The sequence below is a fragment of the Gilliamella sp. LMG 34361 genome (genome assembly GCF_984569075.1).
Map to the genome: position 1 here is coordinate 576,716 of NZ_OZ474903.1, position 57,671 is coordinate 634,386.

The 57,671-nt window shown below is 35.9% G+C and carries 54 protein-coding genes and 1 riboswitch (2 of these 55 running past the window's edge); of the genes, 22 read left to right on the top strand and 32 right to left on the bottom strand.

Going from position 1 to position 57,671, the window contains the following annotated elements; genetic code table 11:
• Positions 1 to 961, top strand: partial view of a phosphoserine phosphatase gene (gene serB / locus AC5LXI_RS02800; protein ID WP_493443422.1) — the 3' portion only. The gene continues 14 nt to the left of window position 1, outside the view; the window shows 961 of its 975 coding nt (coding positions 15-975); its start codon lies off the left edge, out of view; it ends in the stop codon at positions 959 to 961.
• 9 nt (positions 962 to 970) lie between these two features.
• Positions 971 to 2,347, top strand: coding sequence for a DNA repair protein RadA (radA, locus tag AC5LXI_RS02805; protein WP_086320860.1), 1,377 nt, complete (start codon positions 971 to 973; stop codon positions 2,345 to 2,347).
• Positions 2,348 to 2,441: 94 nt separating this feature from the next.
• Here radA and ppnN read toward each other — a convergent pair whose 3' ends face one another.
• Positions 2,442 to 3,818, bottom strand: a complete 1,377-nt coding sequence (gene ppnN / locus AC5LXI_RS02810) for a nucleotide 5'-monophosphate nucleosidase PpnN (RefSeq protein WP_493443423.1) — start codon at positions 3,816 to 3,818, stop codon at positions 2,442 to 2,444.
• Positions 3,819 to 4,166: 348 nt separating this feature from the next.
• Positions 4,167 to 4,292: riboswitch (molybdenum cofactor riboswitch) on the top strand.
• Here ppnN and moaA point away from each other — a divergent pair.
• Positions 4,289 to 5,263 carry a GTP 3',8-cyclase MoaA gene (gene moaA / locus AC5LXI_RS02815; protein WP_493443424.1) on the top strand — a complete coding sequence of 325 codons (975 nt, stop codon included), beginning with the start codon at positions 4,289 to 4,291 and terminating at the stop codon, positions 5,261 to 5,263. Its footprint overlaps the riboswitch before it by 4 nt.
• On the opposite strand, the gene gluQRS is transcribed toward moaA, so the two are convergent.
• From gluQRS to folK, 3 genes are all read right to left on the bottom strand, one after another.
• Entirely contained in the window at positions 5,243 to 6,133 is an 891-nt protein-coding gene (gene gluQRS, locus AC5LXI_RS02820; protein WP_493443425.1) for a tRNA glutamyl-Q(34) synthetase GluQRS, read from the bottom strand. The two genes, moaA and gluQRS, sit on opposite strands and share 21 nt — an antisense overlap.
• Before the next feature lie 35 nt (positions 6,134 to 6,168).
• The gene (gene dksA, locus AC5LXI_RS02825; protein ID WP_493443426.1) at positions 6,169 to 6,624 is read right to left on the bottom strand and encodes an RNA polymerase-binding protein DksA; all 456 of its coding nucleotides are present in this window, start codon (positions 6,622 to 6,624) and stop codon (positions 6,169 to 6,171) included.
• 136 nt (positions 6,625 to 6,760) lie between these two features.
• On the bottom strand, positions 6,761 to 7,246 hold the full coding sequence (gene folK / locus AC5LXI_RS02830) for a 2-amino-4-hydroxy-6-hydroxymethyldihydropteridine diphosphokinase (RefSeq protein WP_493443427.1): 486 nt from the start codon (positions 7,244 to 7,246) through the stop codon (positions 6,761 to 6,763).
• Positions 7,247 to 7,431: 185 nt separating this feature from the next.
• Here folK and AC5LXI_RS02835 point away from each other — a divergent pair, with 185 nt between their 5' ends.
• On the top strand, positions 7,432 to 8,790 hold the full coding sequence (locus tag AC5LXI_RS02835; RefSeq protein ID WP_493443428.1) for an MmgE/PrpD family protein: 1,359 nt from the start codon (positions 7,432 to 7,434) through the stop codon (positions 8,788 to 8,790).
• A gap of 48 nt (positions 8,791 to 8,838) precedes the next feature.
• Here AC5LXI_RS02835 and AC5LXI_RS02840 read toward each other — a convergent pair whose 3' ends face one another.
• From AC5LXI_RS02840 to syd, 7 genes are all read right to left on the bottom strand, one after another.
• On the bottom strand, positions 8,839 to 9,591 hold the full coding sequence (locus tag AC5LXI_RS02840) for an amino acid ABC transporter ATP-binding protein (protein WP_493443429.1): 753 nt from the start codon (positions 9,589 to 9,591) through the stop codon (positions 8,839 to 8,841).
• Positions 9,592 to 9,601: 10 nt separating this feature from the next.
• Complete coding sequence (locus tag AC5LXI_RS02845; RefSeq protein WP_493443430.1) at positions 9,602 to 10,273, bottom strand: amino acid ABC transporter permease; 672 nt, start codon at positions 10,271 to 10,273, stop codon at positions 9,602 to 9,604.
• On the bottom strand, positions 10,270 to 11,052 hold the full coding sequence (locus tag AC5LXI_RS02850; RefSeq protein ID WP_493443431.1) for an amino acid ABC transporter substrate-binding protein: 783 nt from the start codon (positions 11,050 to 11,052) through the stop codon (positions 10,270 to 10,272). The genes AC5LXI_RS02845 and AC5LXI_RS02850 overlap by 4 nt, the downstream gene beginning before the upstream one ends.
• Positions 11,052 to 11,573, bottom strand: a complete 522-nt coding sequence (locus tag AC5LXI_RS02855) for a GNAT family N-acetyltransferase (protein WP_493443432.1) — start codon at positions 11,571 to 11,573, stop codon at positions 11,052 to 11,054. The genes AC5LXI_RS02850 and AC5LXI_RS02855 overlap by 1 nt, the downstream gene beginning before the upstream one ends.
• On the bottom strand, positions 11,570 to 12,931 hold the full coding sequence (gene purB, locus AC5LXI_RS02860) for an adenylosuccinate lyase (protein WP_493443433.1): 1,362 nt from the start codon (positions 12,929 to 12,931) through the stop codon (positions 11,570 to 11,572). Before purB ends, AC5LXI_RS02855 begins: the two co-directional genes overlap by 4 nt.
• A gap of 384 nt (positions 12,932 to 13,315) precedes the next feature.
• On the bottom strand, positions 13,316 to 14,491 hold the full coding sequence (locus tag AC5LXI_RS02865; RefSeq protein ID WP_493443434.1) for an amino acid aminotransferase: 1,176 nt from the start codon (positions 14,489 to 14,491) through the stop codon (positions 13,316 to 13,318).
• 129 nt (positions 14,492 to 14,620) lie between these two features.
• On the bottom strand, positions 14,621 to 15,154 hold the full coding sequence (gene syd, locus AC5LXI_RS02870) for a SecY-interacting protein (RefSeq protein WP_493443435.1): 534 nt from the start codon (positions 15,152 to 15,154) through the stop codon (positions 14,621 to 14,623).
• Between the two features lie 741 nt (positions 15,155 to 15,895).
• Here syd and rne point away from each other — a divergent pair.
• The 6 genes from rne to metA all read left to right on the top strand — a co-directional run bounded on the left by rne (position 15,896) and on the right by metA (position 23,342).
• A complete protein-coding gene (rne, locus tag AC5LXI_RS02875; RefSeq protein WP_493443436.1) occupies positions 15,896 to 18,541 on the top strand; it encodes a ribonuclease E in 2,646 nt (881 codons plus the stop codon).
• A 64-nt stretch (positions 18,542 to 18,605) separates the two neighbouring features.
• The gene (locus AC5LXI_RS02880) at positions 18,606 to 19,535 is read left to right on the top strand and encodes an ABC transporter permease subunit (RefSeq protein ID WP_493443437.1); all 930 of its coding nucleotides are present in this window, start codon (positions 18,606 to 18,608) and stop codon (positions 19,533 to 19,535) included.
• Positions 19,528 to 20,388, top strand: a complete 861-nt coding sequence (locus tag AC5LXI_RS02885) for an ABC transporter permease subunit (RefSeq protein ID WP_493443438.1) — start codon at positions 19,528 to 19,530, stop codon at positions 20,386 to 20,388. The genes AC5LXI_RS02880 and AC5LXI_RS02885 overlap by 8 nt, the downstream gene beginning before the upstream one ends.
• A 2-nt stretch (positions 20,389 to 20,390) precedes the next feature.
• Complete coding sequence (gene sapD / locus AC5LXI_RS02890; protein WP_493443439.1) at positions 20,391 to 21,380, top strand: putrescine export ABC transporter ATP-binding protein SapD; 990 nt, start codon at positions 20,391 to 20,393, stop codon at positions 21,378 to 21,380.
• A 15-nt stretch (positions 21,381 to 21,395) separates the two neighbouring features.
• Entirely contained in the window at positions 21,396 to 22,208 is an 813-nt protein-coding gene (locus AC5LXI_RS02895; RefSeq protein WP_493443440.1) for a peptide ABC transporter ATP-binding protein, read from the top strand.
• Between the two features lie 201 nt (positions 22,209 to 22,409).
• Entirely contained in the window at positions 22,410 to 23,342 is a 933-nt protein-coding gene (gene metA / locus AC5LXI_RS02900) for a homoserine O-succinyltransferase MetA (protein ID WP_493443441.1), read from the top strand.
• Positions 23,343 to 23,422: 80 nt separating this feature from the next.
• Here the strand turns inward: metA and fucO are convergent, their stop codons facing one another.
• From fucO to AC5LXI_RS02945, 9 genes are all read right to left on the bottom strand, one after another.
• Positions 23,423 to 24,574, bottom strand: a complete 1,152-nt coding sequence (fucO, locus tag AC5LXI_RS02905) for a lactaldehyde reductase (protein WP_493443442.1) — start codon at positions 24,572 to 24,574, stop codon at positions 23,423 to 23,425.
• Between the two features lie 18 nt (positions 24,575 to 24,592).
• A complete protein-coding gene (yfaU, locus tag AC5LXI_RS02910; RefSeq protein WP_493443443.1) occupies positions 24,593 to 25,399 on the bottom strand; it encodes a 2-keto-3-deoxy-L-rhamnonate aldolase in 807 nt (268 codons plus the stop codon).
• 55 nt (positions 25,400 to 25,454) lie between these two features.
• On the bottom strand, positions 25,455 to 26,720 hold the full coding sequence (locus tag AC5LXI_RS02915; RefSeq protein ID WP_493443444.1) for an MFS transporter: 1,266 nt from the start codon (positions 26,718 to 26,720) through the stop codon (positions 25,455 to 25,457).
• A gap of 145 nt (positions 26,721 to 26,865) precedes the next feature.
• Positions 26,866 to 28,071, bottom strand: a complete 1,206-nt coding sequence (gene rhmD, locus AC5LXI_RS02920; protein WP_493443445.1) for an L-rhamnonate dehydratase — start codon at positions 28,069 to 28,071, stop codon at positions 26,866 to 26,868.
• A 28-nt stretch (positions 28,072 to 28,099) separates the two neighbouring features.
• Complete coding sequence (locus tag AC5LXI_RS02925; RefSeq protein WP_493443446.1) at positions 28,100 to 28,858, bottom strand: IclR family transcriptional regulator; 759 nt, start codon at positions 28,856 to 28,858, stop codon at positions 28,100 to 28,102.
• A 613-nt stretch (positions 28,859 to 29,471) separates the two neighbouring features.
• Entirely contained in the window at positions 29,472 to 30,242 is a 771-nt protein-coding gene (locus AC5LXI_RS02930) for a class I SAM-dependent methyltransferase (protein WP_493444241.1), read from the bottom strand.
• Positions 30,243 to 30,456: 214 nt separating this feature from the next.
• A complete protein-coding gene (gene ilvD / locus AC5LXI_RS02935) occupies positions 30,457 to 32,169 on the bottom strand; it encodes a dihydroxy-acid dehydratase (RefSeq protein ID WP_493443447.1) in 1,713 nt (570 codons plus the stop codon).
• 27 nt (positions 32,170 to 32,196) lie between these two features.
• Positions 32,197 to 33,465 carry an MFS transporter gene (locus AC5LXI_RS02940; RefSeq protein ID WP_493443448.1) on the bottom strand — a complete coding sequence of 423 codons (1,269 nt, stop codon included), beginning with the start codon at positions 33,463 to 33,465 and terminating at the stop codon, positions 32,197 to 32,199.
• 14 nt (positions 33,466 to 33,479) lie between these two features.
• Complete coding sequence (locus tag AC5LXI_RS02945) at positions 33,480 to 34,397, bottom strand: dihydrodipicolinate synthase family protein (RefSeq protein ID WP_493443449.1); 918 nt, start codon at positions 34,395 to 34,397, stop codon at positions 33,480 to 33,482.
• 223 nt (positions 34,398 to 34,620) lie between these two features.
• Between AC5LXI_RS02945 and AC5LXI_RS02950 the strand changes: the two genes are divergently transcribed.
• On the top strand, positions 34,621 to 35,763 hold the full coding sequence (locus tag AC5LXI_RS02950) for an iron-containing alcohol dehydrogenase (RefSeq protein WP_493443450.1): 1,143 nt from the start codon (positions 34,621 to 34,623) through the stop codon (positions 35,761 to 35,763).
• A 52-nt stretch (positions 35,764 to 35,815) separates the two neighbouring features.
• Here the strand turns inward: AC5LXI_RS02950 and AC5LXI_RS02955 are convergent, their stop codons facing one another.
• Positions 35,816 to 36,568 (bottom strand): IclR family transcriptional regulator, encoded by a 753-nt coding sequence (locus AC5LXI_RS02955; RefSeq protein ID WP_493443451.1) that lies wholly within the window; start codon positions 36,566 to 36,568, stop codon positions 35,816 to 35,818.
• 257 nt (positions 36,569 to 36,825) lie between these two features.
• Here AC5LXI_RS02955 and pgi point away from each other — a divergent pair, with 257 nt between their 5' ends.
• The gene (gene pgi / locus AC5LXI_RS02960; protein ID WP_493443452.1) at positions 36,826 to 38,475 is read left to right on the top strand and encodes a glucose-6-phosphate isomerase; all 1,650 of its coding nucleotides are present in this window, start codon (positions 36,826 to 36,828) and stop codon (positions 38,473 to 38,475) included.
• Between the two features lie 67 nt (positions 38,476 to 38,542).
• Here pgi and crr read toward each other — a convergent pair whose 3' ends face one another.
• From crr to AC5LXI_RS02980, 4 genes are all read right to left on the bottom strand, one after another.
• Complete coding sequence (gene crr, locus AC5LXI_RS02965) at positions 38,543 to 39,046, bottom strand: PTS glucose transporter subunit IIA (RefSeq protein ID WP_493443453.1); 504 nt, start codon at positions 39,044 to 39,046, stop codon at positions 38,543 to 38,545.
• Between the two features lie 9 nt (positions 39,047 to 39,055).
• On the bottom strand, positions 39,056 to 40,783 hold the full coding sequence (gene ptsI, locus AC5LXI_RS02970) for a phosphoenolpyruvate-protein phosphotransferase PtsI (RefSeq protein ID WP_493443454.1): 1,728 nt from the start codon (positions 40,781 to 40,783) through the stop codon (positions 39,056 to 39,058).
• A 52-nt stretch (positions 40,784 to 40,835) separates the two neighbouring features.
• Positions 40,836 to 41,093, bottom strand: a complete 258-nt coding sequence (gene ptsH, locus AC5LXI_RS02975; RefSeq protein WP_493443455.1) for a phosphocarrier protein Hpr — start codon at positions 41,091 to 41,093, stop codon at positions 40,836 to 40,838.
• Positions 41,094 to 41,233: 140 nt separating this feature from the next.
• A complete protein-coding gene (locus AC5LXI_RS02980) occupies positions 41,234 to 41,566 on the bottom strand; it encodes a hypothetical protein (protein ID WP_493443456.1) in 333 nt (110 codons plus the stop codon).
• Positions 41,567 to 41,692: 126 nt separating this feature from the next.
• Between AC5LXI_RS02980 and AC5LXI_RS02985 the strand changes: the two genes are divergently transcribed.
• Positions 41,693 to 42,235, top strand: coding sequence for a YecA/YgfB family protein (locus tag AC5LXI_RS02985; RefSeq protein WP_493443457.1), 543 nt, complete (start codon positions 41,693 to 41,695; stop codon positions 42,233 to 42,235).
• 33 nt (positions 42,236 to 42,268) lie between these two features.
• Positions 42,269 to 43,576 (top strand): Xaa-Pro aminopeptidase, encoded by a 1,308-nt coding sequence (gene pepP, locus AC5LXI_RS02990; RefSeq protein WP_493443458.1) that lies wholly within the window; start codon positions 42,269 to 42,271, stop codon positions 43,574 to 43,576.
• A 79-nt stretch (positions 43,577 to 43,655) separates the two neighbouring features.
• On the opposite strand, the gene AC5LXI_RS02995 is transcribed toward pepP, so the two are convergent.
• Entirely contained in the window at positions 43,656 to 44,489 is an 834-nt protein-coding gene (locus tag AC5LXI_RS02995) for a TonB family protein (protein ID WP_493443459.1), read from the bottom strand.
• 155 nt (positions 44,490 to 44,644) lie between these two features.
• On the opposite strand from AC5LXI_RS02995, the gene ispB reads away from it, so the two are divergent.
• Positions 44,645 to 45,628 carry an octaprenyl diphosphate synthase gene (ispB, locus tag AC5LXI_RS03000; protein ID WP_493443460.1) on the top strand — a complete coding sequence of 328 codons (984 nt, stop codon included), beginning with the start codon at positions 44,645 to 44,647 and terminating at the stop codon, positions 45,626 to 45,628.
• A 155-nt stretch (positions 45,629 to 45,783) separates the two neighbouring features.
• Entirely contained in the window at positions 45,784 to 46,656 is an 873-nt protein-coding gene (locus tag AC5LXI_RS03005; protein ID WP_493443461.1) for an EamA family transporter, read from the top strand.
• A 67-nt stretch (positions 46,657 to 46,723) separates the two neighbouring features.
• Here AC5LXI_RS03005 and ffh read toward each other — a convergent pair whose 3' ends face one another.
• Complete coding sequence (gene ffh, locus AC5LXI_RS03010; protein ID WP_493443462.1) at positions 46,724 to 48,091, bottom strand: signal recognition particle protein; 1,368 nt, start codon at positions 48,089 to 48,091, stop codon at positions 46,724 to 46,726.
• Positions 48,092 to 48,237: 146 nt separating this feature from the next.
• Between ffh and AC5LXI_RS03015 the strand changes: the two genes are divergently transcribed.
• The 6 genes from AC5LXI_RS03015 to galU all read left to right on the top strand — a co-directional run bounded on the left by AC5LXI_RS03015 (position 48,238) and on the right by galU (position 52,190).
• Positions 48,238 to 48,621 (top strand): RidA family protein, encoded by a 384-nt coding sequence (locus AC5LXI_RS03015; protein WP_493443463.1) that lies wholly within the window; start codon positions 48,238 to 48,240, stop codon positions 48,619 to 48,621.
• Between the two features lie 267 nt (positions 48,622 to 48,888).
• Positions 48,889 to 50,085, top strand: coding sequence for an amino acid aminotransferase (locus AC5LXI_RS03020; RefSeq protein WP_493443464.1), 1,197 nt, complete (start codon positions 48,889 to 48,891; stop codon positions 50,083 to 50,085).
• Between the two features lie 24 nt (positions 50,086 to 50,109).
• Entirely contained in the window at positions 50,110 to 50,259 is a 150-nt protein-coding gene (locus AC5LXI_RS03025; RefSeq protein ID WP_493443465.1) for an entericidin A/B family lipoprotein, read from the top strand.
• 96 nt (positions 50,260 to 50,355) lie between these two features.
• Positions 50,356 to 50,805: a hypothetical protein gene (locus AC5LXI_RS03030; RefSeq protein WP_493443466.1), complete on the top strand. Its 450-nt coding sequence runs from the start codon at positions 50,356 to 50,358 to the stop codon at positions 50,803 to 50,805.
• A gap of 9 nt (positions 50,806 to 50,814) precedes the next feature.
• A complete protein-coding gene (locus tag AC5LXI_RS03035) occupies positions 50,815 to 51,255 on the top strand; it encodes a DUF2569 family protein (protein ID WP_493443467.1) in 441 nt (146 codons plus the stop codon).
• A 20-nt stretch (positions 51,256 to 51,275) separates the two neighbouring features.
• On the top strand, positions 51,276 to 52,190 hold the full coding sequence (gene galU / locus AC5LXI_RS03040) for a UTP--glucose-1-phosphate uridylyltransferase GalU (RefSeq protein ID WP_493443468.1): 915 nt from the start codon (positions 51,276 to 51,278) through the stop codon (positions 52,188 to 52,190).
• Positions 52,191 to 52,278: 88 nt separating this feature from the next.
• Here galU and AC5LXI_RS03045 read toward each other — a convergent pair whose 3' ends face one another.
• The 5 genes from AC5LXI_RS03045 to orn form a co-directional block, all read right to left on the bottom strand.
• Positions 52,279 to 53,700 carry a cation:dicarboxylate symporter family transporter gene (locus AC5LXI_RS03045; RefSeq protein ID WP_493443469.1) on the bottom strand — a complete coding sequence of 474 codons (1,422 nt, stop codon included), beginning with the start codon at positions 53,698 to 53,700 and terminating at the stop codon, positions 52,279 to 52,281.
• 134 nt (positions 53,701 to 53,834) lie between these two features.
• Positions 53,835 to 55,166: a CoA-disulfide reductase gene (locus AC5LXI_RS03050; protein ID WP_493443470.1), complete on the bottom strand. Its 1,332-nt coding sequence runs from the start codon at positions 55,164 to 55,166 to the stop codon at positions 53,835 to 53,837.
• 155 nt (positions 55,167 to 55,321) lie between these two features.
• Complete coding sequence (gene hemH, locus AC5LXI_RS03055; protein ID WP_493443471.1) at positions 55,322 to 56,305, bottom strand: ferrochelatase; 984 nt, start codon at positions 56,303 to 56,305, stop codon at positions 55,322 to 55,324.
• 9 nt (positions 56,306 to 56,314) lie between these two features.
• Positions 56,315 to 57,586 (bottom strand): lipid IV(A) 3-deoxy-D-manno-octulosonic acid transferase, encoded by a 1,272-nt coding sequence (gene waaA / locus AC5LXI_RS03060; protein WP_493443472.1) that lies wholly within the window; start codon positions 57,584 to 57,586, stop codon positions 56,315 to 56,317.
• Positions 57,587 to 57,588: 2 nt separating this feature from the next.
• Positions 57,589 to 57,671, bottom strand: partial view of an oligoribonuclease gene (gene orn / locus AC5LXI_RS03065; protein ID WP_493443473.1) — the final stretch only. The gene runs 484 nt beyond the window's last position; the window shows 83 of its 567 coding nt (coding positions 485-567); the start codon falls outside the window, past its right edge; its stop codon occupies positions 57,589 to 57,591.

Sequence of the window (57,671 nt, forward strand, 5' to 3'; positions counted from 1 at the left end):
AACCTATAGTGATCTCCCCGAAAATATACAATATTGGCAAGGTTTACCTTTATCTTTAAATGGTTGTGAGGTCGTTCCATTAGATTACAATGCCGGAAAAACCGGTTGGATTATTTATGGTAAAAAGTTAAATAAAACCTTGCTGTCAAAATTTCAAAGACAGCTGGCAATGCCGATGGTTGTGGTTTCTTCATGGAAAATTAAAACCTATCAAATTGTGCGTATTGCAGGAGTAATGCCAAAAAAAGCCAAATCGATTTCGTTAAGCTTAGGGATTGATGTTGCACCGATCGATAATTTACCAACCTTACATTCTCCTGGCTTATTGGTTATGGATATGGATTCAACCGCTATTGGTATTGAATGTATTGATGAGCTGGCAAAGCTACAAGGTGTTGGTGAACAAGTTGCCGCGGTCACCGAGCTCGCTATGCGCGGTGAACTTGATTTTGCCACCAGTTTACGCAAACGCGTAGCTACCTTAAAAGGTGCAGAACAAACTATTTTAGATCAGGTAAAAGAGAGTTTACCATTAACGCCGGGATTAACTTATTTAGTTAAAGAGCTACATAAAAAAAATTGGCACGTTGCTATTGTTTCAGGAGGATTTACCTATTTTGCTGACCATTTAAAACAGAAGTTGAAACTGGTTGCTGCTCATGCTAATGAGTTAGAAATTAAAAAAGGTCAGTTAACTGGTAAAGTGATAGGGCAAATTGTTGATGCTAAATATAAAGCGCGAACGTTACAACAATTGGCGGTTTCTTTAGATATTCCGATTGAACAAACTGTTGCGATAGGTGATGGTGCCAATGATTTAATGATGATTAGAATTGCTGGACTTGGTGTTGCTTATCACGGCAAGCCAAAAGTGGTTGAAAAAGCAAGAATTAGTATCAATTATGCTGATTTAACTGGTTTATGGTGCATTCTATCTACCAGTTTATTAAGTGAAGGTTAGGAGAAAAATTTGGCCAAAACCGTAAAGCGCGCTTATGTATGTAATGATTGTGGCGCCGACTATCCTCGTTGGCAAGGTCAATGTAGTGCTTGTCATGCTTGGAATACGATTACTGAAGTGAGGTTAGCTAGTACTTCATCACGCAATGATCGATTAACCGGTTATGCTGGTGGTGCCGGGCAAACTAAAATCCAAAAATTATCTGAAATTAGTTTAGAGGCTTTACCTCGGTTTTCAACTGGATTTTCTGAATTTGACCGCGTACTTGGTGGTGGCGTGGTACCAGGTAGTGCAATCTTAATTGGTGGTAATCCTGGTGCCGGTAAAAGTACTTTGTTATTGCAAACAATGAGTAAATTGTCTGCACAAATGAATACACTCTATGTTACTGGTGAAGAGTCATTGCAACAAGTGGCAATGCGTGCCCATCGTTTAGGTTTACCTACTGATAATATTAATATGTTGTCTGAAACCAGTATCGAGCAGATCTGTTTATTGGCCGAACAATCTCAACCAAAATTAATGGTTATCGATTCAATTCAAGTGATGCATCTTGCTGATATCCAATCTTCGCCAGGCAGTGTGGCACAAGTTCGTGAAACAGCAGCTTATTTAACCCGGTTTGCCAAAACCAAAGGAATTGCCATTATCATGGTTGGCCATGTGACTAAAGATGGTTCGCTGGCTGGTCCTAAAGTGCTTGAACACTGTATTGACTGCTCGATTTTACTTGATGGTGATGCGGATTCTCGATTTCGTACTTTGCGTAGTCATAAAAATCGTTTTGGTGCCGTAAATGAGCTTGGTGTGTTTGCCATGACCGAACAAGGCTTGAAAGAGGTTAGTAATCCGTCAGCAATCTTTTTAAGTCGTGGTGAAGAGATGTTATCTGGTAGTTCAGTAATGGTGCTGTGGGAAGGCACTCGGCCATTATTAGTTGAGATCCAAGCGTTAGTTGATCACTCTGTTTATGGCAATCCAAGACGAGTAACTGTCGGGCTTGATCAGAACCGATTGGCACTGTTATTGGCTGTTTTACATCGTCATGGTGGTTTACAAATGGCCGATCAGGATATTTTTGTTAATGTTGTCGGTGGGGTAAAAGTGACTGAAACGAGCGCTGATCTAGCATTAATTGCCGCATTGGTATCAAGTTTTCGTAATCGTCCTTTACCACAAGATGTGGTAATTTTTGGTGAAATAGGATTAGGTGGTGAAATCAGACCGGTACCAAGTGGCCAAGAACGTATTTCAGAAGCGGCTAAACATGGCTTTAAAAAAGCGATAGTACCTATTGCCAATATGCCGAAAAAGAAACCAGAAAATATGCAGATCTTTGCGGTTAAGAAAGTATCTGAAGCACTAGATATTTTAAGTGATTTGTAGGGTTTTTCTTGTTGAAAATATTCCGCCGATTTAATTCTGCAATTTAATCTTAGAATTTAATTATCGGCGGAAAAGAAGTTATTTAATTTTAGCGTTAATAACAAATTTCATAACAAGGTTGGTAAGCACTACCTCCAGGTAGCTTCATACGGTCTTGTTTTACATAGCTAAGTAGTAAATTATCTAATTGTTTCATGATCTCTGGATCACCTTGCAATTTATAACGGCCATGTTCAGCAATTTGTTTCATACCGAATTCTTTAACATTACCGGCCACAATACCAGAAAAAGCTCGACGTAAATCAGCAGCTAATAATTCAACAGGTTGATCTTTATGTAGATTGAGTGATGCCATGTTTTCATGGGTTGGTTCAAATGGGTGCTGTAATGCTTCATCTATTTTCAGTAACCAGTTAAATCCGTAAGCATCTCCAGTTGCTAAACGTGATGATTTAACCTGTTTGACGCCATGTTTCATGATGCGAGCGACTTGTTCTGGCGAATCAATGATAATTTCATACAGTTTAGTTGCTTCTTCTCCTAAGGTGTTGCGGATAAATTGGTCAATTGCAGCAAAATAATCTTCACACTCTTTGGGACCAGTTAAAATAATTGGTAAAGTTTGATTTTTATTGGCAGGATTGAGCATAATCCCCAAAATATAAAGCAATTCTTCTGCGGTACCTGGGCCTCCAGGAAAGATAACAATACCGTGCGCCATACGCACAAAGGCTTCAAGTCTTTTTTCAATATCCGGCATAATAATAAGTTCATTAACCAGTGCATTTGGTGGCTCTGCGGCAATAATGGATGGCTCGGTCATACCAATAAAGCGACTATCTTTGATCCGTTGTTGAGCGTGCCCAACCGCAGCTCCTTTCATTGGTGCTTCCATAATTCCCGGACCACATCCAGTACAGATATTTAGTTCACGTAGCCCTAGTTGCATACCAACTTGACGAGCATAATAATATTCGTTTTCGTTGATAGAATGGCCTCCCCAACAAACAATTAGGTTAGGTTCTTCACCAACATGTAGCGCATTGGCATTACGTAGAATAGAAAAAACAAGATTAGTAATATAATAGGAGCGATCTTTTTCAAGCTTCTCGTTAGGTACCAAATGTTTAATCGCGATAATTTGGCCATTTAAAAAAAGAATATCACGTAAAACAGCAAACAGATTGGCTTGAATTGAGCGAATGATTCGTTTATCAACAAATGCACTTTCGGGCGCATTAATCAGTTCTAATTTGACACCACGCTCTTTGCTGATAACGTTAATTTCGAAGGATTTAAATCTATCCAATAATTCTTGGGTATTATCTGTTTTACTGCCCGCATTAAGAGTGGCCAAGGAACAATTTCTATATAATTGATAAAGTTCGCTATTTGCCGACTTTTTTAAAATATCGACTTCTGCTTGCGCAAGTAAATCCATTGATCCTAATGGACTAATATGGGTAATCATCACAACCTCCATTTGACGGTTTTATCGACAAAAAATCATTATATATTCAAACAGAATAAAAAATAAGTAAATCTGATAATAACCTAATTTATCAATTAAATTAATTTAACATGAAAATATGTAACTATTTTTTCAAATAGAATTTTTCAATATTACATTAACCAATGATTTAAATATCATTGTAGTAAAAAATTATCGCAATTTTAGTTATTAAATTACCTGATTGGGCTTAGCGTTATCGATACTGAGTATATTAATAACCGTGTAGGATCTTAGATAAAAATAAATTGTTTTTTATTAGATTGATATTAAATAATTGTCCATAGTCAAAAAATAAACGCTATGCTAGACTAAACCAAACTCTGAAGCTACTTTGCCTAAGTGATAATATTATTCATATGGTAATTTAGCCGCGGTATAGCTCAGAAATGGCTATGCTTCCCGATTTGGATAAGGTGTTTATTATATATATGCAATTAGTTGATAATTATCAACGTCGATTCCAATATTTGCGCTTATCGATTACTGAACTTTGCAATTTTCAGTGCCAATATTGTTTACCTAATGGATATCGACCTATTAAAGATCATAAATTTTTATCGTTAAATGAAATTGATAATGTCATATCAACATTTACCGAACTTGGCGTGCATAAAATTCGCTTAACTGGTGGCGAACCGACTTTGCGTCGAGATTTTATGGATATTTTGTCAATTATTTCGGCTTACCCGAGTATTAAACAATTGGCAATTACCACCAATGGCTCACGATTATTAAAAAATGTCCATTATTGGCAACAAGCTGGGCTTAACGCTATTAATATTAGTATTGATAGTTTTTCTCCTTATATTTTTAAACGAATAACAGGCCAAGATAAACTGCAAGAGTTAATGCAAGGAGTTGAAAAATCATTAGATGTTGGTATTGAGAAAGTTAAAATTAATACCGTTCTAATGAAAAATATGAATGATCATCTGAGTGATTATTTAGCTTGGATTAAACACCGACCAGTAGAATTACGTTTTATTGAACTGATGGAAACAACCGAAAGCCGTCAATTATTTAATCACTATCATTTAGCTGGTCAAACGATGGAGTTTCAACTTATTGAACAAGGTTGGCAATTACAAGCAAAAGAGGCATTATCTGGGCCAGCTAAAGTTTATGCACATAGTGATTATCAGGGTAAAGTTGGTTTAATTATGCCTTATTCGCAGGATTTTTGTAAAAGTTGCAACCGATTACGAGTTTCATCGCTTGGTAAATTATATTATTGTCTTTTTGGTGATGCAGCTGTTGATTTACGGGATTTGCTAAACAGTCCAGAACAGAAAGCACAACTTAAAGCACGTGTATTAGCTTCGCTATCAATAAAACCGGAAAAACATTTATTACATGAGCATAATCTAGGCATCTCACCTAATTTATCTTATATCGGTGGTTAACACTTGGTTTTGTTTCGGTACTTGGTTAATTTTCCAGTGAGTGATTGCCCAATCTAATAACTGTGTTTGTGAGGCATCTTGCCAATTGTCTGGCAATTGTTGACCTAAAAATTGTAATGCTTGTGCGGTTAATAAATTCGCTTTTTTACTATCAATTGGGCTAGCATGGTTCTGTTTTGACAGCTTATTACCATGACTATCTAAAGCCAATGGTAAATGGCAGTAATTGGGAATGGTGAAATTAAATAATCGATAAAGCGAAATTTGTTTAGCGGTCACCGGCAGTAGATCTGCACCGCGAACAATTTCGGTGATTCCTTGATAATTATCATCCAATACTACAACTAAATTATAAGCAAATAGCCCATCTTTGCGATGAATAATAAAATCCTCTAAAGCATTAGCGGAATCAATAGTTTGTTGACCACGAATTTTATCATCGAAAGAAAAAACTGGCTGACTTTGCTTTAATCGAATAGCACATTGCTGTTGGTTCGTTGATGCTAAATGTCGCTCACGACAAAAGCCATCATATATCCCATTGCTAAGATTATGGATCCTTTGTCTGGTACAATCACAATAATAAGCTTTTTGTTGAGTAATGAGCGATTGTAATACGGCTCGATAACGCTCACTACAATTTGATTGATATAAAACTTGGTCATCCCAATACAGCTCGAAAGCCTCTAAGGTTTTTAATATTAACGATGCGGCGCCTTTGACTTGCCGTGGTGGGTCAATATCTTCAATGCGAACAAGCCACTTACCAAAATTGGCTTTGGCTTGTAAGTAACTACCGAGAGCCGTCACCAACGAACCAAAATGTAATGGTCCAGATGGTGAGGGGGCAAAACGACCAATATATTGCATGGGCGTATTGAATAAAACAACGGTTTAAATGGAAATTACATACCCATTTGTTTTTCACGAAGTTCAGCTAATGTTTTGCAATCAATACATAAATCAGCTGTCGGTCTTGCTTCTAAACGACGAATACCAATTTCAATACCGCATGATTCACAAAAACCAAAATCATCGGTTTCAATTTTCTTTAATGTCTTTTCAATTTTTTTGATCAATTTGCGTTCTCTGTCACGCGCTCTTAATTCTAAGCTAAACTCTTCTTCTTGAGTAGCGCGGTCAGCCGGATCTGGGAAATTTGCAGCCTCATCTTGCATGTGAGAAACTGTTTTACCCATTTCACCTTGTAACTGTGACAGCCATGCTTCTAAGATAAGTTTGAAATGTTTTAATTGCTTAGGATTCATATACTCTTCATCTTTTGCCTCTTTATAAGGCTCAAGCCCAGCAATAGCAAGCAGGCTAAGAGAAGATGTATTTACTTTTTGCTCCTTTTTCACAGCAATCCCCCTTAAGTACAGATTATTTGCGAGCGGTAAACTATAGCAATAATTTAGCCTTTGGCAAATTTTTTTTATTATTTTTTTTGAGCCAAAAGTGCAGAATATTACAACTATATGTTATTAATAAGATTAATTATTCGTCCCATTTTTTTAACTCATTTATAGGACATTTTGGAATTAAATTAAACAGCTTATCGTTATCAGGTAATATTAGATCAGGTGAAATATCAAATAAAGGATAAAGCACAAATTCTCTCTTTTTCATATGATAGTGTGGTATGGTAAGCCTTTCTGTATCTATAACTAAGTCATCATATAACAATATATCTAAATCTAATGTTCTTGCCCCCCAGCGATTTTCTTTACGGACTCTACCTTGTGACTTCTCAATGGCTTGTAAATGATCTAATAGTGCTATTGGTGTCAGAGACGTGGTTAATTTGATGACTGCATTGAGATAATCATCTTGATCTTGTGGTCCCAATGGTTTGCTACGATAAAATGGCGAAATATCAGAAACAACTGTTTCAGGTAATTGTTTTAAGGCCGCAATAGCTTGATTAGCTTGCTCTAATGGATTGTTAAGATTACTGCCTAAGGCAATATAACAAATTGACATAATTAGATGTATTTTTGTAATGTTAAAAGGTAGCGATATCTTAGCATATAAAATATGTTATCTAGCTATATTGGTTAATAATGATTATTTCGAGTTATTAACATATAGCGATATAATCTTTTCATCGAATATTTATTATCCACTATTGGCTCAATATGTTATTGAGATTTAGATGAGAGTTTATAATGCAATTAGGTCATAAATTGAGTTTCTTAATAAAAAATACGCCAATTATTGAACAACAGTCAGTCCTTGAATGTGCAATTAATGGGGTGATAGACTATTTTGCTAGTAGTTTGCAGGCATCTCATGAAACAAATGTTCAGAAATTACTAGCATGGATCAATGATGAAGGTGGCCATAATCGTGCTTGGTTAATTGGTCAAAAGAAACAAGCTACTAGTCGGCAAGCTGCATTATTTAATGGTTTTCAAGCTCATTGTTTAGATTATGATGATGTGCATTCAGATGTACGTGGTCATCCATCAGCGGTTATCTTATCGGCTTTATTTGCGAGTATTCGCTTAGATGATTCATTAACCAATTTAGATGGGCGGCGTTTTTTAACTGCTTATGTAATTGGTATTGAAGTTATGGCCTTGTTGGGACGATGTGTTAATCCTGAACATTATGAAAAAGGCTGGCATGCAACAGTAACATTAGGGGGAATTGCTGCAACAGCCGCTATTTGTTATTTGTATGACGAACCATTTATTGCTCAAGCATTAACTTTAGCTGCTACACAAGCCTCCGGTATGCGCTTATTGATGGGGACACCCATAAAGTTTTTACATGCTGGATTGGCAGCACAACATGCTATACAAGCTGTTGACTGGTTAAGAGCAGGTATTTCGGCAGATAAAGACTTTCTTGATGATAACTTAGGTTTTTTATCAATATATGGCCAAGGTAATGATGATTTAGATTTAACTGTGTGGGCAAAACCGTGGAAGATTGTTAAACCCGGATTATGGTTTAAAACTTATTCATATTGTTCTGCTGCTTCATATATTGCTGATGCCGGTAAATTACTGTATAAACATCCTAAATTTAACGTGGATAATATTAAGCATATTACGCTTTTCTTTGCGCCTGTTAATAGTGATGCTGCGCTAATTTATAAACAGCCATTATCAGCTGAGCAGGGGCGTTTTTCAGCAGAATATATTTTGGCCTTAATTTTACTTGGTATTACGCCTGATTTTGAACAATTTACGGCAAAACCAATAGCTGACAATATCCAAAATTTAATGCAAAAAATGCAGCGTAGTTATGATATCCAATTATCCCCACATCCTGATGCATATAATAAACGTTATGTGGTTATTCAAATTGTCTTTGATAATAGCCAAAAAATTAGTCAGCGAGTGGATATACCTAAGGGTTCACCGAAAAATCCATATAGTCAACAAGAACTGGCAGCCAAGTTATTTGCTGCATTGCCAAATGAAGTTAAAGCTCAACAATTATTGACCGATATTCATGCTTTAGCTAATGGTATGGATATTAAACAATTGCTGAGGTCGCATTGGCAAAGGCTTTAATTTCTCATACCAAACTATAAACAACTTAATTAGGTTATAAAGATAAGTTTAGATTTCAAAATCAATCTCATCAGAAAGTTGTCGCAAAAAGCGTTGGGTTAACTCATGTTGTGGATTATCAATCAATGATTTTGCTTGCCCTTCTTCAACGATAATGCCATCTGACATAAAGATGATACGATCGGCTACATATTTGGCAAACTCCATCTCGTGGGTCACTATCAACATAGTAATGTTGTCTTTGGCCAGTTTTAGCATCACTTGCAAGACTTCATGTACTCGTTCGGGATCTAATGCAGAAGTTGGTTCGTCAAATAATAGGACTTTAGGTCTAACCGCTAATGCCCTAGCAATAGCAACACGTTGTTGTTGTCCACCTGATAAGGTGATTGGGTATTGATTAGCGTAAGCTAGCATGCCAACACGCTCTAACAATGATACCCCATACTGTTTGGCTTCATCTTTAGCCATTTTTTGGCCGACAACTAATGGATAAGTAATATTTTCTAATGCAGTTTTATTTTTAAATAAATTATAGTGTTGAAAAACCATTGCCGACTGTTTGCGTAGGTTAGTTTCTTGCTTGTGATTATAATGTTCACAATTAAGTATGGTTTTATCAATACGGATAGTCCCAGTATTTGGTTTTTCAAGTAAATTAAGGCAACGCAATAAAGTTGATTTTCCAGAGCCTGATGGTCCAATAATTGCAACTACTTCACCTTGTTTAATACTGAGATTTATTTCTTTTAATACTTCATTATTGCCAAATCGTTTAGATAAATGAGATACATTAATCATCATGCTCTCCTTAACGATGATATGGTTTAGTCAGCTTACGTTCTAGCTGCTTTTGTAACCATGAATAGGCTACAACTGTTAGCCAGTAAACAATACCGACGGCTAAATAAGTTTCAAAATAGAGGAAAGAATTTGCGGTTAACATTTTTCCTGCCGCTAATAGTTCTTGTACGCCGACAAAAAATGCGACAGACGAATCTTTAAGTAATGAAATAAACATATTACCGGTATTTGGTAAAGCATTGACCATCGCTTGCGGTAATATGATGCCTCGATAAACTTGGATAGTACTTAATCCAGAGGTTAATCCCGCCTCTTTTTGCCCATGGTCCACTGACGCTAAGCCTGCACGAAAGATTTCGGCTAAATAAGCGGAATATTTTAAGCTAAAACAGATGATTGCTGCGGTAGTTGCTCCCATTTGTTTCATAATTGGAAATATTTGTGGTAAACCATAGTAAATAATAAACAATAGAACAACTGAGGGAATACCACGAAATAAAGAGATAAACAGCGCCAAACAAGAATCAATAATAACAATCTTATTGTTTCTAATCAGTGCGATTGTAAGCCCCAATACAATGGCAAACATAATTGAGACAATCGCAATAAAAAGTGTAACCGGCAGATACGGTAATATCTGCGGGAATACACTAACAAAATAGTTTATATTGAAATTCATGAGGTAATATCTTCACCAAAATATTTAATTGATAGATTTTTCAATGTACCATTAGCACGTAGTTTTTCGATCACTTGATTAAATTTTTCGCGTAAAGCTTTACCTTTTTCATCCTTATTAAAAGGAAAAGCAACTTGTTCAATCGTGATTGGATTGCCAACTAACTTAAATGGTAGATTTTTTCGTTTGATCTCCGCCAATAAGATGGGTTTGGAATTGACATAGCCATCGACTCGTTGAAATTCAGCATCGTGCATTGCACCATCTCGAGTTTCATAAGTTTTGATGGTGATTTCGTTATTTGGAAATGCCTTTTTAAGGTTATTGATATGATTTGAACCAAGTACTCCAGCGATAGTTTTGCCATTAAAATCAGTTAACTGATTAATGTTGTTATTGTCTTTATGAGTAACAATTTGACTGCCATAAAAACTATAGGCTTGAGTAAAATCATATTTTGCTTGTCGAGCTGGAGTTACCGCTACTGCATTTGCTATTGTATCTAAACGGCCAGAGTCAAATTGCCCCATTAATCCACCAAACTCAGCAATTACCCATTCAACTTTATAACCTAATTCATTGGCAATTGCTTCGGTCACTTCAACATCAAATCCAATTAACTTACCATCTTGTTTATAACCATTAGGGTAACTTTGGCCAGTAGAGCCTACTTTGATAATATTTTGTTCACTCACCTGATTGTTAGATTGATTATCACAACCAATTAAGCTTAGGCTGGCCAATAAAATCGCAGAAAACAGCGTTATTATTCTTTTCATTATCGATTACTCCTTTTCTTCCATTCGCAATAGTTTTGGTTATTTAATATTTTTTCAAAATAAAGGGTAGTATGATCACTAGTTAAATCTGCTTGCCCAATTTGTTGATAGCCTTTTTGGCGATATATTTTGGCTAGCCATGGATGATTGGCTGCTGTACCTAAAGTGACTGCTGGCAGTTTAAGTTGATTAATTAAGATTTCTTTTTCAACCCAATCCCATAAAGCATTACCATATCCTTGACCTTTATAAGCTGGATCGGTTGCAAACCAGCCTAAATGAGGTAATCCATAAGGACCGGGGTTATTTCCCCATGGCATGCGAATACTGAGTGTGGATATCAATTTATGATCTTTTTCAAATAGATAAACTGGATTCGAATCAATATGTTGAATTATCTCTTCTGCTTCGACCGTTGCTGCAGCAAAATGGATGCCTAATTGTGACGTAGCTTGATAGGCTCGGTGCAATAATTGCTGATATGCTCTAATATCGGAACGATTGATTAAGCGAAAGCTCATAATAATACTCCGCTATGCTCGGCATATTTAATGACTTGTTCGACTTTTTCTGCTGCACTGCCGAGATAATTAATTGGATCTAACCAATTATCAAGTTCAGTTTCAGTAAAGTGTTTATTTAAACGAGGATCGGCTAATAATACTGATTTAAATGGTCGATTTTGTTCAAATGCCTGCATAGCGTTTTCATAAACCAAATGATGAGCGGTTTGTTTGCCTAAACGTTTGCCAATTTCAAACATCACTTTTTCTGATAACAGTAGGCCATTTTGTTTTGCCAAATTAGCTAACATTTGATCGGCATTTACCTTTAAACCTTTTAACACCGCTAAAGCCGTTTGTAATTGTGCCGAAATATAAAGATTGATTTCCGGAAGCGCAATCCATTCTGCTCGCCAACTCATGGCATCTCGTTCATGTTCAACTTTCATTGATTCATGAATAAGTGCCACACTTTTTAATAGAGGGGCTGTAAGACTAGCTAATCCTTCTAATGCGGCTGGATTACGTTTATGTGGCATGGTGGTTGAGCCAATTTTACCGTCGGAAAAAGGCTCTTCGACTTCGTTAATTTCGGTTCGCATAAGGTTGTAAAATTCGTTACCTATTTTGCCAAGCGTGCCACTAATCAGGGCAATAACTGAAGCGTATTCTGAAAAACGGTCACGAGCCGCTTGCCAACCTATATTTGGCGTGTTGAGTCCTAGTAACGTTAGTGCTCTCTGCTCAACTTGTGGGCCGCGTTCTCCCATTGAAGCGTAAGTACAAATAGCCCCACTAATATTGCCGACTAAAACGCGTTGTTTTATCTCAGATAAACGTTGTAAATGGCGAACAAATTCATCTAACCAAACTGCTAATTTGAAGCCAAATGTCGTCGGTAGGGCTTGCATACCGTGGGTACGGCCAACCATAGGTAAATATTGATATTGTTTAGCTAACAATTTTAATTGATTGGCAATTAATTTAGTATCACGCTCAATGATAGTGAATGATTGTTGTATCTGCAGGACAGTTGCTGTATCAACAATATCTTGAGTGGTTGCGCCATAATGAATGTATTCTCCAGCATCGCCAACTTGTTTTTGTAAAGCGTTGATAGTTGACATCAGTGAATGTTTGGCTTTGACAGCTTCTTGAGCCAGTTGTTCAAGAGATAATTTTGAGGCATCAGCTTTGCTAATAATTGTCTGAGCAACATCAGCAGGAATAACACCTAATTCACCTTGTGCTTTGGCTAAGGCGACCTCAACCTGTACTTGCTTTTCTAAACGATTTTGCTCAGACCATATTTGGCGCATTTCGCTAGTACCAAAATTATTACCTAAAATTAAAAAATCTAAAATATGCGATGCCACAAAACTATCCTCAATAAAAATGCTATAACTTATTGAACAATTATTATTAATTATTGAGTTAACGTCTAATAGCCAATTGATCTAATGATATAACTAAAAAGAATAACAGAAATAATGATTGAATAAATCATATGCATTTATTGTTTAACACATTGGTTATTTGATAAAAATTTTGAGGAGAGGGGTTTTTAAAGCTTATGACAGAGAATGTTTCACCTATAATTAATGTGTAGCGATGGCTAAGATCAATTCGGGGCTTAACGCATAGTTTTGATTGAGGTTATAAGAGGATTTTTTATGGTTAAAAAATCGAATACATTGGTGATTAAATTTTACATTAACGGCCAATGTATTCAACTGTATTTAATATATGAAACAGGTATGCTATAAAACGTCGACAATTGATTCACAAAGTCTAGACATATTATCGATAGTCATTCCGGCGACATTGATTCGTCCTGAATTAACAATATAAATACCATAATCATTACGCAATTTAAGTACTTGTTCTTCAGTTAAACCACTAAATGAAAACATACCATTTTGTTTGGCAATAAAACTAAAATCTTGGTTGGCACCTTTATCTTGCAGCGTTTTCACAAATAGTTGGCGCATACGATGAATACGTTGACGCATGCCTGTTAATTCATCAATCCACTCTTCTTTTAATTCAGCATTGTTTAATATATAAGAGACAATTTTAGCGCCATGCGCGGGTGGATTGGAGTAATTAGCTCTGATAATGGTTTTGACCTGACTAAATGCCCGATCAGCAATTTCGCTATCCGCAGCAATTAAAGTGAATGCACCAACACGCTCATTATATAGACCGAAATTTTTTGAGTAAGAGCTAGCGATTAGTAGTTCAGGTTGATTATTCGCAAACAATCTAAGTCCATATACGTCTTCTTCTATACCTTGGCCAAACCCTTGATAAGCGAGGTCAAATAATGGTAACCAACCATTTTTTAAGGCTAACTCTGAAATCGCTTGCCATTGTTCTGGAGTCGGATCGATACCGGTAGGGTTATGGCAGCAACCATGAAATAGCACGGCTTCGCCGGCGACAACTTGATTTAAATCACTCATTAAACCATCAAAATCGAGGCTTCGAGTTTGAGCATCATAATAACGGTATTCGCGAACCTCTAATCCCGCAGTTTGAAATACGCTACGATGATTAGGCCACGATGGATTGCTTATCCAAACTCGTTTTATTTTCGTACGGCGAGATAAAAAATCAGCCATGATGCGTAATGCACCGGTTCCGCCAGGGGCTTGCGCAGTCCTCGCTCGTTGATTTTCACTACCGAACAGTAAGACTTGAGTGGCAATATTAAATGAATTAACACCATCAATGGGTAAATAGCTTTTTGTAGTTTCATCATCTAGCAATAGATGCTCAGCTTTTTTTACACTTTCTAAAATAGGTGTTTGGGTGGTTTCATCTTTATAAACACCAACACTTAAATTAATTTTGTTGGTGCGTTCATCCTTGTTGTAGAGATCCGCTAAGCCTAAAATAGGATCTGCTGGTGCTGCTAATAAATATTCAAACATAAGTTACCTATTTCTTTTAGTGACACTTATTGCATTATATACACATTGTTTAGCAAGTTACAATTTGTAAACCACAATGCACTTGAACCTCATTTGTACCACAGCTTAGTAATTATCGAAAGCTAATTATTATGCTATAACGATAAGTTTTTCAAGAAATGTTGCTAAATTAGATGATAATGTTGTCAATTGCCCAGTTATTAAATCTTCTTTAACCACTTCACCTGTCAAATTATTTAATGCGACGATTTCAGTATCTTCATTGGTTGAGGCGATAAAAATGGTCGGCGTTCGCTTTAATTTTTTTTGTTGCGATAGGTGAGCAATTAAATTTTTTTCTAAATTTGAAAAGTCATCATCATTCCACGCTTGCAACAAAATTAAATTAACGTCAGCAAATTTTGCTGTCAGATTTGCCGCGTATTGTGTACCGTAAAATGTATGTGCACTTGGGTGGATTTTGATGTTAATAACTTGTTCTGCTATGGTTAAATCTCTTGGAGGATTAAGTAAAAAAGGTTGCCAATAAACGACTAGATTTTCAGTTTTGATAATGCAAGGCGAGGGTAAACCATGTAATTCTTCACTTTGTGGTGCATGTTCAAATTGAGCGATCCAACGCTGGGTAAAATCAAGCAATGCTACTTTTTCAGGCGATTCCATAACTAAATATTATCTTATAGTTCATTTTATGATCGATAGTTGTTTAATATTATACGGACTAAATTGGCATATACACAATTGTTAAAGTTAAGTTTTTAAATTCATTAAATGCGTTATAAATCGATATAAAAAATTTGCCAAATTCATTTCCAATTAAATGATGAAAAATTAGTGATTAAAGCCTTTTTTATTGTGTTTTCAGTCTAATTTTAGGGTAGTACAAAACCAGCATTAAATTGTTTATAAAATAGTCAGTTTAATTTGCTTGCTATCCGTTGCTGAAACGTGAATAATAGACATGGATATTTTATCCATGTAATGCAGCAATGGCGTTAGACATTACAGTTTGTCAAAATAAAATAGCGTAAGTAGAATTATTATAATTAATTAATATGTTTATTTTAAACAATCATATAAAGATTTAGTGGTTTGTTAAATTGTAGAAAAATAGAATTTGCAAACTCATCATTGAAATAATATCAATAATTGTATGTTTAGTGGTGTTCAAAAAGTGCATAGGTGTTTTGAATGTAATATTACCTCTAAAAAGTGTATTGATGTTGGATAAGTTATACTGATTTCACATAAAATAATAACAAAAATAACACAAATAAAATAATGAATACGGTATAAAAAATATTTAAGTAAGTACTATTGTTTATCATTGTTAAAAATAAGCGTTTATTGTTAATAATAAAATTCTACCTACAGTTAATTTAGATTAATCAAGAGTGTAGAATAATGAAAAGAATGCTAATCAACGCAACCCAGCAAGAAGAACTGCGAGTTGCCCTTGTTGATGGCCAACGCTTGTATGATTTAGATATCGAAAGCCTTGGTCACGAACAAAAAAAAGCCAATATTTATAAAGGCAAAATCACTAAAATCAATCCCAGTTTAGAAGCTGCATTTGTCTCTTACGGTGGAGAACGAGATGGTTTTTTACCTCTAAAAGAGATTGCTGAAAGCTATTTCCCTTCCAATATCTCTGGTCGTCGTAGTATTAAACATTTACAAGAAGGCCAAGAAGTTCTTATTCAAATAGAAAAAGAAATTCGTGGTAAAAAAGGTGCCGCTTTAACGACTTATATTAGTTTAGCCGGTAGCTATTTAGTTTTAATGCCAAATGATCCTAGAGCCGGTGGCGTTTCTCGTCGAATTGAAGGTGAAGAGCGAGCTGACCTTAAGCGTATTATTGATGCGCTAGAAAAACCAAAGGGTATGGGCGTTATTGCGAGAACCGCTGGTGTTGGTAAAAGCCAAGAAGAGTTGCAACAGGATTTGAACGCTTTAGTCAACTATTGGACTGCGATTCAAAATGAATCTAAAAATCATCCAGCGCCAAGTTTAATCCATAAAGAAAGCGATATTATTACTCGCGCATTCCGTGATTATTTGCGTGATGATGTTGGTGATATTCTCATTGATAATCCAAAAGTACTTGAAATTGCTAAAAAACGATTAGCTGATTTAGGCCGAGTTGAGTATGTTAGTCGCCTAAAACTTTATGAGGGTGATGTACCATTATTTAACCATTTCCAAATTGAAGGGCAGATCGAATCAGCATTCCAACGTGAAGTTCGATTACCATCTGGTGGCTCTATTGTTATTGATGCGACCGAAGCATTAACTGCTATTGATATCAACTCAGCGAAATCTATCCGTGGTAGCGATATTGAAGAGACTGCATTTAATACTAACCTTGAAGCAGCGGAAGAGATTGCTCGTCAATTACGCTTACGTGATTTAGGTGGTTTAATTGTTATCGATTTTATCGATATGACGCCAATCCGTAATCAACGTGAAGTTGAAAATCGCTTGAAAGAGGCGATGAAAACTGACCGAGCAAGAATTCAAACTACACGTATTTCTCGTTTTGGTCTACTTGAGATGTCTCGCCAACGTTTAAGCCCTTCGTTGCGTGAGGCAACTCACCATATTTGTCCTCGTTGCCAAGGAACAGGTACGGTTCGTGATAATAACTCATTATCACTTTCAATTCTTCGCTTAATTCAAGAAGAAGCGATGAAAGATAATACCGTGCAGATTGACGTGATTGTGCCGGTACCAATTGCAAGTTATTTGCTTAATGAAAAACGTCGAGCGATTACCAATATCGAAAGAATGCATCCAGATGTGAAAGTCGTTATTGCTGGTGATGAAGAGATGGAAACGCCACTTTATAAAGTCATCCGTAAACGCAGTGGTGAAGAGACCGATGTACTAAGTTACAATTTACCTAAACTCATTCGTGAACTTGAAGAAGAGGAAGAAGATCAAGTTGCTGAATCGGTGGTAGAACAAGCAGTATTATCTGGCCCTAAAGTCGAAGCAAGCAAAGCATCTAAAACGAAAGTGGAACCGAAACAAGTTGAAAAATCTACAGGTTTATTTGGTGGTTTATTTAATAAAATTAGGCAGTTATTTATCTCTGAAAAGGATCAGCCGAAGCCAGAAGTTAAGCCTCAGCCAAATAAACGACGAGATAACCAACGTTCAAATAATCGACGTCAGCGTAATAATCGTAATAATTCAGCTACTAATAATACAACAACTGAAGATGTTAAAGAGACTACGCGCCCTAATCGTCGTACCAAACAAAATAATAATTCATCTAATGTGGCAAATAACATTAAAGCCGATAAAGTAGCTAATGAGACAGCACAACCAAAACAAAAAGAAGCAAAACCAAGGCGACAACAACGTACATTAACCAAGAGTGTTCGAGTTAAAAATAGTGATACGTCAGTGCAAGTTGAAAAAGAGCGTATTATTATTCCAACTTTATTATTGCCGGTTATTGCTCCTGAAACTGAGGATAATAATGTCGCTAGCGATTCACAACCGAAACGTCAACGACGAACCTCACGACATTTGCGAATGAATGCCCCTCGGCCTAAACGACGTGGTAAAAATACTGAATTAAAACAGTCAGCAATGCCATTACAGTTTGCCGCTGCGTCGTTAGAGCTTGCTTTAGGCCGCGTAACAGTTGATTATAGTCAAATTAGTCATGATGAGCCGAGTAATGCTGTTCGCGTGATCCCTACACTTTTATTACCAATTGTAATTAAAGATGATATAGATAACGTTAAACAAGTCGTTGCTCTTGAATCTAAAACCAATGTTACTACAACTTCTAATCCATCTGATATTGAGAAACAGCCTACAGATCAGGTAATTACGATGTCTAAAGCTGATCTTGCTGCGGGTTATTCATCATCAGTAATGACTAAGGCTCCAGCTCCAGATTATGTGCAATCCGATAGTGGAATAAAGACACGAAAAGAGTTGGATTATCGTTATGACGGTAAAGGTAATGCTGGTGGATTAAGCGCTCAAGATCATGCTTATGCAGCAGCAAGTAAACCAGTTATACCTGATTAGCAGATAGCTAAAACAACGGTGATGGATGTCACCGTTGTTTTTTTACTCACAATAAAGATAAACAATGATTATCTATATTTTAAAAAAAATAGTGACGTTTTTATTTATTATCTGCTTACTTGCTCAGATTAGCTTCTGTCTGGTCTACTTTGCCCCTCAATCTATTTTTAGTAATTTGACTTTTATTGATGCTTATAGTGTTTTTTTTAAACAGTTACTACAAGGTCAATTTAAATTAGCATCGGGTGAGATTTTACCATTTTTAGATACCTTGTTGACAACGTTTGAACTTTGTATTTTAGCCCTGCTTGTCGCGTTACTTATTGGATTACCTTTAGGTATTTTTCTTGGTTTAAGTAATGTAAATTGGTTGAATGCGACTATTCGATTAGGTTGTTTGATATTTTATTCTTGCCCGATAGTGATGTTGGCAACGATAGTGATGTTTTATCTCTCGTCGACATGGCCGATTTCAATGAACTTTGATATTTCACCATCAATAACAGGTAGCTCTTTGCTTGAGATTTTAATTTCATCAAGGTCAGATAAGTTAACAGCCTTGTTAGATCAACTTCACTATTTACTTTTGCCAACTATCATTTTAGCTATTCAGCCAAGTATTATGACCATTCAACTAGTGAGTGAAAACGTTAAAAATACCTCAAGGCAAAACTATATTAAAATGGCAATTATTCGGGAGCGTTCACCGTTTAAAATATTACGTCGGCATTTATTACCCAATTCAATTCCGGCAACAATTCCACAATTGACTTATAACACCACGACTTTACTGTTTTTGACCATAGTGGTTGAAATTTTGTTTAATCGAATTGGTTTAGGTCAATGGTTGATGATGGCTTATCGTAATCATAATTATTTTATTATTGCGATAGCACTTTTTGCGTGTGGAACGGTAATTAGTTTATTGACTTTATTAGGCGAGATAACAGCTGTTGCTATTTATCCATTACGTCATAAGGAACATTATGTCTAGGATAATTCAGTTAGGTAAGCGAATAAATTCATGCTTCCATAGGCTCCATAGCAATTTATACCTTATCGTGAGCTTTTATGGAATTTTAGCGATTGCTTTTATTGCGTTATCAACCAAGTGGTTTTTTCATGCTCATTTGAATCCTATTTATGCAACGTCATTACCGCCAGCTTGGTGGCCTAATGGTGATATTAATCATATATTAGGTACTACTGAGCAAGGGCAAGATATTTTTGACTATTTATTAATCGGTTATCGGTCAACGATTTCAATGACCTTAAAAGCAGTTTTTTATGTCATCATAATCGGCGGGATGATTAACTATTTAATGTTCTTTGTCGCATTTATTCGACCGTTTATCTTATTTATCTTTAGATTCTTTATGGTTGTGCCACCATTATTGGGTGTGATTGTAATTAGTTTGCTATTAGAAGATGATATTACCAATATCTTAGTGATCATTGGTTTATCTTATGCGCCACGGTTTATTTATAATATCCATCAACGTGTTATTAAAGAGTGGAATAAAACCTACATCACCGCTTATCGACTTGATGGTTTATCTTCATTTTCTATTTTAAATCATTATATTGTACCTAATATCCTACCGGTTTATTTGACCGAGATAGTGTCATTATTTGGTTCGGTTATTTTAGCTATCACAACCATTACGTTTTTAGGCTTTGCGAATGATTTTTCTCGACCTGATTTAGGCATGATGATGTTTAAGATGAAAGACATAATGGATGTTAATTTATTGGCCTTTTTAGCTCCAGGAATTGCCGTCTGTGTTACGATTATTTTGGTTTATTTATTCAATTTTGGATTATATGGTCAGCGAGTAGGGCATTAATCATGGCACTATTAGACATTCGTAATTTAACTATTGAATTTATTACTCCTGATGGCCTGTTACGGGCGATTGATCGCGTCAATTTAAAACTATCAGAAGGCGAAATTCGAGGTCTAGTTGGTGAATCAGGTTCAGGTAAAAGTCTAATTGCTAAAGCGATACTTGGTGTCACTAATCATAATTGGAAGATTTCTGCTGATCGCTTCTATTTTAATGATGTTGATTTATTGAAGTTGACACCGAAACAACGGCGAAAAGTGATTAGTAATAATATATCCATGGTATTTCAAGAGCCACAATCTTGTTTAGATCCATCTATGAAAATCGGCCAACAATTAATTGAGGCCATTCCGCGAAGAACATTTAAAGGTCATTGGTGGCAACGACTGTTTTGGCGTAAGCATCGCGCGATTGAGTTACTACATCGTGTTGGGATTAAAGATCATAAAGAAATACTTAAATCATACCCATTTGAATTAACCGAAGGCGAATGTCAAAAAGTGATGATCGCTATAGCATTAGCTAATCAACCTAAATTACTGATTGCCGATGAACCAACCAATGCCATGGAAGCGACAACCGAAGCGCAAATATTTCGTTTGCTTGCGAGTATGAATCAAAATATGGGGACGACTATTTTACTGATTAGCCATGATTTGCAAATGGTTACTCGCTGGACTGATCGTATCAATGTCCTATATTGCGGACAAACTGTTGAGATTGCTGATAGTGAAGATTTGATTAAATCACCTTATCACCCTTATACTCAGGCATTGATTTATGCTATTCCTGATTTTGGTAAAGCGATGCCTCATAAAAGCCCTTTAAATACTTTACCTGGCGTTATTCCATCATTGGAACATTTACCCATTGGTTGTCGATTAGGACCTCGTTGTCCTTATGCCCAGAAAAAATGCATACAGGCACCAGAACTTATCCCAATTAAAGATCATTCGGTAGCCTGTCATTTTCCATTAAATACTGATGAGTAGTTATAGGAATAGTTAATGAACCCAATATTAAAAGTCCGAAATTTATCAAAGCGATTTAAAATCCCTAAAGGGCTCTTTGGTCATTTACAAATTGATGCTGTCAAACCTTTGTCATTTTCGCTAAACGAAGGGAAAACGTTAGCCATAATTGGACAAAATGGTTCCGGAAAATCGACATTAGCTAAAATGCTGGTTGGTATGATTAAACCTGATAGTGGCGATATTTGGATTGATGGTAACAAAGTAGAATATGGCGATTTTGGCCATCGTTCGCAACTGATACGCATGATATTTCAACATGTTGAAAGTTCATTTGATCCACGGCTTCGTATTGGTCAATTACTTGAAATTCCACTTAAACGCAATACCAATTTTAGTGTTTACGAACGAGAAAAATTGATTAGTGACGTTTTAAAACAAGTGGGCTTATTGCCTGAACACGCATCTTATTATCCGTCAGTGATGGCGGCAGGGCAAAAACAACGCGTTGCGTTAGCTAGAGCCTTAATTTTAAAACCGAAAGTGATTATTCTTGATGAAGCTTTAGCGGCTTTAGACATCTCAATGCGTTCACAAATTGTTAATTTAATGCTGTCGCTACAACAAGAACAAAATATATCTTATGTCTATGTCACACAAGATATTGGTATGATGAAACATATTAGTGACCAAATTTTAGTTATGCATAATGGTGATTTGGTTGAATATGGTAGCACTGCTGAAGTTCTGGCTTCGCCACTAAGTGAAATTACACAAAAACTTATCAATAGCTATTTTGGTGAGGCATTAACCGCAGATACTTGGCGGACCGATACCCGAGCTATTTAAATCCACTTCTTTGCTATATAGATTATCTGTAACATTTAAACCCAATTAGTCTGCTATTATTCTGATTTTGTTTGAAATATACTACCTATTATTGCTAATAAAAACGCTCGACAAATTATCTAAAACCCACTATATTTAGCTATACAGATTTCTAGACGTCTATTTGAAAATTATAAAAAGTAATTAATAGGAGCTTTTGATATGCCTATATGTATTCCTGATTCATTACCGGCAGTAGATGTATTACGTAATGAAAATGTATTTGTGATGACTGCAACGCGGGCTAATACTCAAGAAATTCGCCCACTAAAGCTTCTTTTTTTAAATTTGATGCCGAAAAAAATCGAAACTGAAAATCAGTTTTTACGGTTACTCTCTAATTCATCTTTACAGGTGAATATTCAGTTATTAAGAATAGATCAGCGTGAATCCAAAAATACGCCAATAGAACATCTGAATAGCTTTTATTGTGATTTTGAAGATATTCGTGAACAGAATTTCGATGGACTTATTATTACTGGAGCGCCATTAGGTAAAGTCGCTTTTTCAGATGTTGTGTATTGGCCTAAATTAGCTGAAATTATTACTTGGGCGAAAGATCATGTAACCTCAACCATGTTTGTTTGTTGGGCGGTGCAAGCGGCATTAAATGTCTTATATGATTTACCTAAATTCACCCGTTCACAAAAGTTATCCGGTGTTTATCAACACCAAATCTTGCAACCAAATGCTATTTTAACCCGTGGTTTTGATGATACATTTTTAGCACCACATTCTCGTAATGCTGATTTTCCAATTGATAAAATTAAAAACTATACCGATTTAAACATCTTAGCTGAGTCAGATATAACTGGCCCATACTTAATGGCAACCGCTGATAAACGAATGGCGTTTGTTACTGGGCATCCAGAATATGATTCATTTACTTTGGCCAATGAATATTATCGTGACTTAAAAGCCGGTATAAACCCTGAAATCCCTTTTAATTATTTCCCAGAAAATAATCCTAATTTAACTCCGAAAGCAACATGGCGAAGTCATGCTTATTTACTATTTAGTAATTGGCTCAACTATTATGTTTATCAATTAACGCCATTTGATTTAACGACTCGTAATTTAACAATTGATGATTAACTTTAATGATAGATGGACTTATTAAATGAATAACTCCATCTATTTGATAATTATTAAATATTGTTAATTATGTTAAGTAATTAAAAAACTAAGTGATATAGTTCTTCAATATCTGCTATATTTGTTTCTCTTGGATTTCCTTGTGTACATACATCAGCATACGCTGCTTCGGCTAATGCTTTTATGTCTTCCTTCTTCACACCAACCATATGTAAGTTTGTTGGAATTTTGACATCATTATTTAATTGGAAAACGGCATCCACGGCTGCATTTCGAGCATCTTCAATTGTCATATCTTCACTATTTTTTATCCCCATTGCTTTGGCTATATGCCGATATTTTTCACCGGTGTACGGCGCATTATATTGCATGATATGAGGAAGTAATATTGCATTTGCAACACCATGAGGAACATTATAAAAAGCACCCAATGGATGCGCCATACCATGAACTAAGCCGAGACCAACATTTGAGAATCCCATTCCAGCAATATATTGACCTAAAGCCATTTGTTCAACGCCATTGAGATCACCATTCACCGAATCGCGTAGTGAACGAGAGATAATTTCAATGGCTTTTAAATGAAACATATCACTCATCTCCCATGCACCTTTTGTGATATAGCCTTCTATTGCATGAGTCAGTGCATCAATCCCCGTTGCTGCTTTTAAACTGGCTGGCATACTCATCATCATATTAGGATCAACTAAAGTGAGAACCGGTATATCGTGAGGATCCACACAAACAAATTTTCTTTTATTCTCTTCATCGGTAATCACATAATTGATAGTCACTTCCGCTGCTGTTCCTGATGTGGTCGGAATTGCAATGATTGGGATAGACGGTTTTTTGGTTTGCGCTAAACCTTCTAAACTACGAATATCAGAAAATTCAGGATTATTTATTACAATTCCAATCGCTTTGGCGGTATCTTGCGGTGAACCACCACCAATCGCTATTAGATAATCTGCATTTGATTGCTTAAATATCTCTATGCCTTGTTTTACTATACTAATTGTTGGATTCGGCATAACTTCATCAAATATTTGATAATTTAATTCTGCCGAATCAAGTAATTCAGTAACCTTAGTTGCAACTTTAAATTTAATCAGCTCTTTATCAGTAACCACTAAAGCTTTTTGATAGCCACGTTTTTTTACTTCATCGATAATATTATTGATTGAATTCACCCCAAAATATGCGGTTTGATTCAAAATCATTCTATAACTCATTTTTTACCTCTTTCTTTATTAATATGCAACTGAAGATGATTTATTGGGGCTTTTTAACTGTTTAAACTGTTTTAATCGTTCATCAATCGCCTGCATATACAGCATTGTATCCACACCTACAGCAACGAAATTTGCCCCCCATGAGATACATTTTTGCGCCATTTCGATATCAACCGCTAAAAATCCAGCCGCTTTACCTAATTGCCTAATCCTCTTAATTGTTTTTTCAATTATTTTTTGTACATCTCGATGTCCAGCATTATCTGGATAACCTAAGGATGCGGATAAATCGGCAGGGCCAATAAATACGCCATCTACCCCGTCGGTCATAACAATTTCATCAAGATTTTCGAGTGCTTTTTTACTTTCAACTTGTACTAACAGACAGAGTGAATCGTTGACTTGTTGCATGTACTTTTCAATTTTTCCCCAGCGGGCAGCTCTTGCTACACTAGCGCCTACGCCACGGGCTCCTTCGGGCGGATAACGTGTCGCTGAAACTACTGCTTTTGCTTGTTCACCTGTTTCAACCATTGGTATTAATAATGTCTGAGAACCAATATCTAAAATCTGTTTTATGTTAGCTTGACTGCCTTCTAAAGGGCGCACGACAGGATGACTGGCATATGGAGCGATTGCTTGTAATTGGGTGAGTAATGTTTGTGCTGTATTTGGCGCATGTTCACCATCAAGTAGTAACCAATCATATTCTGAGGTTGCAGCAATTTCAGCCATATAAGATGTCGCTGAAGATAACCAAAGGCCAATTTGTAAATTTCCTTTGGTTATTTCTTGTTTGAATTTGTTTTCCAATAGTTTTTTCATTATGTTATTCCTAATGTATTAGGAGCTTATTGATAAAATCAATAAGCTCAGTTGGTTAACTATTTTTGTTAGTTTGTTTTAGCATGAATATAGTTATAGTGCCGATTATTGTTATCAGTGCTAAAGTTAGTAAGCCTGCTATATTGTTATTAAAAAGCGTTTCTGCTTTTACCCGAATAATTGGTGCTAAAAAACCACCAAATGCACCAAACATATTAATAAATCCTATGCCTGCTGCTAGGGCTGCTCCAGATAACAGGTTAGTTGGTATAGTCCAAAAAACAGGTTGTACCGCAATAAAACCAATCGCTGCAAAACAAAGGGCAATAATTGCAATGCTAGGACTTGCAAGTGCAGAAATTCCAATACCTAAACCTGCTACCAATAATGTTATAGCAGCGATATTTCTTCTTTCTCCAACTTTGTCTGAGTATCGAGGAATAAAATAAGTACCGAATAATGCTGCAATCCAAGGAATTGCTGCGACCAGTGATGCTTTAAAACCAACCGTTGTTCCCATTAATTGGGCAACTTGCGTTGGTAAAAAGAAAATAAGCCCGTAAACACTAATTTGAATTATCATGTAAATAATAGCTAGATGCCAAACAGTGACATTACTGATAGCATCGATTATTTTAGATGTTGTTTTTACACTCTCTTCTGATGATAATTTTTCTTGTAACGCTTGTTTTTCATTTTCATTTAAAAATCTAGCATTACTGATGTTGTCATCAAGGTAAATAAACGTGACAACACCAGCTATAACAGCAAGAATACCTTCAATAATAAACATCCAGTACCAACCTGGGTGATCTAAAAAGCCATGCATTTCTAATAAAGCACCAGATAGCGGTGAGCCAAATGTTAGCGCTAAAGGTGCTCCCATATAAAATAACCCCATTATTCCTGCGCGATGCTTTTGTGGGAACCATTGCGAAGTTAAATAGATCATCCCCGGGAAGAAACCGGCTTCCGCCATACCAAGCATTACACGAACAGTTAAAAATTTCCATTCGGAATCAGCATAAGCCATGGCGGCGGATAATAATCCCCATACTAAAGTTGTACCACCAATCCAGTAACGAGCACCAAATTTACGCATTAATAAATTGGCAGGTGCGCCTAAAAAAGCATAAGCTACGAAGAAAATACCAGCTCCAAATGCAAATGCTTCATTACTTAGCCCTGTATCTAATTGATATGCCGATTTGGCAAAGCCAATATTTGCACGGTCTAAAAATGCTAATACGTAGAGTATTAACATGAATGGAACCAGTCTTAAACGGGTTTTGCTTACCGCTTTTTCGAGAATATTAGACATAAAAAACCCCCCTCTCCATAAAAATGACAGAGATATAAATAATGTGCAGATGAGGAAAATAATTTTATTTAATCTAAAATCGCAGTTTTAAGCTCCTTTTAAAACTGCAATAAATCAATAAATAAACTTCTTTTTCCTCATATAATTAATGAGAATAAGGACGAATTAATTTACATTCACGATTTAATTCAACACCAAATCCAGGTTTATCCAGTACCGATTTATGAATTTTTCCATTTACAGGAACCGGTTCATCAATCAATATTGGATCAAATTGTGGACGGAGTGTTGAACAATCCGGACTTGTCATTAAAAACTCACTAAATGGGGTATTTGTGAAGGTAATTACTGCATGGTGAGAATAAACAGATGAACCATGAGGTACGACCAGCTGTCCTTTTGATTTCGCAATTGCAGCAATTTCAAGTAAGGTGGTTAAGCCACCACACCAACCAACATCTGGTTGCATGATATCAATGCCAGTTTCAGATAATGTTCTAAATGATTGAATTGTTCCATGATGTTCACCAGATGTGACCATCATTCCTGGCGGTGCATTGCGTTTTAACTCTCGGTATCCTTCATATTGTTGCGGAGGTAAACATTCTTCAATCCATTTTAAGTTATAAGGTGCACAAGCATAAGCAAGTTTTGTGGCATAATTTACGTCTTGACTCATCCAGCAATCAAGCATTAGCCAAAAATCAGGTCCACACTTTTCGCGCATGCCGGCAACCATTTGCGCATCCTTTTTAATGCCTTGATCACCGTCATGTGGTCCCCAATGGGTAGGCATCTTGCCACCAATAAAGCCCATCTCTTTTGCCAAATCAGGTCGAGCACCAGTTGCATAAAATTGAATTTCATCACGGACTGCACCACCTAATAATTTATAGACAGGTAGATCAGTCACTTTACCAAATAGATCCCAAAGGGCTAAATCAACGCAGGATATCGTGTTCATCACTAAACCCCCTGAACCAGAATAATACATGGTGGCATTCATCATTTGGTCGTGAATTAGTTTGATATCAGAAACACATTTTCCTTCAATAAATCTATTTAGATGTTTTTCAACAATAAAACATCCCATTTCTCCGCCAGTTGATACGGCAAAGCCAATTTGTCCATTATCAGCTTCAACTTCGACAATAAGTGTTCCAAGAACGTTAATACCAAAAGATTGACGTGATTGTTCATAGTCTTTATACTTACTCATTGGCGTGGCGATATGGTCGTCGATCCAGTGGTGGCCGCCCTGATCGTGATAGTCTGCCCCGCCACTACCTTTCTCGGCGGTTGCTCCTCCCATAAAATAAGCTCTTACTTCTTTTATTTTTGGTAGCTTCATTTAATTTCTCCTTTAAAAGTTACAAAAATTATTCGTACATAAGACAACCCAATTCTTTTGAGATATCTTTTGCACATTCCTTGATTTTAATCGTAATTTGCGGTAATACATGGTCGGTTATTTGAAATGTTGTTCCTACAGCCGATATTGCCGCAGCAATATTATTTTGTGCATTAAATATAGGTGCGGCTATGCATCTGATATTGATATAATCTTCTTCATTATCAAAACTACAACCTTGTTGACGAATCTTGGCCAATTCAGCATGTAATGAACTGATGGACATAATTGTATTTGCGGTTTTTTGTTCAAAAGAAAGTTGGTTAACGATTTCAGATATTTTTTCGCTAGGTTGGAAGGCTAATAAGCATTTACCGACGCCAGAACGATAAAGCGATACTTGTTTTCCTACATAAGAACGAACACTGATTGTGCTGTGTGATTCACATTTCAAAATATAATAAGCGGTTTTGTTATCTAAAATTCCTAAATGAGTTAAAAGCCCGGTATTATTGGTTAATCTGGCAAGATGTTTTTTGGCTATTTCTCTAATATCAAAACAATTTGAAGCAAGCTCACCTAATTCGACTAATTTGATCCATAAAAAATAATCACCATTCTGATCTTGTTTAATAAATTGATATGACTTTAGTTCTTCTAGTAAAAGATAAGCAGAACTTTTAGGTATTTGTAGGCTATTGATTATTTCTGCAGCACTGCATCTACCTTTAGACGAGATAAAGTTAAGTATTTTGATTGTTCTTTGTAAAGCGGGTACTTTTGACATACATTCCTATATATTGTACTTTTATCCTGTATATTGGATAAGTAGATTTTACGTTTATCAAATCTTAGCACAACTATTTAATCACATAATTGTGAACTTGATCATAAAAAATATATAATTAACAATCGGTTATTCCTTTATATTGGAATTTTTGGGGTCGTTCCAATATAAAGGAATTTAAAATAGTCTAATTTATAAGATGTCTTAAATTTGAGTGTTGTGATTTAAATTGAAATGATGAAATAGGGTGGTTTTTAATTAGAAACGATTTAGTAGTATGAATAAAATAACATGCAAATATTAGTTAGGCGGTATAGACTCCTCAATTATTTTTACAAATAAACTTCATCAATCAAAGCAAAGATAATAATTATCTGAAAAAATAATTAACCAATAAGAATATTGATTGATAAAGATTAAGACATACCACATATTGGCAATAACCCTGGTTAAAGGTTAATGTTAATACATCTTTACTCATTTCTGCACGTTTTTATGAGTAGTTTACTCATACTTAAAACTTAATAACATGGTATAGACTCCTCAATTATTTTTACAAATCAATTTCAGTAACTCGAACCAAAGTAATTATATTTCTATGAGAGATATGTTTTTATTGTTTTTCTGCTGCTATTAAGAACATTGGCGTTGAATGGTAATTAATTTGTTCAATTTCATCCCAAACTATCTTTGATATATCGTTTTCAATATGAATATTTTTATAACCGATTGATTGTAGAATATTCATATCCCATTCGGGTCTGATTTTTTGACTTAACGGTAGTAATCTGGCGATCCGTTCCATTTCGTAGGTATCGGTTTGTCGATAATGATCGTCTATACCACAATTGGCTGTATTTTCTCGGTCTTGCATGTATTGTGAATGAAGATCTTTATTAAAAAGGAATAAGTACCAGTTTGCATCAAAATTAAGTAATTTTCCTTTAGAATTTAGTACTCGAAACCATTCTTGATAAGCTACTGTGGGATTACTTAGGTTCCAAGTTACATTACGTAATACAATTAAATCAAAATGATTATCGTCAAACGGTAAGCAATGAACATCTGATAAAACAAAATTCACTTTTACCTGATATTGCGAGGCATTGTCTTTTGCTTGATCTATCATCGCTTGAGTAACGTCAACCGCGGTTACTTCATGGCCAGCTAAAGCTAAGGTAATCGCCAAAAAACCAGGACCGGCTCCAATGTCTAATATTCGTAATTTATTTTTGTTAGGAGCATGGTTTAAAATTAGCTTTTGCCAGATTTTTCTTTTATCCGTTGCTAGTTCATCTTGGTTAGTTTGGCTGTATCCTTTAGCTCGGTTTGTCCAATAGATAATAAGATCTTGCAAAAGATTATCATCATTATTATTTGCTATTAGCACTTAATTTCTCGCGTTTTTAAATAATTTTTAATTGTGAGACAGGTAGTATAATCATTATTACTCGATAAAATAATATCTACTACTATAACTTTATAGATAAGTTTTTTAGTATTAGGAATAGGGTATTATTTGAAATAGCTAAAAGTAAATTTTAGCGTGAATGATTTGAAATGCCACCAATGTAGATAGGTGGCACTTTGTATCAATTTTATTCTATATAGGCACCGGCCATTAATGATTTAGCTCTTTCTGTATATTGTTTAAATACACCTTTTCGTTTTGAATAATCGGGAGGTGTCCATTTTTGCTTACGTTTAGTAAATATTTCAGCAATTTCTTCTGCAGATTTAATTTCACCATTAATACCAATAATATTAAGTTTTCTAGCATGCACATCAATTTCGACAATATCATTATCTTCAACAAGTGCAATTGGACCGCCATCCGCAGCTTCAGGAGATACGTGACCAATGCATGGACCATGTGTTGCTCCCGAAAAACGTCCATCGGTGACCAATGCGACACTACCATTAAGACGCTTATCAAAGACAATTGCATCTGTGGTCATTAGCATTTCTGGCGCACCTGAACCTTTTGGCCCTTCATAACAAATGAAAATAACGTCACCAGGATTAACCTTATTATTAATAATAGCCTCTTGAGCTGCTTCTTCCGAATTATAAACTTTGGCAGGTCCAGTATGTTTATGCATATCAGGACTACATGCAGTATATTTTATAACGGCACCATCTGGCGCTATATTGCCTTTTAAAACAGCGATGGATCCCATTTTTTCTTTGTTAGGTTTACGAATTAAATCATTTCGTTCTAATTTGTAATTATGCAAATAGCCTAAATTACGGTCAAAGAAACCGGTTTGCTGCATCATTTCCAAATTATCACCTAAAGATCGCCCAGTAACTGTCATTACATCAAGATCGAGTAAATCCTTAATCATCCATTGAACCATTGGAATACCGCCGGCAAACCATAATAGTTCTGTTACGTATTTTCCACTTGGCTGTACATTGGTAAGGTATGGTACAGTATTATTAATGCGATCAAATACATCTGCGGTTAATTCAAATCCTGATGCATGTGCAATTGCCGGTAGGTGAATAAGCGCATTTGTACTACCACTGATAGCTGCGTGTACCTTAATGGCATTTTCAAATGCTGCTGGTGTGAGTATTTTACGTGATGTGATTCCTTCTTTGGCTAGATACATGGCATGATGTCCAGCGGATCTGGCCATCCTACGAATTTCAGACATTGTCGATGGTGCTAATGCGCTTCCAGGTAATGCTAAGCCAAGTGCTTCTGACATACATTGCATTGTACTGGCGGTACCCATGAATTGACATGCGCCAGCGGTAGGGCAACCACATCTTTGTAAGGTTTGAATTTGTTTGATATCAATTTCACCTTTTTTATATTGTGCAGTGGCACCGCCTAAGTCTGATGTCGTCATATTAGGAGCCGGACGCATTGAACCACCAGGAACATGAACTAATGGTATATCTAGTCGTGCTGCTGCAATTAAGTGAGCAGGTACTGATTTATCACAACTTGAAATAAGTACGGCTGCATCATAGGGTATGACAGAACCATGAATTTCGACCATATTAGCAATCGCTTCCCTTGAGGCTAATATATAATTCATGCCATCATGACCTTGTCCCCAGCCATCACAAATATCTGTAACATGGCTACGTACTGAACGACCGCCTCGTTCATGCACGCCAAGAACAACTTCATAACCTAAACTATCAAGATGATAACTACCCGGATGACTTTCTCCATAACAGTCATCAATAAGAACTTGTGGTTTTTCAGTATCTTCAACGGTATAATTCATGCCCATTCGTAATGCATCTAATTGTGACCATAGATCTCTGGCAAATTTACATTTTTGTTGCATAATTTCCTCCAATGCTTTTTTAATTTTTTATTTTGTTGGTTTTGCGGTTACAGCAGGTAGCGTGAATAATAGAATAATTGCAATGATTAAAGCCCCAACTAAGGTATATAGTCCTGCATTTTTACTTACGGTAACGGTTAATAAACCAACTAGATATGGCCCGATAAATCCTCCTAGATTACCAAGGGCATTGATTGTTCCTCGTACTCCACCTAAAACATTTGATGGGAATAATAGTGGTGGTAATGTCCAAAATGGGCCGGCGTATGCTTGTAGGAAAAAGCCACAGAGAACCATCATTCCATATGCAAGCCATGTGTTATTTTCTAATAATATTGATAAAGTTAAACAGATAGCAAAACCAATCATTGGAATTGCGGTATATAATCTACGATTCATGGTTTGGTCACATAATTTAGCAATATAATATTGTCCAAAAATGCAAAGAATGTATGGTGCTGCGGTTAATAGTCCAACAATAGACATACCACTACCGGTTAATTGTTTAATTAACATTGGCATCCAAAGGGCAAAACCGTAAAAACCAATTTGGAAGAAGAAATAGATAGCAACCAGTTTCCATAAGTTGATACTACTTAATACTGTTTTAACACTTGCTTTGTCATCTAATTTTATAAGCGCTTTATCTTCGGCAAATTGTTGGTTTAACCAATTTAATTCTTTAGGATCTAGCCATTTAGCTTGATGAGGATAATCAGAAACAAGAGGCATCCAAACAAAGAGTAATGCTAAAGATATAATACCTTCAATGATAAACATTTCTCTCCAACCCCAAGCTTCAATTAACCAACCAGATAATGGACCGGTAATGATAGATGCTGCCGCTAAATTCATTTGGAAAAATGCAATTGCTCTAGCTCTTTCATGATTTGGAAACCAATGCCCAATCAATGCCAATATAGCAGGGTATACTCCCCCTTCAGCTACCCCCAATATAAAACGTATGATAAGTAATTGAATGGGATCTCGAACAAATCCTGTTATTGCAGCAAAACCGCCCCAAATAACTATAGTCCATGCGATAAATTTTTTTGCACTATAGCGTTCAGCGATTTGACCACCAGGAATTTGTAAAAATATATAGCCAATAAAAAAGATCCCAGCGACAAGACCTGCGAAAGACGCGGTCATACCTAAGTCTTTATTCATTCCTCCAGCAATACCAATGGCAATATTTGTTCTGTCCATATATGCCACGATATACACCAGAATGGTAGCCGGAATTATATGTTTCCAACGCCCTTTAGGAATTGTTTTATCTTCTGTATTATTCATATGGATGCCTCCAATTATTTATTTATAATAGGAATTTGAGCAGACTCTAATACTTGAATTAATAGGTCTTTTTTGTTTTTTGGTAGTTTTGTTACCGGCGCCAAAACCTCAGTTGAAATATCTACTCCAGTTAGTTTGATAGCTTGTTTAATAACCCCAAAGAAAGGCGATTCAATCGCATAAACCGGCATTAATTTTGCTAATTGACGCTGTAATTTAAATGCGGTTTGGTAATCTTTTTCAATGAATGCGTTATAAATTCCCTTGGTAATTTTCGGGGCAAAATTAAATGTTGCAGGAATGCCACCATGACCACCAAGAATAAGCGTGTCTAACATATATTCATCAAATCCACTGAAGATGATAAAATCTGGACGGAAGGCGTGAACTCTGTTGATGACTTCTCGGGTATGGCTTATGTTATCAATGGTGTCTTTCAAACCAATAATATTTGGCTGATCCTTGGCTAATCGAGTAATAACATCAATACCAATATCTTGACCGGTTAATGTAGGGAAATTGTAAAGTAGCACTGGTATATCAAGATTTTCAGCGACAGTTTTATAATGGTGATAAATGGCTTCACTATTTAATAAAGCATAATATGGATTAACCACTAAAACGGCATCTGCGCCTATTTGTGCTGCATGCTGACCATATTCAATAGTTTCTTTAGTACTTGGACTGGATATTCCAATCATAACTGGAATGCGTTTATTAATATGCTTTACCGCAAATTCAGCAACTTCAAGTCGTAGTTTCGGTGGCATATGACAAAATTCACCACCACTCCCTAAAATCAAAACGCCATCAGCTTCACTATCGATCAGATGATCTAATAGATTAGCCATTCCTTTTTTATCCAGTTCCCCATGTTTATCTACAATTGTCGGCACGGGTGGAAATATCCCTTTAAATTTTGCTAAACTCATTTCTTCTCCTTTGTTCATAATACGGAACTTTATTTCTTTCTTGTGAACGGATTATTGAGGAAAAAATTTTGAATTGCAATGCATTAATTCAAAAGAAAATTAATTTTGTGATCTTCCTCTCATTGTAAAAAATAATTTTTTTGGCAAGTTTGTTTTTTCCGTATAATGAAATTAAGTTCTTTTTGTGGAATTTTTTGAAATTTGATTAATTTAAGAGGTAAATATGATTTATTACATTCCACCCGTTAATTTATTAGGAAAAGGATGTCTATCTGAGTTAGGGGTACCGGTTAAAAAACTAAATTGTCAAAAGGCATTTGTGGTTAGTGACAAGTTTTTAGTCGGTAATGGAACGGTAGATAGAGTAGTTGATATTTTAGCCAAAGAGGGAATTGAATCGGTTATTTTTTATGATGTTAAACCAAATCCTACCGTTGCTAATGTTGAAAATGCACTAAAATTATGCCAAGAATCTAAATGTGATTTTGTGGTTTCCATTGGTGGTGGATCACCTCAGGATTGTGGTAAAGCGGTTGCGGTGTTAGCGACTAATGGTGGCAAAATTACCGATTATGAAGGGATGCATAAAAGTAAACATAAATGTTTACCTATCGTGGCAATAGCAACCACCGCAGGTACATCTGCCGAAGTTACCATCAATTACGTGATTACTGATGAAAGCAGACACGTAAAAATGATTATGGTCGATCCAAATACACTGGCATCAATAACGGTTAGTGATCCCGATTTAATGATTTCTAAACCAGCAAATTTAACCGCAGCAACCGGTATGGATGCATTAACTCATGCAATAGAAGCGGTGGTAGCTAAAGGCGCGATGGATGTCACTGATTCGACCGCACTATATGCAATTGGTCAAACCTTTAAATATTTAGCGCGCGCGGTTAAAAATGGTAACGATATTGAAGCCAGAGAACAAATGAGTTATGCCTGCTTTTTAAATGGTATTGCTTTTAGTAATGCTGGCTTAGGTAATGTGCATGCGATGGCACATCAACTAGGTGGTCTTTATGATTTACCTCATGGGGTCTGTAATGCCATGCTATTATCGGTAGTTGAAAAGGAGAATGCGAAACATGCCCCAGAAAAATTTAGAGCGATTGCCGATACAATCGGATTAGATACTAAAAATAAAACCGACCAAGAATGTGTTGATTATGTGATAAAAAGAATTGAAGATTTAGCGCAAGAAGTCGGTATTCCTAAATCATTGAAGGAGTTAGGCGTTGATAATCCTGATTTTGAGTTATTGGCGGAAAATTCAATGAAAGATGCTTGTGCCGGTGCTAATCCCGTCTTTTTTGATAAACAAAAGCTTATTGAGCTATTTAAGAAGATAGCTTAATGAGTTATGGATTAAAATAGTTAAAATAATATTGAATCATTATGATTCAATATTATTGAAACTTGCTAGTCAGTTGTTGACATGCTTTACGCACTAGCTCTGAATATTTTTCGATCTTCTCTACCGGTAGTTGAAAAAGCACACCAGAAATACTAATCGCTGCAATTGGTTCATGATTTTTATTAAAAATAGGAGCAGCGATACAATGGACACCTTTTACATCTTCTTGATTGTCATAGGCCCAACCTTGCGAGCGAATTTTCGCTAGCTCTTTTTTTAACAGTTTTTTGCTGGTAATTGTGGTGTCGGTATATTTAACCAATTTATCTTCTGGTATAAGTTGATCGATTTTCTCATCTGGCAACCAAGCTATCAATGCTTTACCAATACCGGAACTATGCAAGGGTAATTTTTTACCTATCCAAGTGCGAATACCGATAGCTTGGTCATTTTCAATTTTTGCAATATAGACTGAATATAGACCATCTAACACACCTAGATGGCAAGTTAAGTTGGTTTGATCTCTTAATTTTGACATCAATGGTTCCGCTATTTTTGTGATATCAAACTGTTCCAGCGATTTATCACCCCATTCATGCAATTTTAATCCAAGATAATATTGGTTCTGATCTTGACGCAAAATACCATGCATGACTAATGCATTAAGTAGTGTTGAAGTGCTGCTTTTAGGTAAATTAAGGTCCTGAAATATCTGACTAAAAGTTGCGCCTTTGTGATTACCTAAATAATCACAAATGCGTACTATTTTATCTAATGCAGGTACTAGAGTTTGAATATTTGGCATGAAATATCCTAATATAATAATGTCAAAAATTTAGTTATTTTATTGGTACTAATTAGTTAGAAAATTATTTTTTGAACGGTTATATGTATAAAATAGCTTATCCTTAACATTATATTCAAGTTATTTGATTAGGAAAAGAAAATAACTTTTATTATTTTTTATTTTAACTTAATTTGAAAGAATAAATCCTTATCTTGCATCATGTTAGGCATAGTTATATTATGGTTAATAGTGCTATATTAATTAAGGAATAAGTCATGTTAAAGTCAATTGATCCAACTACCACTTCCGCCTGGAAGTCCCTTCAAGCTAGTTATCAAAAGCATCACGCTAAAACCATTGCCCAAATTCTAAAAGATGAACCTAAGCGAGTTGAAAAGTTAAGTATTCCTTTTGAAGATGAGTTCTTGGTTGATCTTTCCAAAAATCGTTTAACGCAAGAGACATTAGAAATTCTTTATAAACTTGCTGATGAATGTGATTTAAATGGTGCAATTAAGGCAATGTACAGCGGTGAAAAAATTAATCGCACAGAAAACCGAGCCGTTTTGCATGTTGCGTTACGTAATGTATCAAACTCACCAATTTATGTTGATGGTAAAAATGTTATGGATGATGTCAATGCAGTGCTTGCTAAGATGGAGTCCTTTAGTGAAAAAATTATTCGTGGTGAGTGGAAAGGTTATACCGGTAAAGCAATTACGGATGTTGTTAATATCGGCATTGGTGGTTCTGATTTAGGACCACATATGATAACTGAGGCGCTGAGACCTTATAAAAATCATTTAACTATGCATTTTGTTTCTAATGTTGATGGAACACATATTGTTGAAGCTTTAAAAGGTTTAAATCCAGAAACAACTTTATTTTTAGTTGCCTCAAAAACGTTTACAACTCAAGAAACCATGACCAATGCTCAAACGGCTCGTCAATGGTTACTTGATTCGGCAAAAGATGCGAAAGCCGTTGCGCTTCACTTTGTTGCGTTATCAACTAACGCTAAAGAAGTTGAAAAATTTGGTATTGATACGGCCAATATGTTTGAATTTTGGGATTGGGTAGGTGGTCGTTATTCTTCTTGGTCAGCTATCGGTTTATCAATTGTTCTTTCAATTGGCTTTGAAAACTTTAAACAGTTTTTAGCTGGTGGCCATGCAATGGATAAACATTTCCAAAGCGCACCAATTGATAAAAATATTCCCACTTTACTTGCTTTAATTGGTATTTGGTACAATAACTTTTATGGTGCAGAAACCGAAGCAATTCTACCTTATGATCAATACATGCATCGTTTTGCGGCTTACTTCCAGCAAGGTAATATGGAGTCGAATGGTAAAAGTGTTGATCGTAATGGTAACAAAACTGGTTATACAACTGGTCCGATTATTTGGGGGGAGCCAGGAACAAATGGCCAACATGCCTTTTATCAATTAATTCATCAGGGTACTAAACTTATCCCTTGTGATTTTATTGCGCCTGCAATTAGTCATAATCCAGTTAGCGATCATCATCCTAAGTTACTTTCTAACTTTTTTGCCCAAACAGAAGCTTTAGCTTTTGGTAAGACAGCACAACAAGTAGAACAAGAGTTTCTTGCTTCTGGTAAAAAACTCGATGAAGTTAAGTCAATTATTCCTTTTAAAGTCTTCGAAGGTAACAAACCGACAAACTCTATTTTAGTTAAAAAAATCACGCCTTATACATTAGGAGCACTAGTTGCGATGTATGAACACAAGATCTTTACCCAAGGTATTATTCTTAATATCTTTAGTTTTGATCAATGGGGAGTTGAGCTTGGTAAGCAATTAGCTGGCCGAATTTTACCGGAATTAGCTGATGATAAACCGGTTAATTCTCATGATGATTCTACTAATAATCTAATTAATCAATACAAGAAATGGCGTTAACAACTATTTTGCGAATTGAATGAATAAAAAAACCTTCAGTCTAAACTGAAGGTTTTTTTATAACTGATTATTTTTTTACGCGCATTATTGGCGTTTTACCTGCTTCAACTGAGCCAGTTAGTTTAGTTAATTCAACTATTGTATCCATATTTGAAACAACAACCGGGGTTAGTACTGATTTGGCTTTACTTTCAAGTAAAGGTAGATCAATTTCAATGATGGTATCACCAATTTTAACTTGTTGTCCTTCTTCAGCAACACGAGTAAAACCCTCACCTTTTAGCTCAACGGTATCTATACCAAAATGAACAAAGAGTTCAATACCTTCATCTGACTCAATCGCAAAAGCATGATTGGTATCAAAGATTTTGCCAATTTTACCATTTAATGGTGCGACAATTTTGTTGCCAGATGGTTTAATTGCAACGCCATCACCAACGATTTTCTCAGCAAAAACAACATCGGGCACATCTTCGATTTTAACAATTTCACCACTAAGAGGTGCAATAACTTCGGTGCTATTTTTATTATCATCAGATACAAATTGCTTTATTTTATCAAATAGACCCATCGTTGACTCCTAACAAATTTGCTTTTCAGCAGTATATTTTTCAATTAAATCGGTTACTTCATTAGCTGTTGCTTTTTCAAGAACCGTATCAGCAAAATTCTTCGCTTCTTCATAATTAGTATTACGAATTAATTTTTTAATTTTAGGAATTGATACTGCACTCATACTAAACTCATCAAGCCCCATTCCTAGTAATAAAATTGTTGCTCTTTCATCACCAGCAAGCTCACCACACATTCCTGTCCATTTCCCTTCTTTGTGAGATGCATCAATGACATTTTTAATTAATGTTAATACTGATGGCGAAAGTGGATTATAAAGGTGTGAAATAAGTTCATTACCACGGTCAACTGCAAGCGTATATTGAGTTAAATCGTTAGTACCAATACTAAAAAAGTCAACTTCTTTAGCTAAGTGACGAGCAATGACCGCAGCGGCAGGCGTTTCGATCATAACACCGATTTCGATGTTTTTATCAAATGCTTTACCTTCAGAGGTTAATTGTTCTTTAAGGATATTGATTTCAGATTTTAAGATACGAATTTCTTCAACCGAAATAATCATCGGGAACATAATGCGTAATTTACCGAATGCAGAGGCACGTAAAATTGCGCGTAACTGGGCATGTAATATTTCTTTACGATCTAAACAAATACGAATTGCTCGCCAACCTAAAAATGGATTTTCTTCTTTTGGTAAATGCATATAAGGTACATCTTTATCACCACCAATATCCATGGTACGAACAATAACCGATAGGCCATTAGTTGATTCAGCAACTTCTTTATATGCTTTGAATTGTTCGTCTTCATTAGGATACGCATCACGATCCATAAATAAGAATTCAGTGCGATAAAGACCAACACCTTCATAACCATTACGATCGGCACCCGCAATATCACGAACTGTACCGATATTGGCACAAATTTCCACTTGATGACCATCAAGCGTTACAGCTGGTAAGTCTTTTAATTTTGCTAACTCTTCTTTATCAGCAAGATATTTGGTTTGAACTTGTTTTAATTTTTCTTGGGTTGCGTGATCTGGATTAATGTAGATAGCGTTGTTGATGGCATCTAAAATAACAAAATCACCCTGTTTAATTGCTTGTGTTGCATTAGAGGTACCAACGATTGCTGGAATTTCTAATGAACGAGCCATGATAGATGTATGTGAAGTACGACCACCGGCATCAGTGATAAAGCCTAATACCATATCTAAGTTTAATTGGGCAGTTTCAGATGGCGTTAAATCAGTCGCAACTAAAATACAAGGTTGGCTAATAGCACTTAAATCAACAATTTCAATACCTAAAATATTTTTTAGCAATCGTTTACCAATATCCCGGATATCGGCAGCACGTTCTTTTAGATATTCATCATCTAAGTTCTCTAACTCTTTTGCTTGGGTTTCAAATACAGATTGGACTGCAGCATCGGCACTTGAGTGTTTACTTTTGATTCGTGAAATCACTTCTTGTTCAAGATCTTCATCTTCAAGAAGCATGATATGACCTTCAAAAATGGCAGCTTTATCTTCACCTAGAGTGGTTTTTGCTCGCTCCATGATTGCATGTAATTGTACGCTTGATTTTTCACGAGCTTCTTTAAAGCGATCAATTTCAGAGTCAATTTTGTTATCAAGAATTTGCCTATTATTAATAACAATAGGTTCTTCTTTTAATAATAGCGCTTTTGCAAAAGCGATACCTGGGGAAACAAGTATACCTGATACCATAACATTTAATCCTTATCTAATATTAAAACCGTTCAACGCTAATATGGGAGTATTATTCCAATTCAGGAATTAATTTTACTAAATGATCTACTGCTTCTTTTTCATCCTCACCTTCGGCTGAAATAGTAATAGTAGTACCTTGAGTTAATCCTAGTGTTTGTAATTTGAATAAGCTCTTAGCACTAGCGCTTTTTCCATTTGATGTGACAGTAATTTCAGAATTGAAGTTTTTAGCTTCCTTTACAAATTGTGCAGCAGGGCGGGTATGAAGACCGTTCGACGCAATAATAGTTACATCTTGCTTATACATAATTATTTTACTCCCAAAAATATATTTGTTCATGCGACAATATAAATAAAAACAGCTTGAAAGGCTAGTAAGATTTCACAGATATGTGACAATTAGTCAATCTTATTGGCGATAATCTACAAAGTCAGCTGATATATTTATCAATATTGGTAAATCCGAATTACCTTATCACTACATTTTTTAAATTCAACCTGCCCGTGAATTCCTCGTTTGATATTTTCAAATACGATTTCTTCACTTCCATCTAGTTGTGAGGCACGGATTTCGTCTCGGCAAAAAGTTTCGAACTTATCAAGTTCTTGTTCACTATTGCCTAGCTGATAATTTTTAGGTAAATTTTGGCTGGTTATATAGGTATTTGTTTTATTTTGCACATCAATAACAATCACACCTTTATTTTGTACCCATGAACTACAAGCAGTTAATGATATGGCTATGCATAGCGATGTTAAAATTAATCTAATAATGTTCAAAATAATTCCTTTATAAAGCACAATAACCTGTTTATTATTTACAACTAGGCATAAATTATATACTAATAATGCGTGAAAGTGCAGGGGGTGTATTTTCACCATTATCACAAAACTAAGGTGGAGTTAATGACTGATAGCAAGATTTATGATGAGCTTAATCGTCAACTTATTCAAAATAAAATTGGCATAACCGCAGCTGAATTACATGGATTCTTATCAGGCCTATTGGCTGGAGGGAATTATGACGAAAGCTGGAAAGTGTTAGCTCAAGACATGTTGAATGATGGGCAAAAGATTGCAGATCCTTTAAATAAGGAAATTGAAAAATTATATCATTCAACTAAACAACAACTTATTGATGAGAATTTTGAGTTTCAACTGTTGCTTAGTGAACAAGATTTGTTTACCCAAATTGATGATTTAGTTGGCTGGGTAAATCATTTTTTATTAGGTATTGGTTTAGTTCAACCTAAACTTAATCGAGTTAAAGGCGATGTAGGTGAAGCAATATATGACCTAAGGCAAATAGCTAAACTCGGTTATGATGAAGATGAAGATCAACAAGAGTTAGCTTTTGCATTTGAGGAGATAAAAGAGTACGTTAGAATTACGGCGATGTTCTGTTTTGATGAATTTAATGAACCTGATATTACTCCAACTCTTCACTAAAAAGCAGTATTATTAATCATTAAGGTAAACGTTATGATAGATATTGATACAGAACTGTTAGCTCGACGAAATAAATTATTGGCGCAGATGCAGCCAAATAGCATTGCCTTATTTTTTGCCTCACCAGAAGTTAGGCGAAGTAATGATACTCATTATCCTTATCGACAAGACAGTGATTTTTGGTATTTTACTTTTTTTGCCGAGCCTGAAGCGCTTTTTGTGATAATTAAACAGCAAGACGGTCAACCACGATATATTTTATTCAATCGTAAAAAAGATCCTTTAGCTGAAACATGGACCGGATATCGCTTAGGTCAGCAGGCTGCATTAGAAAAAATTTGCGTAGATGAAGCTTATCTTTTTGATGATATTAATAACGTTTTGCCAAATTTAATTAATGGAAAGGCCGCCATTTATCATGCTGACCAGCTTTATCATTATGCTGACGAGATAATTAAAAAAACGCTTAATACTTTACGGCAAGGCGGTCGATTCAAACTTTCAGCGCCAAGCATAGTTATTGATTGGCGACCAATCGTTCACGAAATGCGCATGTTTAAGTCTGAATATGAAATCACCATTTTACGTCAAGCCTGTGAAATCAGTGCAAAAGCACATATTAGGGCAATGCAAAAGTGTCAGCCTAATTGGTATGAGTATCAATTAGAAGCTGAAATCTTACATGAGTTTGCTTGGCATGGTGCGCGTTCACCATCCTATAACACTATCGTTGGTGGTGGTAATAATGGCTGTGTATTGCATTATGAAAATAATAGCGACCAATTGAAAAATGGCGATTTAGTCTTAATTGATGCTGGCTGTGAATACCAGTATTATGCTGGGGACATCACCCGAACATTTCCGGTTAATGGTAAATTTAATCAAGCTCAACGAGAAATATATGACCTAGTATTAACAGCACAATATGCCGCTATCAAATCATTAAAACCAGGTACCTCAATATCCTTAGTTAATCAAGAAATTATTCGAATTATGGTTGAAGGGTTAGTTAAGCTGGGAATTATGCAAGGTGATGTTGGAACATTGATTGCAGATAAAGCCTACTTGGCATTTTATATGCATGGTTTAGGTCATTGGTTAGGTATTGATGTGCATGATGTCGGTAGCGATCGTGATCGCATACTTGCACCGGGGATGGTTTTAACGGTTGAACCTGGACTTTATATTAATAAAGATGCTGATGTGCCTGAACGTTATCAAGGTATCGGGATTCGTATTGAAGACAACATTTTGATTACTCAATCGGGCAATGAAGTTTTAACTGCAATGGTACCAAAAGAGCCACAGCAAATTGAACTTTTAATGCAAAACAATAAATAAACTGAAGGAAGGCGCGCTAATCTCGAATGATGAGATTAGCGCTTTTTTTAAAGAAAAAAATTGGCTAATGACCTATTGATTAACCTAAACTAATTGAACTGTCACGATTAAAGATAATCTTCATTTTGATATCTTTACCAGCAATTGGTTTGTATTTCCATGTTTTCATTGCTGTGATCACTGAGCGATTAAAAATATTATTGGGTTGAGCTTCAATAATTCTAATATTTTCAACTCGTCCTTCACTATTTACATCAAACATGACAATAACATGACCTTCTAAGCGCATGTCTAGTGCTCTTCTTGGATATTCTGGGCGATTTCGGCTAATCGGTGTTGGATTGCCTGAATATTGTTGACTATTAGATATTTTAGGTGCAACTGAAGTATTTGCCACATTATCACTTATCGCGTCTTGTCTTACTTGTTGACGAGATGATTTTTGTGTAGGTGGTTTTTTCTTTTTTGGTTTCGGTTTTGGTTTTACTATTGTTGGTTTATCCGGTTCAACAGTCGGTTTTTCGGGTTCTTTTTCCGGTGGAGGCTCAGGTGTTTCTTCTTTAACAACTTCAGGTTCTACAACAGGTTCAACGGGTTGCTCTTCGATAGGTTTATTATCTATGATTTCACTGTTTTCAGCACCTTGAATATCAGGTGTATTTTCAACTAATGATTGTTCTGGGGCTGCTAATTGAGTAAGGTCAACCATTACGGCTTTAATTGAATCATCACCTTCATCAACCATGATGTTATTTGCAAACAACGCCGAGCTAAATAATAATCCTAATAAAAGTAGATGTGATATCACAGCGACAGATGCAAATACATATATATAATTATCCTGTTGCTTCTTAGCAATAGGTGATTGTGGCTCTCTTTCTGTATTGATATCTATATCAAAATTGATCTTCATAGCAGTAATAATTTTTCTCTTAGGGCAAGTATTCTAAATGAAAATGCTTATCATTTGTAGCATTTTTTTAAATATGATTTATCAATAACTTGTTGCTTAAAAATATTTATCAGATAATAGTAAATAAATATTTCCCATTTTTAGCGGTTAGACTGATGAATAATCCATCGATAAAACAAATACTCGATCTAGTGCAAGATGATTTAGTTAAGGTTAATGAAGTAATACAAGCAGAGCTCAGTTCCGATGTTGTATTAATCAATCAATTAGGTAATTATATCATCAGCAGTGGTGGTAAGCGTATTCGCCCAGTTATTGCGTTGCTAATCGCCAAAGCACTTAATTATCATGGTGATAAGCATATTATTACTGCAGCTTTTATCGAATTTATTCACACAGCGACTTTGTTACATGATGATGTTGTTGATGAATCTGCTTTACGACGAGGTAAGTCAACGGCTAATGCATTATTTGGGAATGCTGCCAGTGTTTTAGTTGGTGATTATATTTACACTAGATCTTTCCAAATGATGGTACGCACCGAATCATTCAAAGTATTGAATATAATGTCTGAAGCAACGAATGTTATTGCCGAAGGTGAAGTTCAACAACTTATTAATTGTAATGATCCTGATATTACCAAAGAGCAATATCTACAAGTTATCTACCGTAAAACAGCAAGGCTCTTTGAAGCAACTTCACATTCAGCAGCGGTATTAGCCGGCGCAACACCTGAGCAGGAAGTTGCCCTGCAAGAATATGGTAAATATTTGGGGACAGCCTTTCAAATTATTGATGATTTATTAGACTATAGTGCTGATAGTAATCAAAAATTAGGTAAAAATTTAGGGGATGATCTCAATGAAGGTAAACCAACTTTACCATTATTACATGCCATGCATCATGCTAATTCAGAAGATGCGACATTAATTCGTCAAGCCATTGAGCAAGGAAATGGTCGCCATTTATTAGATCACATTTTAAAAGTGATGCAGTTGTGTGGATCACTTGAATTCACTTTGAAAACGGCTCAACAAGAAGCCGATAAAGCCTTTAATGTTATTTCAATCTTACCCGATTCTCCTTATAAAAAAGCCCTACAAGATCTGGCATTGTTATCAGTAAAAAGGGAAAACTAGACGTGATGTGATATTTTTAAAAACGCTTTTGATGCAATTTGTTTAATAACAATGTCTTTCAGCTAGATATCGTAATAATCTTAAATTGATTTTACATTGCTATGCAAACAAATTACGCCCCTTTATTTGCAATTATTTCAATCAAGGTAGTTATTATGTTCAAGAGATCTTGGCCAGTTTTTTTAATTTTTATTTCGATGATATCTGTACAAGCAAGTGCTTCATTTGCTAAATACTTGTTCCCTGTACTCGGGCCAGAGGCGATGACGGCTTGGCGTCTATTTTTCTCGGCAATTTTATTGGTAATAATCTTTAAACCTTGGCGTAAAACCATTACTAAATCAGCCATAAAATATATTATTTTGTATGGGATAGCGATGGGATGTATGAATTTGTCTTTTTACAATGCGATATCTCGAATCCCTTTAGGTATCGCTGTTGCAATTGAATTGACCGGTCCAATTATGGTGGCGATGTTTTCTGGACGACGATTAGCTGATTTTATTTGGTTAGGTATAGCAATCATTGGGCTAGTAATGTTGCTACCTATTCATCAGGCCTCTAATGATTTAGATCCTGTTGGTATCTTATTAGCTTTATGTGCAGGAAGCTGCTGGGCTGGTTATATTCTTTTTGGGCGTAAAGCCGGTGAAATTTATGGCGCATCAAGTGTAGCGGTAGGTTCAATTGTTGCTTCGCTATTACTTTTTCCAATTGGTGTATGGCAAAGTGGTAGTACAATGTTTTCCTTAGACATTTTGCCATTAGCTTTTATGGTTTCACTATTAGCATCAGCCATCCCATATGGTCTTGATATGATCGCTCTGCCACGATTACCGGCACAAACTTTTAGTACTCTAATGAGTTTATCGCCAGTATTTGCTGCGTTTTCCGGATTAATTGTTTTGCACGAACAGTTAACACATTACCAATGGTTGGCTATCATGTTTATTATTGTTTCATCGATTGGTACGGTATTAACTATGCATCGTCCAAGCAAAATTAAAGCAATAAATCGAGAAAATTAAGTTTATTGAAATACTATCGCGCCAAGCTGCGCGATAGTAATAAATTGAAAGAAAGAGAAATAAAACATTATCGAGGTGGGAAACCCATGCCGCCGCCCATTAACCCTTTCATTTGACGCATCATCTTCATCATGCCGCCACCTTTCATTTTTTTCATCATCTTTTGCATATCTTCAAACTGTTTAAGTAGCTTGTTGACATCTTGCACTTGTGTGCCTGAACCATTAGCAATACGGCGTTTTCGTGAGCCTTTTATGATTTCTGGATTTGCACGTTCTTTTAATGTCATGGAGCCAATTATCGCTTCCATCTTGATGGTGATTTTATCATCCATTTGTGCTTTGATATGGTCGGGAAGTTGTCCCACACCGGGTAGTTTGGCTAGCATTGCGCCCATTCCGCCCATATTACGCATTTGTCGTAGTTGATCTTGAAAGTCATTAAAATCAAACTTATCGCCTTTTTTAAGTTTTTTGGCAATTTTTTCTGCTTTTTCACGATCAACATTACTCTGTAATTCTTCGATTAAAGAAAGAACATCACCCATGCCTAAAATGCGTGAAGCGATACGGTCAGGATAAAAAGGCTCTAATGCATCAGTTTTTTCACCCATCCCTAAGAATTTGATCGGTTTACCTGTGATATGGCGGATTGATAATGCTGCCCCCCCACGAGCATCACCATCAACTTTAGTTAAAATAACACCGGTTAGTGGTAAGGCATCATTAAATGCTTTAGCTGTATTGGCGGCATCTTGCCCTGTCATTGCATCGACAACAAATAGCGTTTCAATTGGATTGATTGCATCATGTAGCGCTTTGATTTCATCCATCATCTCGCTATCAACATGCAATCGACCCGCAGTATCGACAATAAGCACATCAAAGAACTGTAGTTTGGCATGCGAAATGGCTTTGTTAACAATATCAACTGGTTTTTGTTTTATATCTGATGGGAAGAACTCAACATTAATCGCTTTCGCCAGTGTTTCTAATTGTTTTATCGCTGCGGGACGATAAACATCAGCAGAGACAACTAAGACTTTCTTTTTCTGTTTTTCTTTTAAGAATTTTGCCAGTTTAGCCACGCTAGTTGTTTTACCGGCACCTTGCAAGCCAGCCATTAGTATAACCGCTGGAGGCTGGGTAGCTAAGTTAAGTGTACTGTTAACTTCGCCCATTGCGCTGGTAAGTTCGGCTTGAACTATTTTAATAAATTCTTGGCCAGGTGTTAGGCTTTTATTAACATCTAAACCGACGGCTTTTTGTTTAACTTGGTTAATAAATTCTCGTACTACAGGTAAGGCAACATCGGCTTCAAGTAATGCCATGCGCACATCGCGCAACGCATCTTTAATATTATCTTCAGACAGACGCCCGCGACCACTAATATTGCGAAATGTCTGTGATAAACGATCAGTTAAATTCTCAAACATACTAACTCTCAATAAATGAAAAAATTTTCACCTATCATATCAGAAAATTGGCAGAAGTCCCATGATCATCAATTTACTACGACTTGACACGAAATTGGGTTCCTGTTGAAATGAGAACCATAATAAAATGAAAGGAGAAATCATATATGCTAAAAGTTGTTAATACTGATAAAGCCCCTGCAGCTATTGGTCCTTATGTGCAAGGCGTTGATTTGGGGAATATGTTATTTGCCTCGGGTCAAATTCCAATTAATCCAGCAACAGGTGAGATGCCAACTTGCGTGAAAGAACAAACTAAACAGAGTTTAGCGAATGTAAAAGCGATTATAACTGAAGCGGGTTATCAAGTTAAAAATATCGTTAAAACAACAATTTTTTTAGCAGATATGAATGATTTTGCGCAAGTGAATAGTGTCTATGAGGCATTTTTTAACGAGAATCAAGCAACATTCCCGGCACGTTCTTGTGTACAAGTTGCTCGCATCCCTAAAGATGCAAAAGTTGAAATAGAAGTTATCGCTGTAAAATAAGTGCGTTAAATTTGTTAGCATCAAGAGGTGCTAACAAAATAAAAAAGTTGAGGAACGGGGTTTTTGAGGCATTTTTTACTTAATTTACCCATTTTTTGTCACCGACTTCTCATGTTTTTATATTCAAATCAGTTTTTAATAAAAATCGATTTCATTATCCTAACATTATTTATATTTAAATTGTTATTTAGTGATTGATTGCCAATTAAGTTGGTGCAATAATCTACAATTATACATTGATATTTACTGATTAATTAGGTTGAGAAGATGTTTGGAAAAGTAGAGTCGTACGCGGGTGATCCAATCTTATCATTAGTCGCTGAATTTAATAATGACCAGCGTGAGAATAAGATCAATTTAAGTATTGGTTATTATTATGATGAAAACAGTATAGTTCCGCAATTATCTTGCATAAAAACGGCTCGTGACTATATTTATCATCATCAACAAGGCGCACAACTTTATTTGCCGATGAGTGGCTTACCGAGTTATTGTCAAGCGATCCAATCGCTACTTTTTGGTGAAGATAGTCCTGCTTTTCAAGCACAGCGAATCGCCACTATTCAGACTTTGGGCGGATCAGGGGCACTGAAAGTCGGTGCTGACTTTTTATATCGCTATTTTCCCGATTCGCAAGTGTGGGTTAGTGATCCAACTTGGGAAAATCATATCGCTATTTTCAATGGAGCAGGCTTTAAGGTGAATAAATATCCTTATTTTGATCCAGAGACTTGTGGCGTGAAATTTGATGCTATGCTTGAAACACTAAATACCTTACCGGCTAAAAGTATAGTGTTATTGCATCCTTGCTGTCATAACCCAACAGGCGCTGATTTAACACAACAACAGTGGGATGACGTGATTGAGGTTTTACAAAAACGTGATCTTATCCCATTTATGGATATTGCTTACCAAGGTTTTGGTGAATCTATTGAAAGTGATAGTTATGCAATAAAAAAAGTCGCCGAGCAAGGCTTGTGTGGTTTTATAAGTAATTCGTTTTCTAAAACATTCTCACTTTACGGTGAACGGGTAGGTGGTTTATCGGTTTTATGTGATGATAGCCAAGTGGCTAATCGGGTGTTTGGTCAATTGCAAGCAACGGTTCGTCGAAATTATTCTAGCCCAGCCGCTTATGGTGCTCAGTTAGTTTCATATGTATTAAACAATGCTGAACTTAAGGCTTTATGGTTTAAAGAAGTTGAATCGATGCGTAACCGAATTGTTAGCATGCGTTCAACTTTAGTTGATTTATTAAAAACAGCAGCACCTAAACAGAATTTTGATTATTTACTCAAACAAAGAGGTATGTTTAGTTACACCGGTTTTTCTAAAGAGCAAGTCGCACAACTAAAAGATGATTTCGCTGTTTATTTGGTGGGCAGCGGAAGAATGTGTGTGGCGGGATTAAATCACCATAATATACATCGTGTAGCAGAAGCATTTGCCACAATAAAATCATAATGTTACTAACTAGAGGAGAATCACATGTTACGTAAAGTATTTATTTTAATGGTAAGTATTGCGATGACAACCCTTGTTGTAGGTTGTAACACGTTTAAAGGTGTCGGTAAAGATGTTCAATCTGGCGGTAAAGCAATTACCAATACTGCTGAAGATGTTAGTGAAAAAATGTAAATGATAGATGGGTTTGTTTATAATTTTTTTGTAAGCAAACAAGAAAATATGTATCGAATTCTTATTTTAGTATTTTTACTTGTAGGGTGCGGTTCGTTGAATTTTCGAACTGCACCTTTAATAATGGAAAATTGCCAGTATCAAAATCGTTCTGGTATTGAATTTAAGCTAAACCAGCTTGAACCCAATCTTACAGAATATCCCCATATTTATCTCTCACAAAGTCGAGCGGGTCATCATTTACCAATAAGTTATGTTGGTTTAAAAGGCAAATTAACCGGTCAAACTTTTGAACGCGATTATCCAAAAGAGACATTTTGGCGGAGTTCTAATATATTTGAACGAGCATCAATGTATGATGATGGTTATGATGATCTCTACATTAGTACTAAACAGAAAGAAGCACGCGATCGTAAAGCAAAATTTGTTGTTAAAGAAGCCGTGTTAGAAACGTGTCAAATTATCTATATTTCCATTGATTCTTTAGTTAAAGATAGGGATAATCCGTCACTAATCGAAATTAATGATTTATCTATTATGAAATAAGGAATTTATATGACTGACGAACCAACCCTTAAGGGATTAGGTGGCTGGCTTATATTAGTCGGAATGAAATTAATTATAATGGCTTTAAGTGGTATTTTTTTATTGATAACCATTATCAAGAAGTTAATTTATTCTATTCAAATAGATAACGTTGAATATCTATTAGTAATTTTTCTTATTGCTATTAACGGGTATCTGATTTATCTCTTTTTTTCTAAAAACTATAAATTTATCTTTTCGTTCATTGTCTTTACTGTATTAGATGTAATATTTGGGATAGTAAATGAAATTGTTTTTAATGAATACGAAGATTTAAATATATGCTATATTATGGGGTTACTTTTGGGATCAAGTATTTGGATAGCTTATATGTTAAAATCAGTTCGAGTCAAAAATACCTTTATTAATGGACATCATAAAGAAAAAAGCTACAACAATATTATTAGTTAATATATTTTTAAGGAACTAAAATGCCATCAAATTTTGAACCATCTTTAAAGGGAAAAGTTAAGAAAGCCGTAATTCCAGTCGCAGGCCTTGGCACGAGAATGTTACCTGCAACCAAAGCGATTCCTAAAGAGATGTTACCCGTAGTGGATAAACCACTTATACAATATGTTGTTAAAGAGTGTATTGCAGCAGGAATAACCGAAATTATTTTTGTGACACACTCATCTAAAAATTCGATTGAGAACCATTTTGATACCAGCTTTGAGCTTGAAGCCATGCTTGAGGCGCGAGTTAAACGTCAACTCTTGCAAGAAGTGCAAGGAATACTACCAAAACATGTCACTATCACAAGTGTTCGCCAAGGTTTAGCTAAAGGGCTTGGTCATGCGGTGCTTTGTGCTTATCCTTTAGTTGGTGATGAACCTTTTGCTGTTGTGTTACCGGATGTGATAATAGATGAATATGACAGTGATCTTACTCAAGATAATTTAGCGGCGATGATTAATAATTACCATAACACTAAACATAGCCAAATCATGGTTGAGCCAGTTCCGAAAGATCTTGTTTCATCTTATGGTATTGTTGACTGCCGTGGTGAGGAGTTATCAGCTGGTAATGTAACACAGATGTATAGCGTAGTTGAAAAACCATCAATTGAAGAAGCGCCATCTAATCAATCAGTCGTTGGACGTTATGTACTGTCTGAAAAAATTTGGCCTTTATTAGCCAAAACGCCATTGGGTGCAGGTGGTGAAATTCAATTAACTGACGCTATTGCGATGTTACTTGAAGAAGATCTGGTTGATGCTTATTGCATTAAAGGCCGAAGCCATGACTGTGGAAATAAATTAGGTTATGTACAAACTTTTGTACAATACGCAATGCGTCACAAAATCTTGGGTGACGATGTTAAAGCATGGTTAAAAACCATTTAATTTTACTTTATCGTTGATATAAAAAAGACGCCAATTGGCGTCTTTTTGCTATTTGTTTAGAATACATCGAAAGTGTATTTTTTTATCATTAAACTTCTGACTGCTCATTATCCAAGGTCACGTTAGGATCGTTATAGATATCCATATTCATTAATCCAACCTCATGATCAGTTGCAATTGCTGCTGTCATTGCACCAGATACATTGGCTAAGGTTCTCGCCATATCAATGATTGGATCAACGGCTAGCACCATACCGATTAAAGGGAAGTATTCTGCCATTCCCATGCCTGATAGTACAACGGTTGCTGCAACAGTTGCAGTACCTGGGATACCTGCGATGCCAATTGAACCAATAACCACCACAATTACTAGCATAATATAAAATTGGATATCAGTATCAATGCCTACCATATGGGCAACCATAACCGCAAGTAGTGCAGGGAAAAATCCAGCACAACCATTCATACCCATTGTACTACCAAGCGATCCAACTAGATTAGCTGTACCGGTATTTACCCCCATTCTGACCGTCAATGTTGATATGGTCATTGGTAATGTACCAACTGATGAACGGCTAGTGAAGGCCAGTAACCATGTGCCAAGTGCTTTTTTAATGAATATAATTGGTGAAATACCATGCACGATTACAATTATAATATGCACAACGAGCATTATTATAGTGGCAAGGTAAATTGCTAATACGAAACTCGATACTTCAATAATTGCAGGGATACCGTTTGAGATAATCGTACGAGCAAGTAAGGCAATAACCGCATAAGGCATATATTTGATGACCGTCATGGCAATTGACATGATAATTTTATAAAGTGCTTCAATGAAGGTTTTAAAAAGGGCAATAGGTTGAGGATTCTTTTTTTCCATGCGGTTAGCGGCAAGTCCCATTAATGCCGAAAAGATGACTAAGCCAACAATATTCTCTTTTACCATGGAGGCAATGATGTTACTAGGGATAAGATTGACAAATGTATCAATAATATTAGTGTATTGTTTGGCAACCGCAGTTTTGGCTGCGGTTGAACTTAGTTCACCTAATGATAATACATTAGCTAAGATAATCCCGATAATACAGGCAATTGCTGTAGTGAACAGTAACCAAAAAATCCCTCTCAATGCGATTTGTGGTAAATTCTCTTTGCCAGAAAAATCAATAATCACTTTTACAATTGAGACAAAAATAAGTGGAATCACTAGCATGCGAATAAAGGCTATAAAGGCTCTGCCGAATAAACCATACCATGTTGCTGTTTCTTGCATCCAAACTGTTGAATCGGAGGGAAACCCAGCTGCGGCTTGAATACCTAAACCAAGAACGGCACCAAGTACCAATCCGACTAACATTCGAATGGAAAAATTAACTTTTTTAGTTTGTAGTGGCCACATGATAGCGAAAAAGCAAAGCAGTAATAACCCAATCCCGATTAAGGTTTGATAATGGGTGATAGATAAGAACTTTTCAAAAAAAGTACCCTGAAATATGGCACCTGACATGTTTACCCCCAGCGTTTGGATAAAATTAAATTAATTTTGAATAATTTGTTTATGGGTTGGATTAACCATTGAAATTAACCCTGCCACGTATTTTGAATTTTAATAACCAAGTAAATATTTAATATGCTTTAACTCTATTTAGCGATCCCCCCTGCGATATTTAAAATATCCCACGGTCTTGAAAAAGGTGGTGCATATAAAAAGTCCATCATTGTTAATTCATCAATTTTCATATTTGCCCAGATAGCGGTAGCTAAACTATTGGTTCTTAATGCAGCGCCACTGCCACCAACAATCTGCCCACCTAATAAAATACGAGTTTCAGCATGATAAATCAGTTTAGTAATAATACTAGTTTGTCCTTCAACATAGTTACTATGATTTTTATCTTTAACTATCACCGTTTTGTAGGGGATAGCAGCTTTGATAGCTTGCTGTTCGGTGAGTCCTGTTCGGCCAGCCTCAATATCAAACACTCTTAATGCTGATGTACCAAGAGTACCAGGAAATTGGTTATTTCCACCAGCTAAATTGTCACCAACAGTTTTACCTAATTTGTTGGCGCCAGTAGCTAATGGTATATAAGTCATTGATTGACTTACTCGATGATATAGTGCGACACAGTCGCCCGCGGCATAAATATCAGCAATATTAGTTTTGCCATAACTATCAATGACAATAGCGCCATTGCTAAGTGTTTCAAGCTCTAAATCTTTATATACTTTGCTATTAGGTTTTACCCCTGTAGCTATAATGACAATATCTGCCGCATATTTAGCTTTATCGGTAATAACATGGGTAACTTTTTGTACACCTTCAAAACCTTGTACTCGTTCTTGTAGGTGTAAATCACAATGTTGTTTTAGGTTTTCTTCAATTATCTCGGTAAGTTCCGGATCGAAGGCGTCGACCAATACTCTTTCATCTAATTGAATTAATTTTACATTTTTGTTTAATGCCACTAAAGATTCAGTTACTTCAAGCCCTATGTAGCCAGCACCAATGACTACAACATTGGTATTTTGTGTATTCGTTAAGGCATTTTTTATTGCCAGACCATCATATATATCACGCAAAGTGAAAATATTTTCCAGTTGGTGATTTTCTAAAGGTGGAATTATTGGTGCTGCTCCAACCGCAATAAGTAATTTGTCATAATCATCATCAAAACAGTTATTGGTGTTAAGATCTTTGACTGTAATTTTTTTTAATTTTGCATCAATAGCGATAACTTCATGTAACGTTTTGATTTCAATCCCATCTTTTGCAAATTGATTTGGTGTTCTGGATATCATTTCATTTTCATCTTGAAAATGATTGCCAATAAAGTAAGGTAATCCACAAGCACCAAATGAAACAATATCTGATTTTTCATAGATGCGAATCGTCGCATTGGGATCCTTTCTTCTGGCTTTAGCCGCGGCACTTGCACCAGCAGCTTGAGCGCCAATGATGATTATTTTCATCGAGTATTCTCCTTTGAGCGCAAATAATTTTTAATTATCATCCTAACACAGGTTAATCATGCAGGTTGAATTAGTTGGTTATTTAGCTTTAATATTAATCAATTTTACGTTTAGCCAATTTTTATTTGAATAGTCGATTATCGTTAAAATAAACCTTAATTAGTTAAAAAAGTTGAGGAACGGGGTTTTTGCAGTATATTTTTGATTAATTCGACCTGTAGTGGCGTATCGTTTAAGGCTGGAATGTAATAAAACAGTTTACCACCAGCATTTAAAAATATTTCTCGATTTTGCTCATTGATTTCATAAAGCGTTTCAATGCAATCCGCTGAAAAACCAGGACAGATAACCTGAACATGTTCAGTTCCTGTTTTAGCTAAGTTTACTAATATATCGCTAGTGTTAGGTTCAACCCATTTCCCTTTACCAAATTTTGATTGATAAGCCATTTTTATGGGTAAGTTGATGCCATTTTCTTGGCATTTGTTTGTCAACAATTTAGCGGTTAACTGGCATCTTTGCACATAGTCGTCTTGGCGTTTATCAATATAGCGTTCAGGAATACCATGATAAGACAGGAGCAACACATCAGGTTGCCCTTGGGTTGAAAACGCTTGCTGGACTTGTGAATAAAGAGCATCAATATAACTTGGGTGGTCGGCATAATCACGAATATAGCTAAGGTTAATTTTGATATTATTGTCAATAATAAGTTGCTTTACTTTATCTAATACCGCTTGAGTTGTCGTTGTAGAATACTGTGGAAATAACGGTAATAATGTAATTTGTTCACATGATTTTAAATTATTTAGCGCCGAGAGTAAGTTCGGTTCCCCATAGGTCATGGCTAATTCGCATTGCATATCAGGTAATGCGGGTTGTAATTGATTGATCAAGCGTTTACTGTAATGGAGTAATGGTGATTCACCCTCTATCCATATCTTTTGATAATGGTTGATGCTATAGGGGACGCGTTTAGGTAGTACAAGGTATTTTAAAATTGGATGCCAAATAAAAGCAGGCAGGTCGACAACATGGCGATCGAGTAAAAACTCGGTCAAGTAACAACGAATCGCCATTGGTGTTACGGCACTTGGTGTGCCTAAATTAACTAGCAATAACCCCTGTTTTTTATTCACAAGCCATCCTTATGATTTTTCAAGATAGTGATGGATAACCTCAAGAAGGCGATTTAGTGCACCTTGGTTATTTTTTAAAACTTGATAGGCATTTTCGCCAATTTGCTGACAACGACTTTCATCATTTAATAAGCTATTAATGGTGGAATAGAGCGAATCAGCAGAACTATCACATAGCAGCATGCCATTAGCCTCAATTAGCTGTTCACCAATAACTTTAAAGTTAAAAAAGTGTTTACCGCTAATAATTGGAATATGGTGTAGAGCCGGTTCCAGTGGGTTATGTCCACCATGTTCAATTAAACTACCGCCAACAAAAGCAATATTAGCCAAACCATAAAGTTCCAGTAATTCTCCCATGGTATCCCCCAAAATCACTTGTGTCTGATCTGTAGGGTGTTGTTTGCTACTGCGTGTAATATAATTCAAGCCATTATCGGCAATTAGCTTTTCAACGGTTTTAAAACGTTCAGGGTGACGAGGGACTAAAATAAGTAATAAATTGCCATGATTTTTAAGAAGCTGTTGAAATGCTGATAAAATGACTTCATCTTCACCAGCATGGGTGCTGGCAGCGATTAAAACTGGCCGATGTAATTGCCATTGCTGTTTTAACTGCGCAAGATTCTGTTGTTGCTTGGCAGTGAGTTCAATATCAAACTTAACACTGCCCGTTACCGCTAAATGATCTGCCGGTAGACCCAATGAGATAAATCTATCACCGTCTTGTCTATTTTGGGCGGCAACCGTGCTAATTTTAGCTAATAGTTTACTAATCGCTTGTCCTAGTTTATGGTATCTTTTGGCTGAACGTTCAGATAAGCGGGCATTAGCAATGATCAATGGAATTTTTTTGCTATAACATTGGCTAATTAAGTTTGGCCAAAGCTCTGTTTCCATAATTATGACTAATTTGGGCTGAACTGTTTTTAGAAAGCGATGTATTGCACAAGGCAGATCATAAGGCAAGTAGACATGACTAACACTCTCTTTAAGTATTGATTTAACTTGTTTAGAGCCAGTGGGTGTCATGGTCGTCACCGTAATCGGTAACTGTGGATAATGGTTTTGCAGCGCTTTAATCAATGGAATTGCGGCTAACGTTTCGCCGACAGAAACCGCATGTACTAAAATTCCACCTGATTTGACTTTATTTTTGCAAAATCCATAACGTTCTAACCATCGCTTACGGTAATCTGGCGCTTTATGGCTACGCCAAAGTAGTCTTATCCAGACAAACGGTTGAATTAAATAAAGTAAAATCGTGTATAAAATACTCATGATCACTCATTAGTAAGATTAAAAAAGTGTTGTCGGTAATAAACTAATTCGGCAATTGAATCACGAATATCATCCAACGCTTGGT

Coding starts and splice junctions, on each gene's coding strand:
- ispB (WP_493443460.1), top strand. CDS start 44,645: ATGAATAATCCATCGATAAAACAAATACTCGATCTAGTGCAAGATGAT.
- AC5LXI_RS03020 (WP_493443464.1), top strand. CDS start 48,889: ATGTTTGGAAAAGTAGAGTCGTACGCGGGTGATCCAATCTTATCATTA.
- rhmD (WP_493443445.1), bottom strand. CDS start 28,071: ATGAAGCTACCAAAAATAAAAGAAGTAAGAGCTTATTTTATGGGAGGA.
- AC5LXI_RS02845 (WP_493443430.1), bottom strand. CDS start 10,273: ATGAATTTCAATATAAACTATTTTGTTAGTGTATTCCCGCAGATATTA.
- ilvD (WP_493443447.1), bottom strand. CDS start 32,169: ATGCAACAAAAATGTAAATTTGCCAGAGATCTATGGTCACAATTAGAT.
- AC5LXI_RS02985 (WP_493443457.1), top strand. CDS start 41,693: ATGACTGATAGCAAGATTTATGATGAGCTTAATCGTCAACTTATTCAA.
- gluQRS (WP_493443425.1), bottom strand. CDS start 6,133: ATGCAATATATTGGTCGTTTTGCCCCCTCACCATCTGGACCATTACAT.
- waaA (WP_493443472.1), bottom strand. CDS start 57,586: ATGAGTATTTTATACACGATTTTACTTTATTTAATTCAACCGTTTGTC.
- pgi (WP_493443452.1), top strand. CDS start 36,826: ATGTTAAAGTCAATTGATCCAACTACCACTTCCGCCTGGAAGTCCCTT.
- fucO (WP_493443442.1), bottom strand. CDS start 24,574: ATGAGTTATAGAATGATTTTGAATCAAACCGCATATTTTGGGGTGAAT.
- crr (WP_493443453.1), bottom strand. CDS start 39,046: ATGGGTCTATTTGATAAAATAAAGCAATTTGTATCTGATGATAATAAA.
- AC5LXI_RS03025 (WP_493443465.1), top strand. CDS start 50,110: ATGTTACGTAAAGTATTTATTTTAATGGTAAGTATTGCGATGACAACC.
- AC5LXI_RS02950 (WP_493443450.1), top strand. CDS start 34,621: ATGATTTATTACATTCCACCCGTTAATTTATTAGGAAAAGGATGTCTA.
- AC5LXI_RS02840 (WP_493443429.1), bottom strand. CDS start 9,591: ATGATTAATGTATCTCATTTATCTAAACGATTTGGCAATAATGAAGTA.
- ptsI (WP_493443454.1), bottom strand. CDS start 40,783: ATGGTATCAGGTATACTTGTTTCCCCAGGTATCGCTTTTGCAAAAGCG.
- pepP (WP_493443458.1), top strand. CDS start 42,269: ATGATAGATATTGATACAGAACTGTTAGCTCGACGAAATAAATTATTG.
- AC5LXI_RS03035 (WP_493443467.1), top strand. CDS start 50,815: ATGACTGACGAACCAACCCTTAAGGGATTAGGTGGCTGGCTTATATTA.
- AC5LXI_RS02880 (WP_493443437.1), top strand. CDS start 18,606: ATGATTATCTATATTTTAAAAAAAATAGTGACGTTTTTATTTATTATC.
- AC5LXI_RS02940 (WP_493443448.1), bottom strand. CDS start 33,465: ATGAATAATACAGAAGATAAAACAATTCCTAAAGGGCGTTGGAAACAT.
- sapD (WP_493443439.1), top strand. CDS start 20,391: ATGGCACTATTAGACATTCGTAATTTAACTATTGAATTTATTACTCCT.
- folK (WP_493443427.1), bottom strand. CDS start 7,246: ATGTCAATTTGTTATATTGCCTTAGGCAGTAATCTTAACAATCCATTA.
- ptsH (WP_493443455.1), bottom strand. CDS start 41,093: ATGTATAAGCAAGATGTAACTATTATTGCGTCGAACGGTCTTCATACC.
- AC5LXI_RS02955 (WP_493443451.1), bottom strand. CDS start 36,568: ATGCCAAATATTCAAACTCTAGTACCTGCATTAGATAAAATAGTACGC.
- rne (WP_493443436.1), top strand. CDS start 15,896: ATGAAAAGAATGCTAATCAACGCAACCCAGCAAGAAGAACTGCGAGTT.
- moaA (WP_493443424.1), top strand. CDS start 4,289: ATGCAATTAGTTGATAATTATCAACGTCGATTCCAATATTTGCGCTTA.
- AC5LXI_RS02855 (WP_493443432.1), bottom strand. CDS start 11,573: ATGAGCTTTCGCTTAATCAATCGTTCCGATATTAGAGCATATCAGCAA.
- AC5LXI_RS02915 (WP_493443444.1), bottom strand. CDS start 26,720: ATGTCTAATATTCTCGAAAAAGCGGTAAGCAAAACCCGTTTAAGACTG.
- AC5LXI_RS02945 (WP_493443449.1), bottom strand. CDS start 34,397: ATGAGTTTAGCAAAATTTAAAGGGATATTTCCACCCGTGCCGACAATT.
- metA (WP_493443441.1), top strand. CDS start 22,410: ATGCCTATATGTATTCCTGATTCATTACCGGCAGTAGATGTATTACGT.
- ffh (WP_493443462.1), bottom strand. CDS start 48,091: ATGTTTGAGAATTTAACTGATCGTTTATCACAGACATTTCGCAATATT.
- galU (WP_493443468.1), top strand. CDS start 51,276: ATGCCATCAAATTTTGAACCATCTTTAAAGGGAAAAGTTAAGAAAGCC.
- AC5LXI_RS02865 (WP_493443434.1), bottom strand. CDS start 14,491: ATGTTTGAATATTTATTAGCAGCACCAGCAGATCCTATTTTAGGCTTA.
- yfaU (WP_493443443.1), bottom strand. CDS start 25,399: ATGAAAAAACTATTGGAAAACAAATTCAAACAAGAAATAACCAAAGGA.
- AC5LXI_RS02895 (WP_493443440.1), top strand. CDS start 21,396: ATGAACCCAATATTAAAAGTCCGAAATTTATCAAAGCGATTTAAAATC.
- ppnN (WP_493443423.1), bottom strand. CDS start 3,818: ATGATTACCCATATTAGTCCATTAGGATCAATGGATTTACTTGCGCAA.
- AC5LXI_RS03005 (WP_493443461.1), top strand. CDS start 45,784: ATGTTCAAGAGATCTTGGCCAGTTTTTTTAATTTTTATTTCGATGATA.
- AC5LXI_RS02995 (WP_493443459.1), bottom strand. CDS start 44,489: ATGAAGATCAATTTTGATATAGATATCAATACAGAAAGAGAGCCACAA.
- AC5LXI_RS02850 (WP_493443431.1), bottom strand. CDS start 11,052: ATGAAAAGAATAATAACGCTGTTTTCTGCGATTTTATTGGCCAGCCTA.
- AC5LXI_RS02835 (WP_493443428.1), top strand. CDS start 7,432: ATGCAATTAGGTCATAAATTGAGTTTCTTAATAAAAAATACGCCAATT.
- AC5LXI_RS02885 (WP_493443438.1), top strand. CDS start 19,528: ATGTCTAGGATAATTCAGTTAGGTAAGCGAATAAATTCATGCTTCCAT.
- AC5LXI_RS02925 (WP_493443446.1), bottom strand. CDS start 28,858: ATGTCAAAAGTACCCGCTTTACAAAGAACAATCAAAATACTTAACTTT.
- AC5LXI_RS03015 (WP_493443463.1), top strand. CDS start 48,238: ATGCTAAAAGTTGTTAATACTGATAAAGCCCCTGCAGCTATTGGTCCT.
- AC5LXI_RS03045 (WP_493443469.1), bottom strand. CDS start 53,700: ATGTCAGGTGCCATATTTCAGGGTACTTTTTTTGAAAAGTTCTTATCT.
- AC5LXI_RS03050 (WP_493443470.1), bottom strand. CDS start 55,166: ATGAAAATAATCATCATTGGCGCTCAAGCTGCTGGTGCAAGTGCCGCG.
- syd (WP_493443435.1), bottom strand. CDS start 15,154: ATGGAATCGCCTGAAAAAGTAGCATTGCTTGATTTTACCCAGCGTTGG.